We start from the raw sequence: 57,194 nt of genomic DNA, 5'->3' as shown, positions 1-57,194 counted from the left end.
CTTGAAATGAATTATAAAATTTTAGATTTATTTTGTGGGGCTGGGGGTTTTAGCGCTGGGTTAGAGCGTTTAAAGGAGTTTGACGCTTTAATAGGGCTAGACTGCGATAAACAAGCCCTAATTACTTTTGAAAACAACCATAAAAACGCTATAGGTGTTTGTGGGGACATCACTCAAGCTGAAATTAAAGAAAAAGTCATCAAACTGGCTAAAAAATTAAAAATCAACATGATCATTGGCGGGCTTCCCTGTCAAGGCTTTTCTAATAAAGGGAAAAATTTAGGGCTAAAAGACCCTAGGAATTTTTTATTCTTAGGATATATAGAAATCGTCAAAGCCATAAAGCCAGAAATTTTTATCATTGAAAACGTGAAAAACTTAATCTCTTGCGCTAAAGGCTATTTTTTAGAAGAAATCAAAGAAAGGTTGAACGCTTTAGGGTATCAATTGAGCTATCAAATCCTAAACGCTAAAGATTATGGCGTACCTCAAAACAGAGAGAGGGCTTTTATTGTGGGGGCTAGTCGTTTTAGTTTTGATTTCAATCTTTTAGAGCCTTCTCAAAGCGTGAGCGTTCAAGAGGCCATAAGCGATTTAGCTTATCTTCATTCTAATGAGGGGGCGTTTGAGAGCGACTATTTAAACCCTATCCAATCCAATTATCAAGCTTTAATGCGAAAAGATAGCCCTAAATTATACAACCACCAAGCCACCAACCACTCGCAAGCCGCTTTAGAGAAATTAAAGCTCATCAATAAAGAGCAAGGCAAAGAATGCTTGCCCAAAAACTTGCATGGCAAACAGCAATTCAAAAGCACATGGGGGCGCTTAAATTGGAATAAAATCAGCCCCACCATAGACACACGCTTTGACACGCCAAGCAATGGCACCAACTCCCACCCTGAATTGCACCGCTCTATCACGCCCAGAGAAGCCGCCAGGATACAAAGTTTTAGCGATAATTATATTTTTTATGGCAATAAAACGAGCGTTTGCAAGCAAATCGGTAACGCTGTGCCTTCTCTTCTAGCCCTAGCCTTAGGCAAAGCGATCTTAAAAAGCTTAAGAAAATGATACAAATTTATCATGCGGACGCTTTTGAAATCATCAAAGATTTTTACCAGCAAAATTTAAAAGTGGATGCGATCATCACAGACCCTCCTTACAACATTTCGGTTAAAAACAATTTTTCCACCCTAAAGAGCGCTAAAAGGCAAGGCATAGATTTTGGGGAATGGGATAAAAATTTCAAGCTTTTAGAATGGATCGCGCGCTACGCCCCATTAGTCAATCCAAACGGCTGCATGGTGATTTTTTGCTCTTACAGGTTTATAAGCTATATCGCTGATTTTTTAGAAGACAACGGCTTTGTAGTCAAAGACTTTATCCAATGGGTTAAAACTAATCCCATGCCAAGAAACATCCACCGGCGCTATGTCCAAGACACGGAATTTGCCCTGTGGGCGGTTAAAAAGAAAGCCAAATGGGTGTTTAACAAACCCAAAAATGAAAAATATTTACGGCCCTTGATCTTAAAAAGCCCTGTGGTGAGCGGTCTTGAAAGAGTCAAACACCCCACGCAAAAAAGCCTAGCCTTAATGGAAAAAATCATTTCCATCCACACAAACCCCAATGACATCGTGCTAGATCCTTTCATGGGGAGCGGCACCACCGGCTTAGCGTGCAAGAATTTAAAGCGAAACTTTATCGGTATAGAATCAGAAAAAGAATATTTTCAAACCGCACAAAAGCGTTTGAATTTGTTTTAAAAACGCAATGAGATTGTGTTATAGTTATTTAAAAGGATATTTTTAATGAAAAGAATGTTAGCGGAGTTTGAAAAAATCCAAGCGATTTTAATGGCGTTCCCCCATGAGTTTGGCGACTGGGCGTATTGTATCAAAGAAGCTAGGGAGAGCTTTTTAAATATCATTCAAACCATAGCCAAACACGCTAAAGTGCTAGTGTGCGTCCACACTAACGACACTATCGGTTATGAAACGCTTAAAAACTTACCCGGTGTAGAGATCGCAAAGGTCGACACTAACGACACATGGGCTAGGGATTTTGGAGCGATTAGTATTGAAAATCATGGCGTTTTAGAGTGCTTAGATTTTGGTTTTAATGGCTGGGGGTTAAAATACCCGTCCAATTTAGACAATTTAGTGAATTTCAAGCTCAAACATTTAGGGTTTTTAAAACACCCTTTAAAAACGATGCCCTATGTTTTAGAGGGCGGGAGCATAGAAAGCGATGGGGCCGGGAGCATTTTAACCAACACCCAATGCCTGCTAGAAAAAAATCGTAACCCCCATTTGAATCAAAATGAAATAGAAAACATGCTTAAAAAGGAATTAGGGGCTAAACAAGTGCTGTGGTATTCTTATGGCTATCTCAAAGGCGATGATACCGATAGCCATACCGACACGCTCGCTCGTTTTTTAGATAAAGATACTATTGTTTATAGCGCATGCGAGGATGAAAACGATGAACATTACACAGCCTTAAAAAAAATGCAAGAAGAATTAAAAACCTTTAAAAAACTAGACGGCACGCCTTATAAACTCATCCCCCTAGAAATCCCCAAAGCCATTTTTGATACAAACCAACAACGCTTGCCGGCAACTTATGTGAATTTTTTATTATGCAATAGCGCTTTAATCGTCCCCACCTACAACGACCCTAAAGACGCGCTCATTTTAGAAACCTTAAGACAACACACGCCCCTAGAAGTGATAGGAATTGATTGTAATACTTTAATCAAACAGCATGGGAGTTTGCATTGTGTAACGATGCAGCTTTATTGAATCAAATCACACTTTTTGGCGTGGTTCAAGGCGTGGGCATGCGCCCTTTTATTTATACCCTGGCTCAAAAATTAGAGCTTGTAGGCTTTGTGCGTAACACCCAAGCGGCTTTAGAAATCATCTTGCCCGCTCATAAAACAGAATCTTTTTTAAACGCCCTAAAAAAGGGATTACCCCCTTTAGCGTTGGTGGAAAAAATCACTATTAGCCCTTATGATAAGGCGCTTCATTTCAATGATTTTAGGATTTTAGAAAGCAAGAACCACCCTTTAAATCTGCTCAGTCAAATCCCTAAAGATTTAGGCGTGTGCAAGGATTGCTTGCGCGAGATTAGAGATAAAAACTCCCCTTATTTTTATTACGCTTTCAATTCTTGTGCGAAATGCGGGGCGAGATACAGCCTTTTAAACGCCATGCCCTATGACAGAGAAAATTCCGCCCTAAAACCTTTCAAGCTCTGCGGATTTTGCGCATCCGTTTATAAAGACGCTCATAACAAACGCTTCCACATTCAAGGCATCAGCTGCAAAAAGTGCGGTATCGCACTCACTTATAAGCGATTCAAAAATGATGACGCTCTTTTAGAATGCGCTAAAGACATTCAAAAGGGTAAAATCATCGCTCTTAAAGGTTTGGGAGGCTTTGCTCTCTTGTGCGATGCGAGGAATTTTCAAACCATAGAAAGATTACGGCTTTTAAAAAAACGCCCCCTAAAGCCTTTCGCGCTCATGTTTAAAGACTTAAATGCGGCCAAACAGCATGCGTTTTTGAACGCGTTAGAATGCGAAAGCTTGAGTTCGATAAGTGCCCCCATTCTTTTGGCGCGTAAAAAACCTGACACCCAATTAGCCCCCAATATCGCTAAAAACTCCCCTTTTTATGGCGTTATCTTGCCCTATACCCCTTTGCATGCTTTATTATTGGATTTATTGGACTTCCCTATTGTATTCACGAGCGCGAATTTCAACTCCCTCCCTTTAGCGAGCGATGAAAAAGAGATCGATTCGCTTCATTTTATTTTTGATTTTAAGCTCACGCACAATCGCGCTATCATCCACAGGATCGATGATAGTATCGCGCAACGCGTGGATAATGCCATTCGCCCCATGCGTTTGGCTAGGGGGTTTGCCCCCCTTTACCTCACTTTGCCCAAACGCTCTAACCATCCGCCAAAAAAGATTTTAGCACTTGGAGCGGAGCAAAAAGGGCATTTTAGCTTATTAGATAGCGAAACTTCCGTTGTCTTGCTCTCGCCTTTTTGTGGGGATTTGAGCGTTTTAGAAAATGAAAAACACTTTAAAGAAACCTTGAATTTTTTCTTAAAAACCTATGATTTCAAGCCCACGCTCTTAGCTTGCGATAAGCATCAAAACTACACCACTACTCAAATGGCTTTTGAATTTAATACGCCTTTATTGCAAGTCCAGCACCACCATGCCCACTTTTTAGCGAGCGTCTTAGACGCATTATTACAAGATCCGCATTTAAACCACCCCTTTATAGGTATTGTCTGGGATGGGAGTGGGGCTTATGACAATAAGATTTATGGGGCGGAATGTTTTGTGGGGGATTTTGAACGCATTGAAGAAGTGGCTAGGTTTGAAGAATTTTGGCTTTTAGGGGGGCAAAAAGCGATCAAAGAGCCTAAACGCCTGGTTTTAGAAATCGCTTTAAAACACCAACTCAACAAGCTTTTAAAACGCGTTCAAAAGCATTTTAAAGAAGACGAATTAGAAATTTTTAAACAAATGCATGACAAAAAAATTCAAAGCGTCGCTACCAATTCCATAGGGCGTTTGTTTGATATAGTAGCGTTTAGTTTGGATTTAGTGGGAACGATTAGTTTTGAAGCCGAGAGCGGGCAGGTTTTAGAAAATCTAGCCTTACAAAGCGATGAGATCGCATTTTATCCTTTTGAAATCAAAAACAGCGTGGTGGGTTTGAAAGAATTTTATCAAGCGTTTGAAAAGGATTTGGGCGTTTTAGAACCTGAGCGCATCGCTAAGAAATTTTTTAACAGCTTAGTAGAAATCATTACCGCTTTGATTGCGCCTTTTAAAGAGCATGCGGTGGTGTGCAGTGGGGGCGTGTTTTGCAACCAATTGTTGTGCGAACAATTAGCCAAGCGATTCAAAAAACTTCAAAGGGAGTATTTTTTCCACAAGCATTTCCCCCCCAATGACAGCAGTATCCCTGTCGGTCAAGCCTTAATGGCGTATTTCAACCCTACAATCATCAAAAAAGGATAAAAATGGATAGCGTAACTCTGGCATGTGGGAACGGAGGGAAAGAAACAAACGCTTTAATTGAGCGGGTTTTTATGCCCTATTTAAAAGAATTCATTATTGCGTTTGATGAAGACGCCCCTAAATTTGAAGCTAGTGGGGAATATTGCGTAAGCACGGATAGTTTTGTCATCACGCCCTTAATTTTTAATGGAGGCGATATAGGCAAGCTTTGCGTTTGCGGGAGCGCGAATGATGTGAGCGTGCAAGGGGGCGAACCTTTGTATTTGAATATGGGTTTTATTTTAGAAGAAGGCTTAGAAATCCCTCTTTTAAAGCAAATTTTACAATCCATACAAAAAGAATTGTTTAAAGCCAACCTAAAACTCCTCTCCCTAGACACTAAAGTCGTGCCAAAGGGGAGCGTGGATAAGCTTTTTATCAACACAACTTGTATTGGCAAAATCATCAAGCCAGGGATTTCTTCGCGCCATTTACAACAAGACCAAGCCATTATCCTAAGCGACACGATCGCCAATCATGGGGCAAGCTTGTTTGCGATGCGTAATGAAATCAAGCTTAAAACGAATCTAGAAAGCGATTGCCAACTGCTCTATCCCTTATTAAAACCCCTATTTTTAAGCGATCTCAAAATTGATGCTTTAAGAGATGCGACTAGGGGCGGGTTAGCGAGCGTGCTGAACGAATGGGCGAACAGCTCTAGAGTGAAAATCGTCATAGAAGAAGAAAAAATCCCCTTAAAAGAAGAAACTAAAGGGATTTGTGAGATTTTAGGGCTAGAACCCTACACGCTAGCCAATGAGGGGGTGTTTGTTTTAGCGCTCAATCAAAAAGACGCCCCTAAAGCCTTAGAAATTTTAAAAAGTAATGAGAAAGCCAAAAACGCTTGTGTGATTGGCGGAGTGTTTGAAAACCCTTATCCTAGCGTGGTTTTAAAGAACGCATGGGGTTTTGAAAGGCTTTTAGAGGTGCCAGAGGGCGAATTATTGCCTAGGATTTGTTGACACGACGTCATTTTTAATCGTTTTAAGCCTGCCCTAAAAATGGTTTAGAGTCCGCTTAAGCTAAGTCTAAGTCTACTATACTCAAGGCATTTGAGAGAAAACTTGCAATAAGAGGGTGTTAGTGGCGGGTTATAAAAAAGCGGGCTTGATATTAGCGGTCATTTTTGGGTTTGCTGTGTTTTTTGTGGAGTGTAGTGGTAGTGAAAAACCACCAATAGACATAGAAGTAACTTTCAGTAGGTACGGTCACGGTCTTTATTGGATAGACATCATTTCAAATGTTGATGATATCACTATATTGAGCGCAAAAATCAATCGTGGGGATTGTGGTGGAATCAGTAGGATTGAGAGAAAACTAGGATTTGGCAATAGTTATGAGTTTCGCATTCTTCCATCGTTTTGTCAGCATATCAAAGAAATTAGCGTTAAGACCGATAAAGAGACTTGATTTTACATTTGCTAGAAAATGATGTCATGATTTCTACAAAATAAAAACAAACTAACAATCTAAAGCAGACAATACAATTTAGAAATTATTGTCATAGCCCTTTGGGAGTTTATTTTTTATGCAAAGCAAGCGGTGGTTAATCTCATAGAAAAAGCCCCCACTTTCCCCCACTCCCTAGCTCTTTATGAAAAATTAAAGCGTTAACACGCCTTATTTTTTGAAAGCGCTTGAGATTGAGAGCGAAGCGACCAAACCCTTTTAATGGCTCAAGCTTTTTGAAGCGAATTTGTGATCGCAATATCGTAAAATCGCCAGCCTAACGCCTAATGGCGGAGCGTTTTTATAGCTCTATAAGATCCTTGATTTTATTTCAAACCTCTAAAAGCTTCAAATAATATTCATAAGCTTCTTTGATGCCCTGCTCTAAAGGGATTTCTAATTCCCATTTTAAAGCCTTTTGTTTGGAAATATCCATAAGTTTTTGCTGCATGCCCACTGGTTTAGACAAGTCTTTAACAAACACGCCCTTATAGTCTAAAACCTGAGCGACCATTTCATAATACTCTTCAATGCTGTAATCCACGCCAGAGCCGACATTCATCACGCTAGGCATTTGAGCGATACTCTCATAAGCGAGAGCGATGAACCTCGCTAAATCTTTAGCGTTTAGGTATTCTCTTCTGGCCGTGCCATCGCCCCACATCGCAAAATTTTTTTCATTTTTTAATTTAGCGGTGTGCATCCTAGCAATAAGCCCTGGTATCATGTGCGCTATTTTTTCTTCAAACTTGTCAAACTCGCCATAAAGGTTGCAAGGCACTAAGGTTTTATAAAAAACGCCCTTTTCAGTGCTCACGTATTCGCAATACTTCATCACAGAAAGTTTGGCTAAAGCGTAGCCCTCATTCGTTGGCTCTAAAGAGCCGTTCAATAAATCGCTCTCTTTTAAAGGGTTAGGGGCGAATTTAGGATAAGCGCAAGAGCTCGCCAGATTAATGGCTTTTTTGATGCCCAAATCCAAAGCGCTAGAAAAAAGATACAAGCCCATGAGTAAATTCTCAACCATGTAAGTTGAAAGATCGTTCATGTTAGCGACAATGCCCCCCACTCTCCCGGCGCAATGGATAATGCCTGTAGGTTTGTATTCTTTCAAATAGGCTTGAACGTTGTCCTTATCTAACAAATACAATTCGCTCTTTTTAGGGGTGAGTAAAGTAACATCAGGCTTATTTTTTTTAAAATACAACGCCGTGTTCTGCCCCACCATGCCATAGGCGCCGGTGATTAAAATAATCTCATTCATAAAAATTCCTTAAAATATAGCCCCCATCTTGCAAGTAAAGGTTTTTCTGGCATTCTTTTAAATCGTATTCTAACATGTCCTTAATTAACTCTTTTAAATCGTATTCCCTAACCCAGCCTAGCTCTTTCTCAGCCTTAGTGGGATCGCCTAAGAGCAAATCCACTTCAGTAGGCCTAAAATAGCGCTCATCTATGCGTACCACGATTTTGCCTGTTTTTAAATGGCTTAAGTTTAAGTTTAAAGCGTTCGCTCTTTTTTCATCAACGCTTTTAATCAAACCGATTTCTTTAATCCCTGTATTTTGAAATTCTAAATTGATACCGATAAATTCAAAGCTCATTTTCACAAAATCGCGCACGCTTGTGGTCTTTCCTGTAGCGATCACATAATCTTGTGGAATGGGTGCTTGGAGCATTAAATGCATCATTTTCACATAATCTTTAGCATGCCCCCAGTCCCTTTTAGCGTCTAAATTCCCTAAATACAAGCAATCCGTTAAGTTATACGCTATCGCGCTAGCGGCTCGTGTGATTTTACGGGTTACAAAAGTTTCGCCCCTTACCCTACTCTCATGGTTAAAAAGAATGCCATTAACCGCAAACAAATTATAAGCCTCTCTGTAATTTTTGGTGATGTAAAAGGCATACATTTTAGCGACCGCATAGGGGCTTCGTGGGTTAAAGGGGGTGTTTTCATTTTGTGGGGTTTCTAAGACTTCGCCATACAATTCGCTCGTGCTGGCTTGATAGAATCGTGTTTTCTTTTCTAAGCCTAAAATCCGCATGGCCTCTAAAATCCTTAGCGTGCCAATACCATCAGCGTTAGCGGTGTATTCGGGGGTTTCAAAAGAGACTTTCACATGGCTTTGAGCGGCTAAATTATAAATCTCTGTAGGCTTAGTGGTAGCGATTAAATGGATGAGATTAGAGCTATCGGTCATATCCCCATAGTGTAAGAAAAAACGCCTCTTGTGTTCGCTGTGCAAATCTTCATACAGATGATCGATCCTAGAAGTGTTGATGCTAGAAGAGCGCCTTTTTAACCCATGCACTTCATAGCCCAAATTCAGCAAGTATTCAGCCAGATAGCTCCCATCTTGCCCGGTAACCCCAGTGATCAAAGCGATTTTTTCTTTCATTATTGTTCCTTTATTAAATTTTATTTATTAAATTTTTTCACTAGGCGTTTTGATTTTGTCTGTTAAAATCGTCATCAATCCTTACAATATCGTCTTCGCCGACATACTCGCCCACTTGAACTTCTATGATGATTAAAGGGATTTTGCCGTAATTAGCCAAGCGGTGTAGGGTGTTTTTAGGGATATAAGTGGACTCATTAGCTTGCAATTCAAACGATTGGTGATCCAATTCCACGCTTGCCATCCCGCTAATCACCACCCAGTGTTCGCTCCTGTGGAAATGCTTTTGTAAAGAAAGCCTAGCGTTTGGTTTGACTTCTAAAATCTTAACCTTGTAACAACCGCTCTCATGCAAGACTTCATAGCTCCCCCAAGGGCGATACACTTTAGTGTGCGTTTGCAACAATTCTTGGTTATTTATTTCTATCTCGCTCACTAAAGCTTTTAAATCCTTAGCCTTGTCTTTATGGGCGATTAAAAGAGCGTCTTTAGTGTCAATAACCGCTAAATTCTCAACGCCTAAAAGAGCGCTCACTTTATGAGAAAACACTAAATTATTCTCGCTCTCTTTGGCAAAAACAGGCGTTTGATTCAGGCTGACATTTTCTTTAGGCTCGTTAGCCGCTTCTTCAAAAAGGGCGTTAAAATTCCCTAAATCGCTCCATTTGGCGTTCAATTCTACCATTTTGATTTTGTGGCTTTGCTGCATTAAAGCAATATCCACGCTCACATCTTCTAAATCTTGCATGCTCTTTTCACTCAAACGCGCGATCTTTTGTTCAAAAAAATACGCGTTTTCTAAAGATTCAAACGCTCTTTCGCACCCCTTTAAAATAGTAGGGGCATGCTTTTTTAATTCGTCTAAAAAAACGCCCGCTTGGAAAACAAACATGCCGCTATTGAAATAAAACTCTCCGCTTTTTTGAAACTCTATCGCTTTTTCTAGGCTTGGCTTTTCAATGAAACGCTTGACATCTAGAGCGTTAGGGCTTTCAATATACCCAAACTCCGTGTTGGGCTTGTCAATACTCACTCCAAAAGTGACTAAAAAGCCTTCTTGGGCTAAATTAATCGCTTTTTTTATCGCATTTTCATACGCTTGAAGGTCTTTAATCAAATGATCGCTTGGCGTAACGATGAGTAAATCTTCTTTATCACTCATTAAAGCACTCAAACTAATGGCGTTAGCGGTGTTTTTACTCAAGCTCTCTAATAAAAAACCCACGCTTTTGTTTTTGATTTCGTTTTTTATTTCTTCTAGGGCTAAAAAATAATGCTTTTCATTGCACACAATGAGCGTTTCATCTACTAAGGAAGCGTTTCTTTTAAAACTCAATTCAAACAAGCTTTTATGGTTAAAAAGCTTTAAAAATTGCTTAGGGTATAGGCTACGGCTTAAAGGCCATAAGCGTTTGCCACTCCCCCCACTCAGTAAGATATTTTTAATTTTCATGGGTTTTCCTGTCAGGCTCTCTTTTGTTTTTTAGGGTTATTATAGCGTTTTTAATTGGGCATTTTTGAGTCACTTCAAAAACTCAGCGATGACTTCATTCTCTCTGGGTATAGGGAAGAAGATGTCAGTATTGGGCGAAATAAATACCCTGCTTCCCTCTCTAATCACCACAATGGGGGCGATTTTGCTCTTGTCTCTTAAAATTTGATTGACCACTTGATTGATCCCCATACCGCTTTGCCTCATCAATTGCATTAAAAGATAATCCCCAAAGAAATTAGTCGCTTCTTCTTTATTGCCTCTGTTGTTTAAAGCCGAAGTGATCCCAATCAATAGGCCGTTAGTGAGCGTAGAAAGCAGTAACGGCACGCCATAGCGTTGGAAATTCCTTTCAATCAATTCCCCCACTAATCCGTTATAGCCTTTAATATCCGCCCCCTTAGCGTTAGTGAGCATGATATTAATCCCATGGGGAGTGATGATGCGACTCCATACAATATCCAAGCGGTATTCGCCCATTTTGTTATTGTTGCTGTAATAGCCTATGACTTTAGAGCCTTTGGGGATTAAGACGGCTTTGCCCATGTGAGCGAAAATATCGCTCTCCACTTGCGCGATGACTTTACCAGCGATCTGGCTAGAAATGGGCGTGATCAAAAAGGCGGGTATCATTTTGTCAGCCGTAATGGTGCGTAGAAGCTTGTTTTCATTAGTGGCGATGTCTTTTTCTTTAAGGTTAGTAAAACCATCAATGCCTTTAGGGTTATCCATGGGGAAAATCAGGTTTTCTTCGTAATTTTTAGGGCTTTGTTTGAAAGGGGTGATGCGAGAGGCTAGTAAATCTAATTGCTTTAGAGAAAAATCTTTTTTAGAGGGGGTTATATTTGTTTTTGGATCCATGGGAGGGCTCTTAAAAGTTTCTTCTTTGGAATAATTCATTTCTTTGGAGTTTAGGGCTTTTAAAGCGGCTTTGAGCTGTTCTTGTAAGGCTTTGATGGTAGCGTCTTTGGAGCTTTCTGTGTTGGTTGGCTGTGGGTTTTGAGTGAAGGTGTAATCCTGTAAGGGGTATTTCACCTCATCGTCATTTAAAAGGCTAGGCTGGTTATTTAAGGGGGCTTTTGGCTTTTGATGATAGACTAAAGAAATGGTTGTAATCGTTGCAAAACCCCCCACAAAAACAAGTGCCCCCTTAAGCCACTTATTCATCTCTAGCCTTTTTTATAAAACGGATACACAAATAGTCCTTACCCAGCCTTAAAGTCCATTTAGTAGAAACGTCTTCAGCGATAATGTAATCGCCCACAATCCTTGTATTCACCGGGTTATCATAGCCATCAACGACCTTATAAATCACCGGAAATTTAGAGAGTGCTAATTTTTTGTCAAATTTGAAATAAGTGAATTGCTTGTCGTTAAAAATTTCTTTAGGCATCAAAGAGAGTTTGGATTTTTTAGAACAAATCCCCAAACAATACCATTTCCTTTGAGAGCTTTTTAGAGCCTTATAGCCTTTTTGAATGTCTTTTTTAACGATTTTCATCGCATTAGTGTTATCGCCAATAGTTATAGTCTCTTCTTCTTTTTCTTTAGTTTCTTCTTTTTCTGCTTTTAAGGGTTCTTCTTTTAAGGGTTTGTTGTTTGTGGGAGCGTTTTCAAGGGTATTTTCTTTATTTTCTTTATTTTCTTTTTGGGGCTTCAAAAAAGCGTTAGAATAATAATTTTTATCTTCTATGAAAACCTGCAAATTAGGGTGTTTGGAGCTGGTGAAAGTGGTAGAAAACACATAGAAAGAAAAAATCTTGCCCTCACTATCTATCACGCTGATATTAGAATCCACGCCAATTTGTAGGGGTTTGATGAGTAAAATACGATCGTTGCTTTCTAAGATTTTCGCGTCAAAGCCCACCTTATCCCCTAAAACAAAATCGCTAATGGGTTTTGAAAAAAACAATAAAGTCGCCATCGCATAACGCAAGCGGATTTTATAGGTTTGCCCTTGAAAGTAATCAATGTTCAAAGTGTTGGACATTTTGGAGCGGTTTTTGTCAAAAAAGCTCCCTTGAATGGCGTTTAAATCCTGCATGGGGTGGTTTAAATGCGCTGGGGCTGTTTCGTTCGCTTCTTCTAAAAAATCATCGGCTTTTAAAGCGCTAAAAGCCAACAAAAAGCCCATGAGGGCATATAAAACCTTACGCATCAATCATTCCTATTAGTCGGCGCGATTTCAGTGATGCTGTAGCGGGTGATTTTAAAGCCGGTAGGGTTTTTAGGCATGGAAGCGTAATCAAAATCCGGGGTGTCAAACAAATAGCTTAATACGATTTTATAACGCTTTTCATACACGAGCTTGTTTTCGTTCGTTAGTTTAGCCGCAATGGACACGCTCGCAATGGGGTTATTGTCTTGCTGATAGATCGCAATATTGACAATATGGACTTCTCTTTCTAAATGGCTTTGCGCATAAATGCTGTTTTGCGTTTTAATCAAATCTTCAAAGCGTTGCCACACTTTAGAACTGCTTTGCAAGCGCACCAATTCATAGCGCGATTTATCGTCAATGCGGTTAATGCTCTCTCGGTTTAACACATACGCCCCAATGAGCGAACGAGCCAACGCTTCATTACTGGAAATGCTTTTATCCGCTCTTTGGATAATGGCGTAATGCTTGTCCTGGTTTAAAAAATCCACGAAATGGTGTTCGGTTTTTTGTAAGGGTAGAATGCTGATTAAAACAATCGCTAAAATAAGAGCGATAAAACTCATCAAGCCTAAGAGCTTGTAAGCGATTTTCAAGCGGTTCCTCTCCAGCCGAAACACGCTTTGCATGTCCAAATCACTTACCGAAAAACCAGAAAGCTTTTTTTCTAAATGCTTTTCTTGGTGGCTTAAAAGCTCTTCTAAATAGATCAATTGCTCGCTGTTGAAAGGTTTTTCTCTCATGCGAGATTTAACCTGTTTTCATACAAGGTGCAAGGGCTTTTTTTCATCTCATGCACCTTGCTCGTGCAACCAAATAACAAAAGTCCCATGATAACAAAAAAAATTCTCATTAAATTCCCATTTATTTAAATTTCATTTTTTGTATTTATTGTATCCTTTTTAACCTTTTTTTGCTTGAAATTTGGAATTTTTACATCTAATTGAGTGGTTTCTACCTTAAATGTGGGGGAATGCGTTTCTTTTTCTTTAGAGACGCTTTGGCTCACAGAAGAAGAAACGCTAGATGGAGAGGGTGGGGTAGTAATGTATTGTAAGGAATTGAGAGCGTTTTGGCTGAGGTTAGCGCTCAAATTGGTGGCGAGTTTGTAAGTTTCTTTAAGGCTGTTTTGCACCCTAAACAAAGCGTTGATGAAAAAAGGCACGCCTATGATAAAAACGCAACACAAAAATAACGCTACCACCAATAAAAGGCTTAAGTCTTGTTTTTCTTGCATGCTAGCGTCTATTAACGCCTTAGTAACCGACACATTCAAAAACCCCACCAACAACAAAAAAGGCTTGTAAAACCCAAGAGCGAAGCATTTTTTTAGGCATATAAACACAACGCTCCTCCAGGTTTTGAAAAACCCAAACGCTAAAAACAGTGCCCCTAAAGAACACCACACATGCACTTCCAAATACACTAAAATGATGATCGCAAACAGAACGCTCAAAAAAAGCGCTTGCAAAATGCTTAAAAAAAGCCACACAGACATTTCATTATGGCTCAAATCGCTGATAAAGCTAAGGGCATAAAAACCATGATTAAAGATAAAATCTAAAGAAAGCGCATGGTTAGAAAAGTTACTCAAGCTTTGAGAAAGGCTTTGCGTGATCATGTTAGGCGCAATGAAAATAGCGTTTTGAAACAATTCATAAAAATGCGAAGGGTTTTTCAAAGCGTAGTTAAACAGCGCAAAAAACCCCACAAATAATAACGCCTCTAAAAGCGCGCTAGCGCTGAAAAAATTCTGCTCTTTCAAACTCCTATAAGCAAAGAGCATGAACGCTAAAGCGACCACGCTATTAAACACCAATTGCGCATGCAAGGTGTAGAGGAAAAATTCAGCGAAACGCCCTAAAATCGCCGTGAGAGGCGTGATAAACCAAGAAAGAATGATTTCATAAGCGTCATTTTTCATCAATTTCAACGGACTTTAATGTAAAATTCAAAGCCTTTACGCCAGACTAATAATTCAATTTTAGGCGCGCTTAACGCTTCTCTTAAAGCTTTTGGGTTGAACGCCACATTTTTACGATTCACCCATAAAATCCTATCCCCAAGCTTTAAAAAATCCAAGCCTTTGGGCAAATGATTGCCTATTTTAGTGATGATAAAACGCTCGTCTAAAGCGATGCCATAGCGCTCTAAAAAAGTGTCTTTGAGTAAAAACCCCCCATAACGCTTATTGACTTTGAGCGTTACTTCTTTGATTTGATGGTTTCGTTTGATTTTCACTTTTATAAGGCTTTGATATGAAAGATTGCTCACCACCCATTCAAACTCCGCTAACGAGTGGATCTTGTAGCCATTAATCGCTAGGATTTCATCGTTTTTTAAAAAAGGGTTTTTAGGGAAAAAGGGATCAAATTGCGCTACCACTAAACGCTTATGATGTTCTTCTAAACGCACCCCAATATCCCCATAATAAGGCTCTTGTTGGTTTAAAAAGCGCTTGATGAATTTCGTTTCTATAAAGCCGTTCCCCCCTACCCCTAGCCCTAACATTTGGTAGCAAATATTGCTGATAACGCCATTTTTTTGAGTCTTTTGCGAAATTTGAGCGTAGCGATCATAGCCTTTTTGCCCCACCAATAATCGCGCTTCTAGGGCTTCTTTATCCCCTATACTAGCCATAGGCCTTATAAGGGCGTCTTTGTCCAAATCCCTTAACGTATAAACATACTCGCTTGGCGCACTTTGCAACAAATACAATCCAATAAAAGGATCGGATTTGATGACTTTGGCATGTTTAGGGTAGGTTTTAGAATAATATAAATACACGCCCTTAGGCAATTCTTTTAAAGCCACGCCCCCTTTTTGAAGGCTCGCTTTTTGAAAAAACGCTTGACAATGCTTGAAATCATAAGCCCCTAAGCCATTCACAAAAAACCATAGAACGATAAGGGCTTTGTGAAACATCACAACTTGGTAAAATTCCCCAACATTTTAAAAGCTAAGTTTTTTCGGTTTTCTTCCACATTTTTATACCCGTCATTCAAAGCGCTCATCAAATAGATTTGCATCGCTTCTTTATCTTCTAACAGGCTGTCATCAATTTGCAAATCCACTAACTCCCCAACCCCATTAAAACTCACGCTCACCATTCCTCCACCGCTTTTGGAAGTGTGGATCGTGTCTTTATTCTTTTCTTCTAATTGAGAAAATTCTTTTTTCACGCCGTCTAATAACCCACTCAATTGGCTAAAATCCATCTCTAACCCTTTTTTAAAATTTCATTTTTTTCATTGACTAACACAATGTATGGCTTGTGTGCATTCATTTCATCTTCATTCATGCTCGCATAAGCTAAAATGATCACCACATCGCCTATGGCCACTTTTCTGGCTGCTGCACCATTGACGCAGATTTCGCCTCTTTTTTTCCCTAAAATCACATAGGTGCTGAAGCGTTCGCCGTTATTGATATTGACGATTTCTACTTTCATGCCCTCTCTGATCTTAGCCAGCTTGGCCAAACCCTCATCTATAGTGATCGAGCCTACATAATTGAGATTAGCGTCTGTGATAGTAGCCCTATGGATTTTACTATAAAGCATTTCAAAAGTCATTTTCTTTCACCTTTTGTGTGCACTTGATTTCTTTTAAAACCAATTGGTTTTTTTCTAGCAAGCAAGCGATCTTACAAGGTTTTTTAAGCGATTGCAAGAGCAGTATATCGCTTAATTTAGTTTTGATTTCATGGTGGATGATTTTTTTAATTTCTCTCGCTCCTAAAGTCGTTTGGTAGCTTTTTTGCGCAATAAATTTCACAACTTCTTTATGGAATTTTAAGGCTATATCTTGCTCTAACGCTAGGGCTTTTAATTGGTCCAATTCCACAGAGACAATGCGTTCAAAATCCTCCAAACTGAGCGCGTTAAACGGCACGATCGCATCAATCCTAGATCGTAATTCAGGGGTCAAAAGCTCTTTAACGGCTCTATCATACTTGGTGTTTTTAGCGCTAAAAAACCCTAGCGTATCCTTATCCTTACTCCCCACATTTGAAGTCATAATCAAAATCACATGCTTAAAACTCGCCTGATTGCCTAAATTATCGCTCAAAGTAGCGTTATCCATCACTTGCAACAACAAATCATACACATTAGAATGAGCCTTTTCTATCTCATCTAAAAGCAGCAAACAATGCGGGTGCTTTTTAATCGCATTCACCAATAACCCCCCTTGCTCAAACCCCACATAACCGCTAGGACTTCCGATGAGCTTTGCCACGCTATGGGCTTCTTTGTATTCGCTCATGTCAAAGCGTTCAAAATGCAAATTCAAATTCAAGGCCAATTCTTTAGCCAACTCTGTTTTCCCCACCCCACTAGGCCCCACGAATAAAAAGCTCCCCACAGGCTTATTTTTAGAAGAAAGCCCGCAATACTGGATTTTAATCGCATTGCTGACAAGACTGATCGCGTCTGCTTGGGCAAAAATCTTATTTTTAAGCGATTTTTCTAAATTCCTTAAAAGGGCTTTTTTATCGCTGCTCAAACGCATTTTAGGGATTTTAAGCTTTATAGCGAGCGTTTCTTTCACGTCATCAACGCCGATTTTTTTGCCCTTTTTAGGGTTGATTTTTTTCCTCGATCCCACCTCATCTAATAATTCAATCGCTTTATCCGGTAAGAATTTATCATGCATGTAATCACTCGTCAAATCCACGCATGCCTTAAACACGCTCTCATCATAACGCACCTGGTGGTGTTCTTCATAAAGGGGAGCGATCTTTTTTAAAATCAAGTAACACGCTTCTTTAGAAGGCTCTTCAACTTTTATTACTGAAAAGCGCCTATTAAAAGCTTTGTCTTTTTCAAACACGCTGCGGTATTCTTCAAAAGTGGTCGCTCCCAAACATTTCAAGCTCCCATCCGTTAGAACCGGTTTTAATATATTCGCCGCATCCAAGCTCCCAGCGTTACTGCTCCCTGCGCCTAAAAGGGTGTGGATTTCATCAATGAATAAAATGATGCGGCCGTTTTGTTGGATCTCTTTAAGCGTTTTTTTCAAGCGTTTTTCAAAATCCCCTCTGTATTTTGCCCCAGCCACCATTAAGGCTAAATCCAAAGAATAGACTTCATATTCTTGCAAAAACTCCGGCACTTCTTTTTGAGCGATTTTTAAAGCCAAAGCTTCAGCGATAGAGGTTTTCCCTACGCCCGCTTCGCCAATTAAAAGCGGGTTATTCTTTTTCCTGCGCCCTAAAATTTCTATCACTCTTAAAATCTCTTCTTCTCTGCCAATGACTGGATCTAAAGCGTTCTCTTGGGCTAAAGCGCTCAAATTTTTAGCGTATTTTTTTAAGGAAGTGTTCTTGGGTGCTTCTTCATCATTATTAGTGTCATTAGGAATACCATGGTTATCCAAATCCAACAAAGTAGGATTAGAATACAAACGAGCGATGCCAAAACTATCCATGAGTTTTGAAGCGTAACAATCGGGGTGATCCAGCATTAAAATAAGCAATTCTTCCACGCCCACGCTCTCAAAAGCACTCGCATACATTCTTTTAAGCATTCTTAATAGCACAAAACTCCTGTCAGGCATTTTGGCGGGATCATTCTTTAAAGGCACATATTGCAACAAGTAGTCTTTAAGGATTTGCCTCATTCTATCATAATCATCTCTTTCTAAAGCGCCAATAATCTTTGCCCCGCTCTCATGCTCTAAGATGACTAATAGCACATGCTCTGTGGTGCAAAGGGCATGGTTGAGATCTAGGGCTAAATTTAAAGCTTGGGTTAGAACTTCATTGAGATCTTGATTGAATTTAGCCATTATTTTATCTCTTCTACCAATAATTTTAAAGGGAATTCTAACGCTTTGGCTTTGTCCCTAACCCATGCTGCCCTATGCCTGGCAATATCATAAGGATAGACGCCACAAACCCCACAGCCATCACGATGGATGCTTGATATGAGATCTTTGGCCTCTTCTAAAGACTTGTCAAAAAAATCCCTCAAAGCAGAGATGACAAATTCCGTTGTCGTAATGGGGTCATCAACCATGATCACTTGCGCCATGGTGGGGGTGGGTATGTTATACATTTTCATGCCGCTTATTCATGCTACTTGGCGATCACAACAGGGATACTGGATTGTTCAACCAAGCTATTTTGGTGTGAAATGAACAAACGATACAACAAATTGGATTCGCTCGCCCCGATCAACAACAAATCATAATCCTTTGCCATTTCTAAAACCACATCAATCAAATCACCGCTTTTTAGAACGCTCTCGCACTCTATATTTTCTTTTTTGAAAGCGTCTTCAAATTGCTTTAACAAAGCCTTAGCTTTTTCTTCTTCTAAGGCTTCTGTCTGGCCATAATCCATCATCCCGCTTTCGCTATAAATAAACACTTCCATGCTCACATGCAATAGAGTGAAACGGACCTCTTTAAGCGAATGGGCTAATTTGACAGCGAATTTAATAGCGTTATAACATTCTTGCGTGTCGCTAATCCCAAATAAAATATTCATAAGAACCAACCTTAAATGGAGTTTTGATATTATACCAAATAAACCCTAATGACCCGCTGAAAGCTCAAAGATAAAGCGCTACAATCTCGCTTAAAAAAGGGTATAAAAATGAGATCGAAAAAAAATGACATAAAAATAAGATCGAGCTATGACTTTTTAGAACCTACTGATGAGATACCAGAATGTGTTCCTGTGCCAAAGGAGCTTGGTAAAAAATTCAAAGCAGAAGTAGAAGCTGCAAGATTGGCTAGACAAAATAGGCCCAAATTCAGAGTAACAGACAACTTATTTTCTGGTGGTGGTGGGGGAGTTAGTGGCTATATTAGAAGTTGTATTGAAGGGAAATATAGTCGTGGTAGGATTCCTAACACAGCCCGCATTACTATACTATATGGACGAGATAGAAAGGTGGGAGAAAGAAGCTTTAGAGCAAGGACTGGGGAATAGCTATAAACCAAAAAGGAAAAAGTGAGTAAGACATTGATTGCTAACACCATAGACACCGATGCAGGGTATTGCTTTATCTCAGATTTAGCGACACAACTTGATAGTATCAGCCCTAGACTATCTAAAAGCATCGTAACCGCCATAGAGCAAGCAGAGAGCATTAGACTAACTTATGCGTTAATAGACAGGGTTACCTATAACTCACTCCACAATATCTTAAGTTTCATTTTTGATATTGATAACCCTTTAAGCGACGAAGCGTTAAACGAATTGGTGGTTGAAGTCCCACGAGAAGCGTTAAAGAATGTGAAGTTACCACAAATCAAAAATGTATTGACCGCTCAAATCTTTGATAGCGCTTATCAGTTTAGGGGTAATGACTATAAATTTAAAGGTTAAACCATGCTTTTTATCAGCGCGACTAACACCAATGCCGGAAAAACCACATGCGCTAGGCTCTTAGCCCAATATTGCAACGCTTGTGGCGTTAAAACGATCTTGTTAAAACCCATTGAAACGGGCGTTAATGATGCAACCAACCACTTTAGCGATGCGCATCTATTCTTACAGGATAACCGCCTTTTGGATCGCTCTTTAACCTTAAAAGACATTTCATTCTATCGTTATCATAAAGCCTCAGCCCCCCTTATCGCCCAACAAGAAGAAGATCCAAACGCCCCCATTGACACGGACAATTTAACCCAACGCCTTCACAATTTCACCAAAACTTACGATTTAGTCATCGTTGAAGGGGCTGGGGGGCTATGCGTGCCTATCACTTTAGAAGAAAACATGCTGGATTTGGCCCTAAAATTAAAAGCCAAAATACTTTTGATCAGCCATGATAATTTGGGCTTGATTAATGATTGTTTGCTGAATGACTTTTTATTGAAATCCCATAAAATAGATTATCAAATCGCTATCAATTTAAAAGGAAACAACACCGCTTTTCACAGCATCAGTTTGCCCTATATTGAGCTTTTTAATAAACGCTCCAATAACCCCATTGTGATTTTCCAACAAAGCCTAAAAGAATTAATGAGCTTTGCTCTTAAATAAAGCGCAAACAGAACGCGCGCTGATAAAAAAGCCCCCTAACAGCAAGGCGTATAAAATCCAGCTAAAAATGGGTTTTGACATCTCAGCGTTCTCTTTTAAGGGCTTTAAAAAAATCACATTAGGGAACATGTTAAACAAATTGATCCGCCAGCCATAGTATTGCACTTCCACTTGCTGGTTGACTAAACTTTGAGCGAGAGCTGAAATATCAGCCGAATTAAACTTAAAATAAAAAGGGAAGCCAAAGCGCGTGTCTTCGTTACGATAGACGGTTACGCTTTTTTGATCCTTAGGGTCGTAGGTTTGCACAAAATAGACATCTCTGGCAAGGGTTTTTACTTCCTTATTATTGGGCGTGTTTTCATTTTCATTCATTCTTTTGACTTCCACCCCACTAATGACAGCCACGCTATAATGGGGCATGCAATAGCTCACTAAAAGCATGAGTGCTAAAAAGATCGCTGTTAAAATGAATAAAACCACATTACGCACAAATTTTATCAACTTCATTCCTTATGATAGTATTAGCCTTTTTTTCGCATTCAAACACCAGAGCCTAAAAAACGCTCTTTCACATGTTTTCAATCATCACGCTAGCGAATTCAGAGCATTTCACTTCTTTAGCCCCATCCATTAAACGAGCGAAATCATAAGTAACTTTCTTGCTCTTAATCGCTTTTTCCATCGCAGAGACGATCAAATCAGCCGCTTCCACCCAACCCATATGCCTTAACATCATTTCCGCGCTCAAGATAATAGACCCCGGATTGACTTTATCCAGCCCGGCGTATTTAGGAGCGGTGCCATGAGTGGCTTCAAACATGCCCACTGTGTCATTGAGATTAGCCCCAGGAGCGATACCAATACCCCCCACCATCGCCGCTAACGCATCAGAGATATAATCCCCGTTCAAATTCATGGTCGCAATGACGCTGTATTCGCTAGGGCGCAATAAGATTTGTTGCAAGAACGCGTCAGCGATCATGTCTTTAATGATAATTTCTTTACCGGTTTTAGGGTTTTTCAAAGAACACCATGGGCCCTTATCAATGACTTGAGCGTTAAATTCTTTTTGAGCGAGCGCATAGCCCCATTTCATGAACGCCCCTTCGGTGTATTTCATGATATTGCCTTTATGCACAAAAGTTACGCTTGGCTTGTCGTTATCAATCGCGTATTCAATCGCTTTTCTCACCAACCTCTCTGCGCCTTCTTTGCTAATGGGTTTTACCCCTATGCCGCTGCTTTCAGGGAAGCGGATTTTTTTAACCTTTAGTTCATTTTGTAAAAAATGGATGAGTTTTTTCGCTTCCGCACTGCCTTCTTGCCACTCAATGCCCGCATAAATGTCTTCAGAATTTTCTCTAAAAATCACCATATCCACTTTTTGTGGTTCTTTCACCGGACTTGGGCTACCATACCACCTAACCGGTCTCAAGCACACATACAAATCCATTTTTTGGCGTAACGCTACATTCAACGATCTAAACCCCTCACCAATAGGCGTGGTCAAAGGCCCTTTAATAGAAACTTTATAGTGGTTAATCGCTTCAATAGTGTCCGGTAAGAGCCATTGCTCTTCGGGGCTTAATTCCTTATGATCTTTAAATTGTTGATAGCATTTTTCGCCCACAAACACTTCATACCATGCGATTTTTTTTTCGCCCTTATAAGCCTTTTGAACCGCGCTATCCACCACTTTAATCATCGCAGGGGTAATATCCGATCCAATGCCATCGCCCTCAATGAAAGGGATAATGGGGTGGTTTGGCACATGCAATTTATTGTCTTTAATCGTAATTTCTTCGCCCTCTTTAGGCTTTTGTAAAATTTTAGGGTTGTAAGCCATCTCTTGTCCTTGTTTATAAAATTTGAGTAACTATACTAGCGCAAAAATACTTATAACCCCTAAAAATCTTTTTTAAATGCGTGTTTAAAAGTAGCGGTTGGAAATAACTTGAAAAAACGAAATGTTTTTAAAAAGAAATCATTTAATTTTTTGGCTTATAATTAGGAGTTGAATATTATCAAAACTTAAGGAAATCACAATGTCTGTTACTTTAATCAATAATGAAAATAATGAACGCTATGAATTTGAAACGATTGAATGCACTCGTGGGCCTAAAGCGGTGGATTTTTCCAAGCTCTTTGAAACGACCGGGTTTTTTTCCTACGATCCAGGGTATTCTTCTACCGCTGGGTGTCAATCTAAAATCAGCTATATCAATGGCAAAAAAGGCGAATTGTATTACAGAGGGCACAGAATAGAAGATTTAGTCGCCAAATACAAATATGTAGATGTGTGCAGGCTATTACTCACAGGGGAATTACCCAAAAATCAAGATGAAAGCTTGGAATTTGAACTGGAATTGCGCCACAGAAGCTTTGTGCATGAGAGCTTACTCAACATGTTTTCAGCTTTCCCTAGCAACGCCCACCCTATGGCGAAACTCTCTAGCGGTGTGTCTATTTTATCCACCCTTTATTCCACGCACCAAAACATGCACACTGAAGAAGATTACCAGACTATGGCTAGAAGGATTGTCGCTAAAATCCCCACGCTTGCGGCTATTTGCTATCGTAATGAAGTGGGAGCACCCATCATTTATCCGGACATCGCGCGTTCTTATGTGGAAAATATCCTTTTCATGCTGAGAGGGTATCCTTATAGCCGCTTGAAACACACCACTCAAGGCGAGATGGAAATTACGCCCCTAGAAGTGGAAGCTTTTGATAAAATCCTAACTTTGCACGCTGATCATGGGCAAAACGCCTCTTCTACCACAGTAAGGAATGTCGCTAGCACCGGCGTGCATCCTTATGCCGCCATTAGCGCAGGCATTAGCGCTTTGTGGGGGCATTTGCATGGCGGGGCGAATGAAAAAGTGCTTATCCAATTAGAAGAAATCGGCGATGTGAAAAATGTGGATAAATACATTGCGCGAGTGAAAGACAAAAACGACAGCTTCAAACTCATGGGCTTTGGGCATAGGGTGTATAAAAGCTACGATCCGCGTGCTAAAATCTTAAAAGGTCTAAAAGACGAACTGCATAAAAAAGGCGTTAAAATGGACGAGAGATTGAGCGAAATCGCTGCCAAAGTGGAAGAAATCGCGCTAAAAGATGAATATTTCATTGAAAGGAATCTCTACCCTAATGTGGATTTTTACTCCGGCACGATTTTAAGGGCTTTAAAAATCCCGGTGCGTTTTTTCACGCCGGTGTTTGTCATTGGCAGAACCGTGGGCTGGTGCGCTCAGCTTTTAGAGCATGTCAAAAGCCCGCAAGCTAGGATCACACGCCCAAGACAAGTCTATGTAGGGGATTAGGCTTTGTCCTAATTTTGCCCTAAGAAAGCGTTGATGATAGTTTTAAGAAACGCTCAAAGCCTTTTTAAAAGAGTAAGGATCTCACACCAAGCAAGCGGTAATTTTTAAATAACCGCATGCAAACGCCCCAAAACTCAAAAATAACCCCACTTTTTAAAGCAAACCCCTAAGCTTTTTGGGCTTAGGGAACGCTCTTAGAAATTAGCGTTTCATTGAAACCACCACTTTTTTTAAAGAAACCCTAGAAACCCTTGAGTTTTTGAGGGAAATGATCGCAAAACCTTTTTATCTCCTTAAGAAAATCCTTTTTGCAACAAAATTTACAACAAATCTAAAGAAAAAATCCTTTTTACAACAAATCTCAAGCAACCAAATCTCATTTTTTAGAAAAAATCCTTTTGACAACAAACCAAACAACCAAAGTTAAAAAAACCCCTTTTTTTATAGCTACCCCCATTCAAACAACCTCATTTCTTTTAAAATGACCTTTATTGGTTTAATATTTGTTTAGAAACTCCACAAAAACCTTTTTTTTTTTTTTTTTTGAAAGGGCAAAAATGCCTAATTAATATCAAAATTCCATTAATTTATACTATATTAACGAAAGCTTGCGGTATGTTCTTACTTAAAGACACACTTCCGCAAGATCTGACGGATAAAATCAATCTTATTTTAAAAAGAAAAGGAGAAAACATGAAGAAAAAATTTCTGTCATTAACCTTAGGTTCGCTTTTAGTTTCCGCTTTAAGCGCTGAAGACAACGGCTTTTTTGTGAGTGCCGGCTATCAAATCGGCGAATCCGCTCAAATGGTGAAAAACACTAAGGGCATTCAAGAACTCTCAGACAGCTATGAAAGACTGAACAATCTTTTAACGAATTATAGCGTCCTAAACACTCTCATCAGGCAGTCCGCCGACCCCAACGCTATCAATAACGCAAGGGGCAATTTGAACGCAAGCGCGAAGAATTTAATCAATGATAAAAAGAATTCCCCGGCGTATCAAGCGGTGCTTTTAGCCTTGAATGCGGCAGCGGGGTTGTGGCAAGTCATGAGCTATTCGATCAGCGTTTGCGGCCCTGGCTCTAACAAAAATAAAAATGGAGGCGTTCAAACCTTTGAAAATGTGCCATCAAATGGGGGGACTACCATTACTTGCGATTCGTTTTATGAGCCAGGAAAGTGGAGCGGTATATCCACTGAAAACTACGCGAAAATCAATAGGGCTTATCAAATCATCCAAAAGGCTTTCGGGAGCAGTGGGCAAGATATTCCAGCCTTAAGCGACACCAAAGAACTTAATTTTGAAATAAAAGGGAAGAAAAATGATACTGTCGAACCAGGAGAAAGATGGAAATTTCCATGGACTAACGAGCAATTTGTTTCAATCAAGTGGGTGAATGGAGAGTATAAAGAAACTAAAGAAGATATCAAAATCTCCAACAACGCTCAAGAGCTTTTAAAGCAGGCTAGCACGATTTTAACCACTCTTAATGAAGCATGCCCATGGTTGAGTAATGGCGGTAAAAATTATTGGCAAGGTATAAACGGCGATGGGACAGCGTGCGGGAATTTTAAAAATGAAATCAGCGCGATTCAAGACATGATCACAAACGCTGCAATAGCCGTAGAGCAATCCAAGATCGTTGCTGCAAACGCGCAAAACCAGCACAACCTAGACACCGGGAAGACATTCAACCCCTATAAAGACGCCAACTTCGCCCAAAGCATGTTCGCTAACGCTAAAGCGCAAGCGGAGATTTTAAACCGCGCTCAGGCAGTGGTGAAAGACTTTGAAAGAATCCCTGCAGAGTTCGTAAAAGACTCTTTAGGGGTGTGCCATGAAGTGCAAAATGGCCATCTCCGTGGCACGCCATCCGGCACAGTGACCGGTAACACTTGGGGGGCAGGCTGCGCGTATGTGGGAGAAACCGTAACGAATTTAAAAGACAGCATCGCTCATTTTGGCGACCAAGCCGAGCAAATCCATAACGCGCGCAACCTCGCCTACACTTTAGCGAATTTCAGCGGCCAATACAAAAAGCTAGGCGAACACTATGACAGCATCACAGCAGCCATTTCTAGCTTGCCTGATGCGCAATCTTTACAAAATGTGGTGAGCAAAAAGACTAACCCTAATAGCCCGCAAGGCATACAGGATAACTACTATATTGACTCCAACATCCATTCTCAAGTGCAATCTAGGAGTCAAGAATTAGGCAGTAACCCTTTCAGACGCGCCGGTTTAATCGCCGCTTCTACCACCAACAACGGCGCGATGAACGGGATTGGCTTTCAAGTGGGCTATAAGCAATTCTTTGGGGAAAAGAAATGGTGGGGCTTAAGATACTACGGCTTTGTGGATTACAACCACACCTATAACAAATCCCAATTTTTCAACGCCTCTTCTGATGTTTGGACTTATGGCGTGGGGAGCGATTTGTTAGTGAATTTCATCAACGATAAAGCCACTAAAAACAATAAGATTTCTTTTGGCGCGTTTGGCGGTATCCAACTAGCCGGGACTTCATGGCTTAATTCTCAGTATGTGAATTTAGCGAATGTGAACAACTACTATAAAGCTAAAATCAACACGGCGAATTTCCAATTCTTATTCAATCTGGGCTTAAGGACCAATCTCGCCAGAAATAAGAGAAGAGGCGCTGATCATAGCGCGCAACATGGCATGGAATTAGGCGTGAAGATCCCCACGATCAACACGAATTACTATTCTTTGCTCGGCACTACCTTGCAATACAGAAGGCTTTATAGCGTGTATCTCAACTATGTGTTTGCTTACTAAAGCATTTAACCCCTTTTTAAACCCTCTTTTTGGGGGGTTTAATCTTTTTTTTAAACTGACTTCCCACTCCCTTTTTAATCTTTTCATAAAGTTTTTATTTTTCTAAACTTTTTTAATTTTTTCCACCAAATAAAATTTTTTAACTTCAAGCGTTAATCACAAAAAATACTCAAAGGCGTTTTTTACAATCTAAATAAAAATCAGCGTTATTCAAGCGATTATTTTTATAACCCAATGCAAACGCCCCAAAGTCAAGGACAAACCCACCCACAAGGAAACCCCTAAGCTTTTAAACTCAGGGGAACTTTGGCTAATACATTACTTTTCTATAGAAAAGACCACTTTAAACCCCTTAAAAGAGATTTTAATGTATAATACAAAGGTTTTTATCATGCTTTCTTTTCATGATAAACCCTTTTAAAAACAGATTTGCCCCATATCCTAACTATGGGGCATGATAAAATCCTACAACAAACGCGCTTTAAAGCCCTTAATGCAACCACCCTAACAAAAGCGCTTTCCACTTTAAAATAAACCATAAAATCTCCATACCTACGATATAATCCTAAGATTGATTGATTTTAAGGGGCGTGTTTGACATCATTATTCCATTTAAAGTTTTTAAAGCCCCTGAGTTGTCTGCAAGCCGGTTTGCTCTATAGCCTTATTTTTGGCGTTTTATACCATTTCCCTTTGTTCGCTTATGTCTATAAAGAAAGCAACCAGGTTAGTTTTATAGCCATGATGGTTGTGGTGCTTTTTTGCGTTAATGGCGCTCTTTTTTTGGCGTTAGGCCTGATCTCTGCTTCTTTGATGCGCTTAAGCGCGATAGTTTTTAGTTGGCTCAATTCCATCGCTTTCTATTTCATTAGCGCTTATAAGGTGTTTTTAAATAAGAGCATGATGGGCAATGTTTTAAACACCAACACGCATGAGCTTTTAGGCTTTTTGAGCGTCAAATTATTCGTTTTTATCGTTGTTTTTGGGGTGCTGCCTGGCTATATCATTTATAAAATCCCCCTCAAAAATTCTTCTAAAAAAGCGCCCTTTTTAGCGATCTTGGCGTTAGTGTTTATTTTTATCGCTAGCGCTTTAGCTAACGCTAAAAATTGGCTGTGGTTTGACAAGCATGCGAAATTCATAGGGGGCTTAATTTTGCCCTTCGCTTATAGCGTGAACGCTTTTAGAGCGAGCGCTCTTAAATTTTTCGCCCCCACTATCAAGCCGCTCCCTCTCTTTTCGCCCAACCATTCTAATACCTTTGTGGTGCTAGTCATTGGCGAAAGTGCTAGGAAACACAATTACGCTCTTTATGGCTATGATAAACCCACCACCCCAAGATTGAGCAAGCGCTTAGAAAATCATGAACTTACCCTTTTTAACGCTACTTCTTGCGCCACTTACACGACAGCGAGTTTGGAATGCATTTTAGATTCTTCTTTTAAAAACAACGCTTATGAAAATTTGCCCACTTACTTGACTAAAGCCGGTATCAAAGTCTTTTGGTATAGCGCGAATGACGGCGAAAAGAACGTTAAGGTTACGAGCTATCGTAAAAACTACGAATTGATTCAAAAATGCCCCAATTGTGAAGCGATCGCTCCTTATGATGAATCCTTGCTCTATAATTTGCCTGACCTTTTAAAAGAACACTCTAATGAAAATGTCTTACTCATCTTACACCTTGCCGGCTCGCATGGCCCCAACTATGACAATAAAGTGCCTTTAAATTTTAGGGTGTTTAAGCCCTATTGTTCAAGCGCCGATCTGTCTTCTTGCTCCAAAGAAAGCTTGATTAACGCCTATGACAACACCATTTTTTACAACGACTATCTGCTAGACAAAATCATTAGCATGCTTGAAAAAGCCAAGCAGCCCGCCTTAATGATCTATTTAAGCGATCATGGCGAAAGTTTGGGCGAAGGAGCGTATTATTTGCATGGCATTCCTAAAAGCATCGCCCCTAAAGAGCAATACGAGATCCCCTTTATCGTTTATGCCAACGATCTTTTTAAAGAGGAGCATTCCATCATTCAAACCCAAACCCCCATTAATCAAAACACGATTTTCCATAGCGTTTTAGGGGTGTTTGAAGATCTTAAAAACCCTAGCGTTGTTTATCGCCCTTCTTTGGATCTGCTCAAACACAAAAAAGAGTAAAATAACACGCATGAAAAAATTCCTATTCAAGCAAAAATTTTTGGAAAGCCTGCCTAAAAGCTTTTCTAAAATTCTGTTAGCGTTCAGTTTGGGCTTGATTTTATTGGGTGTTTTTGCACCTTTCCCTAAAGTCCCTAAACAGCATAGCGTACCTTTGGTGTTTCATTTCACCGAGCATTACGCACGCTTTATCCCTACGATCTTATCTGTGGTTATCCCTTTAATCCAAAGAGATGCCATAGGGCTTTTTCAAGTCGCTAACACCTCTATCGCTACAACCATTCTCACGCACACCACTAAAAGAGCCTTAAACCATGTAACGATCAATGATCGGCGTTTGGGCGAGCGCCCTTATGGGGGTAATTTCAACATGCCAAGCGGGCATTCGTCCATGGTGGGTTTGGCGGTGGTGTTTTTAATGCGCCGTTATTCTTTTAAAAAATACTTGTGGCTCTTGCCTTTAATCCCTTTAACCATGCTCGCTCGCATCTATTTAGACATGCACACCATTGGCGCAGTGTTGGCTGGGCTTGGTATTGGAATGTTGTGCGTGAGCCTTTTTACAAGCCCCAAAAAGCTTTAATCAAAAGCCTTAATTCCTGTTTTTATAATCTTCATAAGAAAAGTTTTTAAGGATTTTGAAACCTTGTTGGTCTATTTTAGCTAAGCTCGGGAGCGGGACGCCGTTAAACGAGTTGTTTTTAACAATCGTATAATGGAGCATGTCTTGAAACACGATTTTATCGCCCCTTTTTAAAGGCGTATCAAAGCTAAAACTCCCCATAAAATCCCCCGCTAAACAAGTAGGGCCGCCTAAAAAATAAGAAAACGCCCCTTGATTTTCGCCCTTTTCAACTTCAATAATTTCTTCATCGTTTTCTACGGAAATTTTAAGGATACTAGGGCGATAAGGCATTTCTAAGCAATCGGGCATGTGAGCGCTAAAAGAAGCGTCTAAGATCGCAATTTCTTGATCGTTTTGAACGATGTCTATCACGCTTGCGATTAAAAACCCGCATTGCCACCCTATGGCTTCCCCAGGCTCTAAGATCACTTCTATATCATGATAACGCTTTTTAAAATCCTTAATCGTTTGGATGAGCAAATTCACATCATAATCGCTCCTGGTGATATGATGCCCCCCACCAAAATTCACCCACGCCATGTTTTCTAAATAAGGCTTGAAATGCCTTTCCACATGCTCTAAAGTCCGGCACAAAGCGTCGGCGTTTTGCTCGCAATGCGCATGGAAATGCAACCCGCTCACCCCCTCTAAGCCATGCTCTTTCACCCCCTTTTCAAATCCGCTAGGCGTAATCCCTAACCGGCTTGTTTTAGAGCATGGGTTATAAATCGCTGGGGTTACTTCGCTATAAAGGGGGTTAATCCTCAAACCCATTTTAATGGGGCTTAAGCCCAAGTTTTCTAATTGCTTGTTTTTGTCTAAAATCCTGTCTTTATAGGTAGCGTATTGGTAAAAAGAGTTAAAAATAATGCTTGTCGCTAGGGGTAAAATCGCGCTCATTTCAGCCTCTTTAAAAGCCGGGCTATAAACGCAAATTTCCTTATGGCTCTCTCGCCCCCCAAATTCTTCAAAAGCGAGCTTAGCCTCATAAAGACCGCTCGCGCAACACCCGTTCAATTTTTGCCTCAAAATCCCAAACTCACGCCAAAACGCATACCCTTTTAAAGCGAGCAAAACCTTTGCCCCACTTTGCTGGCGCACGATTTCTAAAATCTTGGCGTTTTTTTCTAAGCGTTCGCTCTCTAGCACATAGCAAGGGGTGGGGATAGCGCTGTATTTTTTCATGCTAATTCCAAAAATTGCTTAACCACCCGCTGGATGTCTTTGGGGTTAGACTTAGAGATGAAATCATCGGCCTTCAAACTCCTGGCCATGTCTTCATTAGAGCTGCCGCTCATAGAAGAATTGACCACGATAGGGATTTTTGAAGTCAAAGGATCGTTTTTAACCTGTTTGATCACTTCAAAACCGCTCGCTTCTGGCATTTCTAAATCGGTAATAATCAGCCCAATATTGCTCACATCGGTTGTTGGGCTGAATAAATGCTCTAATAGGGTTTTACCATTGATAAAATCTATATGCTTAACACCCAGCTTGTCTAAAATCATTTGCATGGTTTTTAAAACGCTTGGGGAGTCATCAGCGAGCAAAACGCATTGGTTAGAATGGATTTTAGAAAGCGTTTCTAAATCGTTGTGTTTTTCATCTTCAATCCAAGGGAACACATCTATAAGCATTTTTTCAATATCTACCACTTGCACCAAACGCCCGTCAAAATAGCGCGTGCGGCTCACGAGTTTGTTATTCCCTGCAGATCCCCCTAACCCGGCGCTTTGCTCCATTTCAGTCCATTTCTTGCTCAAAATCCTATCCGCTTCATAGATCCTAACCCCTATGGTCCAGCGAGAAAACTCACAAATCATAACAATATCGTCTTCGCCTTTTTCTTTTTCTATCCTGTAAGGGCGTAAATCCTTGTTCTTGTTCTGACTGTCATAATAAAACCATTTTTTCATATCAATCAAGGGAATGGTGAGCTCTCTTATAATGATTAGCCCCTCAACGAGCGAATTGTTTTCGTGGCTGATGATAGTGAGATTGCCATGGTATTTCACCACTTCACGGATCTTAAAGACATTGACCGCATACAAATCCTTGTTTTTACCCAGCCTGAAACACAACAATTGCAACTCGTTATTTTTATGTAAACTCGTAACTTGATCAATGCCCGCTAAACTATCAGCCATGACTTCCCCTTAATTTAGGTTTTCGTATCGTTTTATAATTATATCGTGTTTGTGTTTAATGCCAACGACACTTAAAAACTATCTTTGGGGGTTTTTAAATCATTTTAAATGACTCAAAACAAACCCGTTTTTAAAACTGCGCACATATAAAATATTATGGCGGTTAGAGCAAAAGACTTGTGGGGCCGCTACAAACCCTGAAAGCAATTCCCTAGCGTCAATGACTTTAGGGGTTTCAAACGATCTTTTACAAGGCTTTAAGGAAAACGAAAAAGCGTCAATGGAATCAGCTTGAACTTCATAATGTTCAAAGGCTTTGTTTTTGATGCGCATGACATAGATTTTATGGGCAAAAATGCTCGTGTTTCTCGTGTCTGCAAAGGTGCTCGCATCTGAATACAATGAAGTGACTAACCCCCCAACAAACCCCAAATAATAATTCGCAACCGCTTGCATGCCCACCTTAAAAGTAGCCGATAAAATAGCTCTGGTGATAATATAAGGCAATTGCTTCCTGAATTCGCTCGCAACGACTGCATCTATTGAGGCTAAAGTGTCAAAGGGCGTTACTTTTTCTCCATCTTTTAGAGTGAAATTTTGATAAAACGCTTCCCCTTTTTCTAGCTTGGGCAAGGCTAAACTCACGTTATAAACCGAATCGATCATAAAAATAGGCACATCAATTTTAATTTCGCTTTTTTGCGGCTCTTTGCCATCTTCAATGATGATCCAAGTGAAATGGCTCCTGTTAGGGTTTTTAAAAAAAACCAAGTCTTTAGCCACGAAAGGGCTTTGACTGATCCCATAGGCTTCATTAAGATAGCCTAGCCCCTTATTTTTATCCCCATCTAAAGCGTAAAACAACCCTGAAAGATACGAAACCGCCGGATTAATTAAGCCCTGATAAGCCTCGTATTTGTCTAAATTGGAGTAGGTGTTGTTTAAAATTTCGCTCACTTCCACTCTAGAGCGCTCTATATTGATATTGTGCTTTTTGCTAGAATCTATATCTTTAATGGCTTTTTGCACTTCCTCATAATAAAATTCTTTAGCCCTGCGCTGGCGTTCGTTCGCGCGGTTGAATTGCACCCTAGCTTTCGCGCTATCGTTTAAAAGCATGTAGTCTATCGCTTTGTAATAATTGATTAAAACGCCCTCATAAATATTCCCCCCATAAGCGCGCACGTTATCATTAATCATGGTAGCGCCCACATAACCAGCCCCCTTTGTGAAAGCGCTTTGCAGCTTATCAAAGCGTTGCTCGGCTTGATCTAATACCCCTAAAGAATCCTTGTAATCTCTAGCGTATAAAGCACTCAAGCCGTTTTGCAAGTCCCATAAAAGAGCGTTCTTTTTTTTCTTGGTGAATTGTTTGGAATATTCATAAGCCTGTTTAGGGCCTTCTTCATAATAGAGTGTGTTAAAATGCTCTAAATCCATACGATAGCCTATGCAACCTGTTAATGATATTCCTAAAATTACCGACATCAACAGAACGAATATTTTCAATCTAACCCTTTTAATTTTTGCTTGACTAATTTGAGCGTATCATAACATTTTTAATGAAAACATAAGCTTTTTATGGCTAAAATGATCCCTAAGCTCTTATTTAGACCTATGCAATAGGATTTTAGGGTAACGCTTCAGGGTAGGAATACAGCAGAGTCCCCTAATTTCTTGTGTGCCTTAGCCATCTGAATAGGAGTGTTTCACACGATATTGAAACTGACTTTTAAAACTAACTCTTCAAAAGTTTCTCACGCCACTCTGTAGGGTAGTCTTTTTGTAACGCTTTCACTTTATTCACATGGCTAGAATCCGAATTAAAGATTTTCAAATAACGCCCCAAGCTTTCCAAACTCACATCAATCATGTTGGAACTCCCGTTACCCAGATTTTTGACTAAAACCTGCCTAGCATACAAAGGGGTGTTTTCTAAAAAAGAAATTTCAGTTTCGCTCAAAGGCACATTGAAATTGTGTTTCAACTCCCTAGCGTTTTTTTGCGGATACAAAATGAGAGTCCCCATGTTGCTTAAAAAACTATGGGCGTTTTTAACCCCGCTTAATTGGTAAATATCTTGCAAAGCCAATACCACCACGCCATTAGCTTTTCTGGCTTGCGTGATTAAAGCGTTAATTTTAGTGTTCAATAAATCGTTTTCCACATAGGATTTAAACTCGTCTAAAAAAACCAAAAAACCGCTGTCGTTTTTCCTGGACTCTTCTAAAATTTTATAAAACAAATAATAGGCTAAAAGCCCTAAGTCTTTAGGGTTTTGGGTGATAGCGTCTAAGTTGATTACATTTAAAAAAGCACTGGAGTTGAATGCGTCATTCAAAGCGTTAAAAAGGGGGTTATTCAAATACGGCTCTAAGCTCAAGCTTAGTTGGTTAGATGAAGTTCTTTTAAGCGTTTCTTTAAAATCTAGCAAACTAAAAGTTTTAGGGTATAAGGTCTCATAAAGGCTATTAATCGCGCCAGAAACCGCATTCATGTCTTCTAAGGCTTCTTTATCCCTTGAAGGGGCGAGATCAAACATGCTCAAAAAAAAGGATTGCAAAAATTCTAAATTCTGCAAATTAGGCTCTAAACAAAAGGGGTTAATGCTAAAAGATTGGCCGTCATGGTAATGCCCTTTAAAAAATTCGGTGAAAGAATAAAGCCCTTGCATCCTGTCAAAAGCTAAAAGGCGCATGTTTTGGTATTTCAAAGCGCTCATCATTAAATAGCTAATCAGCGTGCTTTTACCGCTTCCGGTTGCCCCTATAACTAAAGTATGCCCATTCACTCTGGCGATTTCTTTAGCGTTATTGTGGCTCACTTCTTGGTTGTGGAAATTGAATAAAAAAGGGGAATAATCCAAATTTTTAAACACGCTCAAAGGGCTATTCCCCCATGAATTAGCCTTAAAGCCTAAATTTTGCCTTTCAAACACCATCAAACACGCCAGGGCTTTAGAGGTTAAAAAACGCAAGCGGTGGTTTAAATGGATGCGTTCAGGGAAAAAGGAAAAATACCCCCCTTTCAAGCCAAAAGTTTCTATAACGCCCACTAAGTTTTCTTTAAATAAAAGCCCTAAAATTAAGCTCGTTTGAGCGTCTAAATCCTCTAAACTGGGGGCTTTGATAAGAACGTTTAGGGCGAATTTTTGCATGGATAGGCGTTTGGTTTTAACTAATTCTTGGTATTCTAAAAGCTCGTTTTTAACGAGATTGGACATGCTAAACTTGGCTCTCTCTTTTAAAAAACTCAGTGTTTTATGTGCGCTCATAGGCTCTATGGAAAAGATAATATCTAAAGGCGTTTCTTGGTATAAAAGCGCTCCCACCGCTATAGAAGTGATGCGTTCGCTCTCATAAGCCTTAATGCCAATCAAGCGGTTATAGGTTTTTTGGTTAAAACTCTCTTGAATGAAGTAATCTTTTTCAAAAGTGATAGAACTAGCGATATAGCTATCGCTCAAATACCCTCCTACTAGGGGTTTTAAGGGGAGATCAAACCCGTTAATGTATTCTGCGTAAAAATTCAAAACCTCTTTAGAGCTTAAGAGTTTGGGGGCATAGTTTTTGAGCTGGATTTCTAGGCTTTTTAAAGTTTCTTGCAAAAAATGCGCTTTATAAGAGAGAATATCCTTAAAATTTTCTCTATTAGCGTGCATGAAAGATTTTTTCTTATGCTCTAAAACGCCATGCAAAGAGTGAGTGCTTTCTAAAACTAAAAAATACCGATTTTCATACACTTCTTTATTTTCAAACTGATTCAAAATCGCTTGCAAGTATTGAGAGTCAGATTGAATGCTTTGTTTATAATCAATTTTACGCCTTTTAACCACCAGGCGCGCCACGACTTTTTCTAAAGAATCCAACGCCATCTGACGCTCGGTGAAAAGATCTTGCAATTGCTCTGTGCTTAAATGGGTGTAGCTCACCCCCTCTAAACGGAGGATTCCCACTAAGTTTTCGTTTTTAGTGAGCAAAAAATGCTCATCATACAAGCCTAAAATGTTGTTTTCTTCACTCATTGAATAACTTTTAGGCAAAGCCCCTAAAAAATAATTTGAAACTTTTTGCTTGATAGCGTTTAAAAGCTTCTCTAACATCCTACGCTCTATAACATTTGGTTTTAGTCTTTATTTTGCTTTTAGCGATAATAATATCTGCAATGTCTTCATCAAAAAATTCCAGCGCGCTAAAGAGCGCTAAAAACCCTAAATACAATAAAAAAGCGCTCAATAAATCAATCCAAGGGAGCAAGATAAAAGGCGCAAAAACAGAAATCAAATAAGATTTGGCGTTCAGCCATAAAAACTTTTCTTTAACCGAAATTTCACGCAAATTCTTCACGCTCGCTGATAGGATAATCATTAAAAAATTCCCATAAACCAATTCGCCAAACTCGGGGCTTTAAAGAATAAAAAGATCCCAAACACCACGCCAAGGATCGTGAATAAAATCTCTTTCCACCGGTCCAAATTCCTCCACACATAAATGGCGATCCCTATGAAAATCACCATTAAAATCCCCTTAGCGATGGGGCTTTTGAGCTGGGCTTCTAGGGCGTTAAAAAACCCCTCTAATCCTTCAGCGAACAAACTTGAAACGCACATGCCTACTAAAAAAATGATTTTTAAAAAATGAGCGGACATCAAAACCCCTTTGTTTAATTTTAATTAACTTTATAACGCTTTATTATCTCAAAAAAACCATAAAAATCCTCTAAAAGGGGGTCAAAAGGGGTGCATTTGATCTTTGAAAGGGTAAAAAAGCAAAGCTGAAGAGGTAAAAGCCTTACTATTCTACGATTTGATAGACATAAGAAAGATTAGTGTGTTCTTTGGTTTGTAGGGTGTCTTCTTCTAAGAGGCTTTGAATCTTTTCAAAACTATATTGTAAATGGTTGTAAGCAACAATCACCACCTCATCGCCTTTTTGTAAAAAATGCTCTTGCGCAAAAGGCATATAAGGGGTAGCCCCAATCGCAAAAATCATTTTGGTAGGGAAATTATGGCGCTCTAAAAAAGGCCTTAAAGCCTCTAAAGAATCGCCATCTTGTTGGTGGTTTAGTTGGTCTTTGATCCAGTCTAAGAGTTTTTGATAAAAAAATTCGTATTTGAGCAATTTGCTGTTTTCCCCATAAATGTGCCAAACATGATTGTATTTCAAAAAAGACGCGATAGAGAAATTGTTACACACCCCCCCATAAACAAACCTATCAATAGGCAATTTCTGCCCTATACCTTTAGAAGCCGGTGAAAAATTCTTTTTTTGGGAGAGCTTTGTGGCTTCTAAATTACGCACAGAAGCGTCATTAAACGCCATGAAAAAATTAGGTACAAGCTTGGTTACCAAATGTTTTTCATCATACTTAACATCGCATTCTAAAGCGATTTCTGGCTCTGCTTGCACCCTTAAATTTGGATCATTTGGCAAAATAATCTTATGGTTATCAATGCAACAACGCCCCAAATAGCAATTCTCATACGGGATATAAAAAGGGAACAACCCCTTAGGGGCGTCCTTTTCTTCGCTTTTCATGTTAATAAAACTATGACTCTCTCCTGCTTGCTCCAAATGCCCTGCAAAATTCCCCACCACACCAAAACCTAAAAACTCTTGCATGCAAACCTCCTAGCAAATAGCTTAATGATTAGAGCTTTTTCCATTATAGCATAAAAGAAAACCCCTAAAATTCTCAAAAAAACTCCCTTTCAAGCGAACAAATACTCCCTAGCGCTCTCTTTATCCAAAGGGTAAAGCTCGCGTTTTTCATTCCCTATTTGAATGAGATAAGCTTGATTTTTTAAAGTCTTAGCATAGCCTAAAGCGATACGACCGGCCAATTCTTTATCTTCTTGACTCGCATTCTTATCCACCAAACTCAAAGGGCCTTTACAGCCTAGTAATTCAATCTTATCCATTAAGGGGTGTTGAATATCCAACTTATGGTTTTCTTCTTCATTCCTTGCCACCACCAAGCGAGCGTTATGGGGTAAAACAAAATAGCGCCCGATTTTGACAATCACGCTGTCTTCAAACACCATTTCTCTGTATTCTTTCAAATTCTTAATCTTATTACTCACTTGAATATCCGTAAGCAAGCACCCCCCACCTGGTTTTTCATAATATTTCAAGCCGTAATCTTTGATCATTTGCAATTGCCTAGTGCGCCCCCTGCCACTCACATCTAAAAGCTTTTCTCTATCAACAAAACCCTTTTTTTCCATGAAAGTAGGCTCTAAAAGTTTAGCGCTCATGGGCCTTAAGAGCAATTCGTCTAAAAATTGCGGCTTTTTATCGCTTGCTTGCGTTCGGTCTAAAATAGGATCAAAACGAGCCTCTTCGCCCACCTCTCTGACTAATTTCCTCACCTGATTGAGCGCTTCTTTCCTTTGGGATTTAGGGCGTTGCCCTAGCACTTCCCCGCTCAAAACAAAATCCGCATTCAATTCAAGCATTTTATAAAAAGCGTTCCTAAACATATTGGCATGGCAGTCAATGCAAGGGTTGAAATATTTCCCATAGCCGTATTTGGGCTTGAACAACACATCGTTAAAAAACTGCTCTCTAATATCGCACACCAAGAGCTTAGCCCCGATTTGCGCGGTGGCGTTTTCAAAATACTCTCTTTTATCTTTATTCCCCCCAAACCCTATATTGAAGTGTAAGGCGGTTACCTCAATGCCTTGATCAATGAGCAATTTCATGGACAACAAACTATCCAACCCCCCACTAAATAAGGCTAAAGCTTTTATTTTTTTCATATGGCGACTAATTCTCCTTGTTTTAATTTCATAATGGCTTGGCGAGCCTTTTTCAAACAGATCATTTTTTCGCTAAACGGGAGCGAGCTTTTAGGGATTTCCTTGAGTTGCCGCTCAAAATAGCACAAAATCAACAAACGCAATTCCTTTTCAAACCCTCCTTTTTTTAGGGGTAAATCCGCATCTAATAATAACGCAACTAATTTAGGGTCGTCTAATTTTTCTTGACACAAAGCGTCAAATTCTTGTTTTTTATGCAAGAATACCCCACTATGGATATAACCCACCGCTAAATCCAACAAACTTCTGTCTTCTAAAAGATAGCGGATCACTAATTTTTCTAAAAATTCCAAACTGAGCACATTAGAAACATGCACAAACTTTTGAGGGCGATTGGGTTTTTCTGTTTTGGGGTAAAAAGGCTGAAAAGAGACTCGCTCTCTAATCCCTAAAACATGCAAAGGCGCTTGCAAAAGGGTAGCGATTAAGGGCTTGTATTCGCTTTGTAAAAGCAAGGAAAAGTTTTTCAAAAACCCTAACATTTCTTTAAGAGCCTTATCTTTTTCTAAAGGATCGTCTAAAAGATAGGAACCCGCCATGTGCCTTAAAACAAATTCAATAAAAGCCATGGGGCGCGATAGCCAATTTTTTAAGGTTTCAATCTGGTTATTAGCGATCATATCCGCAGGGTCTAGGTTGTTTTCAAACAAAACCACCCCCCCTTTCCTTTGCTCTTTAGCCAACATCAAGCTCGCTTTATAAGCCGCATTCCGCCCTGCTTTATCCCCATCATAGCTTAAAAGGATTTCTGGCTCTCCTTTTTTAAGCAAAGGCAAATGCGATGGCGTTAAAGCTGTCCCAAGCGTGGCTATGGCGTTTTTAAAACCCGCCTGGTGCAATAAAATCACATCCAAATACCCCTCTGTTACAATGACTTGTTTTTGTTTATAGATGTGTTCTTTAGCCAAATGATAGCCATAGAGCAAACTGGATTTATCAAAAAGCTTATTTTGGGGCGAATTGATATACTTGGCCGCTTTTTCTTTTAAGGTGCGCCCTCCAAAACCCACCACTTGAGCGCTAGGGCTATAAATAGGGAACATGATGCGATCCAAAAAGCGCAAATAGGTTTTCTGATCGTTATCGCTCTTGCCTAGCACGCCCAATTCAATCAATTTGCCCCTATTCAAGCCTTTATTTTCAATGCCGTAATCAATTCTATTCGTGCATAAGCCTAATTTAAACGCTTTGATACTCTCCATGCTAAGCCCTCTTTTTTGCAAATAATTCAAAAAAAACGGGGCGTTAAAAAGCTCTTCTTGATACAACGAACTCACCATTTCTAAAAGGTGGTAATCTTCTTTATGATCGTAATAAGCGCCTTTGTCATACTCTAAAGTTATATTGAATCGGTGGGCTAATTTCTCAAGCGCTTCCACAAACGAAAGCTTTTCAAACGCCATCACAAATTTAATGCTATCCCCGCTCGCCCCACACCCAAAGCAATGGTAAAACCCTTTAACTTGATTGACGCTAAAACTCGCGCTCCTTTCTTCATGAAACGGGCAACAAGCCATGTAGCTAGAACCTGACTTCCTCAAATCCACATAAGAGCTGATGACTTCTACAATATCTATCGTTTGCAAAAGGCGATCAATGGAACTTTTAAGAATCATTTTTCTTGCTTTCTTTAATGAGTTTTTTTGGTTTGACTTTCTCAAAAGGGATTATACTCAATAAATAAAATCTTTGTTGATAACGCCCCCTTTTTCTAATCCTTATATTTTTGAACTAATAAAACTTGATACAAATAGACTAATAAATCCTTATACTTATAATCTTATCTTTGTTTTTATGGCTTGACTTATCCCTAAAAATGCGCTATAGTTATGTCGCTTAATAACAATAAGCGCTAAATTTCTATTTTATTTATCAAAACTTAGGAGAACTGAAATGAAGTTTCAACCATTAGGAGAAAGGGTCTTAGTAGAAAGACTTGAAGAAGAGAACAAAACCAGTTCAGGCATCATCATCCCTGATAACGCTAAAGAAAAGCCTTTAATGGGCGTAATCAAAGCCGTTAGCCATAAAATCAGTGAGGGTTGCAAATGCGTTAAAGAAGGCGATGTGATCGCTTTTGGCAAATACAAAGGCGCAGAAATCGTTTTAGACGGCACTGAATACATGGTTCTAGAACTAGAAGACATTCTAGGTATCGTGAGCTCAGGATCTTGCTGTCATGCCAATAGCCATGATCATAAAGATCACAAGCATGCCGAAGCTTGCTGTCATGATCACAAAAAACACTAAAAACATTATTATTAAGGATACAAAATGGCAAAAGAAATTAAATTTTCAGATAGCGCAAGAAACCTTCTATTTGAAGGCGTGAGACAACTTCATGACGCTGTTAAAGTTACCATGGGGCCAAGAGGTAGGAATGTGTTGATCCAAAAAAGCTATGGCGCTCCAAGCATCACCAAAGATGGCGTGAGCGTGGCTAAAGAGATTGAATTAAGTTGCCCGGTGGCTAACATGGGCGCTCAACTCGTTAAAGAAGTAGCGAGCAAAACCGCTGATGCTGCCGGCGATGGCACGACCACAGCGACCGTGCTGGCTTATAGCATTTTTAAAGAAGGGTTGAGGAATATCACGGCTGGGGCTAACCCTATTGAAGTGAAACGAGGCATGGATAAAGCCGCTGAAGCGATCATTAATGAGCTTAAAAAAGCTAGCAAAAAAGTGGGCGGTAAAGAAGAAATCACCCAAGTAGCGACCATTTCTGCCAACTCGGATCACAATATTGGGAAACTCATCGCTGACGCTATGGAAAAAGTGGGTAAAGACGGCGTGATCACCGTTGAAGAAGCTAAGGGCATTGAAGACGAATTAGATGTCGTAGAGGGCATGCAATTTGATAGAGGCTATCTCTCCCCTTATTTTGTAACGAACGCTGAGAAAATGACCGCTCAATTGGATAACGCTTACATCCTTTTAACGGATAAAAAAATCTCTAGCATGAAAGACATCCTCCCGCTATTGGAAAAAACCATGAAAGAGGGCAAACCGCTTTTAATCATCGCTGAAGACATTGAGGGCGAAGCTTTAACGACTCTAGTGGTGAATAAATTAAGAGGCGTGTTGAATATCGCAGCGGTTAAAGCTCCAGGCTTTGGGGACAGAAGAAAAGAAATGCTAAAAGACATCGCTATTTTAACCGGCGGTCAAGTCATTAGCGAAGAATTAGGCTTGAGTCTAGAAAACGCTGAAGTGGAGTTTTTAGGCAAAGCCGGAAGGATTGTGATTGACAAAGACAACACCACGATCGTAGATGGCAAAGGCCATAGCGATGATGTTAAAGACAGAGTCGCGCAAATCAAAACCCAAATTGCAAGCACGACAAGCGATTATGACAAAGAAAAATTGCAAGAAAGGTTGGCTAAACTCTCTGGCGGTGTGGCTGTGATTAAAGTGGGCGCTGCGAGTGAAGTGGAAATGAAAGAGAAAAAAGACCGGGTGGATGATGCGTTAAGCGCGACTAAAGCGGCGGTTGAAGAAGGCATTGTGATTGGCGGCGGTGCGGCTCTTATTCGCGCGGCTCAAAAAGTGCATTTGAATTTACACGATGATGAAAAAGTGGGCTATGAAATCATTATGCGCGCCATTAAAGCCCCACTAGCTCAAATCGCTATCAATGCCGGTTATGATGGCGGTGTGGTCGTGAATGAAGTGCAAAAACACGAAGGGCATTTTGGTTTTAACGCTAGCAATGGCAAGTATGTGGATATGTTTAAAGAAGGCATTATTGACCCCTTAAAAGTAGAAAGGATCGCTTTACAAAATGCGGTTTCGGTTTCAAGCCTGCTTTTAACCACAGAAGCCACCGTGCATGAAATCAAAGAAGAAAAAGCGGCCCCAGCAATGCCTGATATGGGTGGCATGGGCGGAATGGGAGGCATGGGTGGCATGATGTAAGCCCCTTTGCTTTTTAGTATAATCTGCTTTTAAAATCCCCCCTTTTTTTCTAAAACTCTCTCTTTTTGGGGGGTGCTTTTGGTTTGATAAAACCGCTCGTCTTGACAATAAAACACGCAACTTTTCAAATCCATTCAGTATTTTTAATAACAAATAAAATTTTTAACTTGAATGTTCTTTCATTGTTTCAAAAAATTGAGTTAATTTGTTTTAGTGTTTTAAATTTTATTTTAAAACTTATTTTCATTATCCTTATCTGCGATGATTTTTAGCTATTCTAACAGCCCTTGATACCCCAAAATTCAAGCGTTCTTAAAGTGAATTTGAAAAAATCATGAAGGGCTTTTCTCAAAGTGTAATAATGAGAAAAATAGAAATACAAACCAACAAAGACGCTTGGACTTTCCAGCTTTGATAGACAAACACAAACAACACCCCAACAGACAGAGGAATAACGCAACTCTTATCCGCTATGTTTTTAGTTAGCCTTTTTCTTTATCTTAGGTCTGTGTTTAGTGGGCTTTTATTTGCTATAAAATCATAAGGCTCTGTTCTCATTAGGCATTAATTATTAGAGCCTAAAAACGCTAAAAGCATTTTTTAAAACCTTAAAAACTAATACTAACCAACAACAAAAACGCATGGAATCTATTGTGATTCTTATGGCATTAAACGCAACCAAGTTTTAAGCGTAATATTTGTTACCCATGCCGTTTTGAGAGCGTGTCGTTTCTATGAAAACCGCAATATTTTTCAGTTATTCTTGACAAGCGTTAAAAAAAATTGTATCATTATCTTTTTGTGAGACCCGTTAGCTCAGCTGGTAGAGCAATTCCCTTTTAAGGAATGGGCCGTTGGTTCAAATCCAACACGGGTCACCATTTGAGCGTAGTGGCTCCTTCATCTAGTGGTTAGGATACCACCCTTTCACGGTGGTTACAGGGGTTCAAATCCCCTAGGAGTCACCACTCTTTTAATATAGATTTAGTTGGATTTTATCTCAATGTTGTGGTCGCTTAGCTCAGTTGGTAGAGCGCTACCCTTACAAGGTAGATGTCATAAGTTCGAGTCTTATAGCGACCACCATTTTTGACTTAGCTTCAAGCATGCGTTTTTAGGCTATGGGGTTTTGATAGGGAGCGGTAGTTCAGCTGGTTAGAATATCTGCCTGTCACGCAGGGGGTCGCGGGTTCGAGTCCCGTCCGCTCCGCCACCAAACGCTTTTAAAATCATTTCCTACGCTTTTTCATATAATAGTTAATCGTTAAAAATGACCCTTTCATCTAGTGGCCAAGGATACCACCCTTTCACGGTGGAAACGGAAGTTCAAATCTTTCAAGGGTCGCCACAAAAATTCCAAACTACACCCACAAATTATCTAAAAGCCTGGTTTTACCCACACGAGCCGCCACTAAAACTAGCGTGTTAGCCGGCTCTATGGTTTTTAAAGGCTCTAGCTTGTGGTTACAACATTCCAAATAATCCACTTCTAAATTCTTTAAAATTTCAAGCCCTAGTTTTTTCAGTTTTTCGCACGCTTTTTCGCCCTTGTCTATGGCTTGCTGGATATTTTCTAAAGCTTTTGGAATGGCTAGGGCTTGTTTTCTTTCTGTGGTATTCAAATACACATTCCTAGAGCTTAAAGCCAAATGATCGCTATCGCGCACGATCTCGCATGGTGCTATTTCAATGTCCAAAAGCAAATCTTTAACTAAATGCTGGATGATTAAAAGCTGTTGGGCGTCCTTTTTACCAAAATACGCTCTAGTGGGATTGATAAGATGGAACAATTTTAACACGACCTGAACCACCCCATCAAAATGCCCCTTACGCACCGCTCCCTCCAAAGAGTGGGATAAAAATGTAGGGGCGTAGAGTTTTAGGTGTTGCTCTGCTTCATAGGGATACATTTCGTCAATTTTAGGCACAAACACCGCATTAACGCCCAATCTTTCACATAAAGCCAAATCCTTTTCTAAAGGACGCGGGTAAGCGCTAAAATCTTCATTAGCCCCAAATTGCGTGGGATTGACAAAAACGCTTACAATCGTGTGGGGATTTTCTTTCAAACTCCTTTCTATCAAGCTTTGATGCCCTTTGTGTAAAGCCCCCATAGTCGGCACAAACCCCACGCTTTCTTTCAAACTTTTACGATATTCTCTTAAAGCAGCAATCGTTTCTAACACGCGCATTCAACAATCCTTCAAAAGCTCTAAAACCACTTCTCTAGGCTCTTTAGCTTGATAAATGGGGCGGCCCACCACGATAAAATCGCTCAAATTTTGTTTAGCTTCTTTAGCGTTCGCCACTCGTTCTTGATCTTCTTTATCGTTTTTATCCAGCCTTATGCCAGGGGTTAAAGTCAAAAAATCCTTACCTAAAGCCTCTTTAATCGCTAAGCTTTCAAACACCGAACACACCACCCCATCAATCCCGCTCTCTTTGCCCATAGCGCTCAATTTAATCGCTTGAGTTTTTAAAGGGGCGTTATACACCATCAAAAATTCCTCTTCGCTAAAGCTGGTTAAAGCGCTCACGCCCATGATCAAGGGGCGTTTTTTAAGAGCGTTTAAGCGTTGCATTAAAATGGTTAGCGCGCTTTTAGCGCTGCTTAAATGCACGGTGAGCATGTCAATGTCTAATTTTGCGCATTCTAGTGCGGCATTTGCCATAGTATAAGGAATATCATAGAGCTTCAAATCCAAAAAGATCTTAAAATTTTCATCAATCTTTCTGATTTCATCTAAAAAAACAGCCCCGTCTCTTATAAAAGATCTAAGCCCCACCTTAGCCCATAAATCTAAGCCTTTTAATTCTTGTAATAAAGAAAGGTTGTCCTCTTTTTTTTCTAAATCCAATGCGACACATAATTGCATGAAAGCCCTTTAAAGTGTAAAATAACGCCATTATAACAAAAAGAAATGGAAGAATTTTAGCTATGATAAGCGTTTTAAAATGAAAACCAAGTTTAAGAAAATGAGATTTAAGGGTTAAAGAGTGAAAGCGTTTTTAGGAGCGTTAGAGTTTCAAGAGAATGAATATGAAGAGCTTAAAGAGCTTTATGAGAGTTTAAAGACTAAGCAAAAGCCCCACACTTTGTTCATTTCTTGCGTGGATTCACGAGTCGTGCCTAATCTAATCACTGGCACCAAGCCGGGCGAATTGTATGTGATCCGCAACATGGGCAATGTGATCCCCCCTAAAACAAGCTATAAAGAATCCCTTTCTACCATTGCGAGCATTGAATACGCTATTGCGCATGTGGGTATTCAAAATATTATTATTTGCGGGCATAGTAATTGTGGGGCTTGTGGGAGCATTCATTTAATCCATGATGAAACCACCAAAGCTAAAACCCCTTACATTGCAAACTGGATACAATTTTTAGAGCCTATTAAAGAAGAATTAAAAAACCACCCACAATTCAGCAACCATTTCGCCAAGCGTTCATGGCTTACAGAGCGTTTGAACGTGCGCTTGCAACTCAACAACCTCTTAAGCTATGATTTTATCCAAGAAAGAGTGATGGATAACGAATTAAAAATTTTTGGTTGGCACTATATCATAGAAACAGGCAGGATTTATAATTATAATTTTGAAAGCCATTTTTTTGAGCCGATTGAAGAAACCATTAAACAAAGGATAAGTCATGAAAACTTCTAACACAAAAACCCCTAAATCCGTTTTAATCGCTGGGCCATGCGTCATTGAGAGCTTAGAAAATTTAAGAAGTATCGCCATTAAATTGCAACCCCTAGCCAACAACGAGCGGTTGGATTTTTATTTTAAAGCGAGTTTTGATAAGGCTAACCGCACGAGTTTAGAGAGTTACAGAGGGCCTGGTTTAGAAAAAGGCTTAGAAATGTTGCAAACCATCAAAGATGAATTTGGTTATAAAATCTTAACCGATGTGCATGAGAGCTATCAAGCAAGCGTGGCAGCCAAAGTAGCGGATATTTTACAAATTCCGGCGTTTTTGTGCCGCCAAACGGATCTGATTGTAGAAGTGAGCCAAACTAACGCTATTGTCAATATCAAAAAAGGGCAATTCATGAACCCAAAAGACATGCAATATTCTGTCTTAAAAGCCCTTAAAACAAGGGATAAAAGCATTCAAAGCCCCACTTATGAAACGGCGTTAAAAAATGGCGTGTGGTTGTGTGAAAGGGGGAGCAGCTTTGGGTATGGGAATTTAGTGGTGGATATGCGCTCTTTAAAAATCATGCGAGAGTTTGCCCCTGTGATTTTTGACGCTACCCATAGCGTGCAAATGCCAGGGGGCGCGAACGGGAAAAGTTCAGGAGACAGCTCTTTTGCCCCTATTTTAGCGAGAGCGGCGGCTGCGGTGGGGATTGATGGGTTGTTCGCTGAAACGCATGTTGATCCTAAAAACGCCCTAAGCGATGGGGCGAACATGCTCAAACCTGACGAGCTAGAACACTTAGTAACCGACATGTTAAAAATTCAAAATTTATTTTAAAGGAATTTCATGCGAATCATAGAAGGGAAATTGCAATTACAAGGGAATGAAAAAATCGCTATTTTAACATCGCGCTTCAATCATATCATCACAGACAGATTAAAAGAAGGGGCGATGGATTGCTTTAAAAGGCATGGAGGCGATGAGGATCTTTTAGATCTCGTGCTGGTGCCTGGGGCTTATGAATTGCCTTTGATTTTAGACAAATTGTTAGAGAGCGAAAAATACGATGGCGTGTGCGTTTTAGGAGCCATTATTAGAGGGGGAACTCCGCATTTTGACTATGTGAGCGCGGAAGCGACTAAGGGTATTGCCAGCGCGATGCTAAAATACAGCATGCCGGTAAGCTTTGGCGTGCTTACCACAGACAATATTGAACAAGCGATTGAAAGAGCGGGCAGTAAAGCCGGCAATAAGGGCTTTGAGGCGATGAGCACCCTCATTGAATTGTTGAGCTTGTGCCAAACTCTCAAGGGTTAAAATGGCGACACGAACTCAAGCCAGGGGGGCTGTGGTTGAATTGTTGTATGCGTTTGAGAGCGGTAATGAAGAAATTAAAAAAATCGCTTCCAGCATGTTAGAAGAAAAAAAGATCAAAAACAACCAGTTGGCTTTTGCCTTAAGCCTTTTTAATGGCGTGTTAGAAAAAATCAATGAGATTGACGCCCTCATTGAACCGCATTTAAAAGATTGGGATTTCAAGCGATTAGGGAGCATGGAAAAGGCGATTTTACGCTTAGGAGCGTATGAAATTGGCTTCACGCCCACACAAAACCCCATCATCATCAATGAATGCATAGAGCTTGGCAAACTCTATGCTGAGCCTAACACCCCTAAATTTTTAAACGCTATCTTGGATTCTTTGAGCAAAAAGCTCGCTCAAAAACCCTTGAATTAAGGGCGTTTTATGCCTAAATTAAAAAATGATGCACTAATCACTAATCACTAATCACTAATCACTAATCACTAAGAGAGGGGTTTGGTAGGATTTGAGTGAGCGGTAGAAGTAAAATTAAAGGAGCAAGTTGTGATTTATACATTAGCTGTATTTTTTCCATGGGTAGCTTTTTTCTTGAGAGATAGGATTTTTTCGGCTGTATTCAGCTTTATTCTTTGGATCATTTTTGGTTATAATATTTTTGCTTTTGTTTTTTCAGGAGGTGGAGTTTTCGGTATTTCTTTGATTTTAGAGTCATTTTTTTTGTGGGTAATACTGACTGTTTGGTGCTGTTTAGTCATGCATGGGGATCAAAGACGAAAGGAAATGGAACAACTTATTAATGCTATTGAAACAAACTCCGGTAAATCTTTGCACCAAGAAACACACCAAGCAAATAAAACCAATGGAACTCTAGCTAATGTTTTTATCATTGGTCTAGGTGTTTTAGCTGTTTTTTATGACATGAAAGGGAAACACCATTCAAGCAATAACCCAAAAAGCGGTGTTGAAAAACTTAAAAACCCTAGCCACAAGAATTAAAGAATGGCAACAACCGCTCCAAATCGCTTAACCCCTAATAACCCTGAATAAAAGGGCAAAAAGTAAAGGTTAGAAAAAATGGGGATAAAAATCCCCCTTTAATGTTTAAAAGAATTGATGCCTTAAAGCAATCTTAAGAGCGTTGGGTTTTTGAGCTTAAGCCTTTTTAGAATATTAAGTGTAGTTTTAGACAAATGATATTAAAATCAGTAATCACTTTAGAAAAACAGCGATGGAGCGTGAAAAGTCGTTTGTTTTTAATAAGTGATAAAACAATATAAAGGAATAATATGGCATACAAATATGATAGAGATTTGGAATTTTTAAAGCAATTGGAATCTAGTGATTTATTGGATTTGTTCGAGGTGCTTGTTTTTGGTAAAGACGGCGAAAAAAGACACAATGAAAAACTCACAAGCTCCCTAGAATACAAAAGGCATGGCGATGATTACGCTAAATACGCAGAAAGAATCGCTGAAGAGTTGCAATACTATGGGAGCAATAGTTTTGCGAGTTTCATTAAAGGCGAAGGAGTCTTATACAAAGAGATTCTATGCGATGTGTGCGATAAATTAAAGGTCAATTACAACAAGAAAACTGAAACGACTTTAATTGAACAAAACATGCTTTCTAAAATCTTAGAAAGAAGTTTAGAGGAAATGGATGATGAAGAAGTGAAAGAAATGTGCGATGAATTGTCCATAAAAAACACTGACAATTTAAACAGACAAGCCTTAAGTGCGGCGACTTTAACGCTGTTTAAAATGGGAGGCTTTAAATCTTATCAATTAGCGGTCATTGTTGCGAATGCTGTCGCAAAAACCATTCTAGGGCGTGGTTTATCGCTTGCGGGCAATCAAGTGCTTACAAGAACTCTGAGCTTTTTAACAGGTCCTGTTGGCTGGATCATTACAGGCGTATGGACAGCGATTGATATTGCAGGGCCGGCTTATAGGGTAACCATACCGGCATGCATTGTGGTCGCCACTTTACGCCTAAAAACACAGCAAGCCAGTGAAGATAAGAAGTCGTTGCAAATAGAATCCATTTAAGCTTTTTTTTAGGGAAAAGGGTATAGAATGGAGACCTAGATGCGAAAACGCATCTAGTTTTTATTTTAATTTAAGGGAGACAAGATGAGTAACAGTTGCAGTAATCAAAACCACAATCAAAAAGGTGATGCTAAAAATCAAAACAACGAAAGTTGTCAAAAAAATAGCCAAAACCAGGCTAATCAATGCAACGCTAACCACGAACATAAAAACGATAAAAAGTAAGGGTTAGAGAGTTAAAGGAGGGGGTTTCTTGTGCCAAAAATCAAAATAGCGTTTCATTAAATTATACCTAAAGAAAAATCAATAGTTTCCTACTTTCAAATCAAATTTATCGTATCCAAAATGATAAGCGTATCAAAACATTTTAACTATTATCATCATTCTCTGATTGCAAAATCAATAAAACCCATTAGCATTTGTAGCGCAATATTCATGCGCAGTTAGCGGGTGTGTTTAAGCCTTTTAGGCGTTAAACATGATTTTAAAAAATGATGCACTAATCACTAATCACTAAAAGAGGGGGTTGGTGGGATTTGAAGCGAGCGGTAGGAATAAAATTAAAGGGATTGCATGGCATACAGGCGTGATGAAGACTTGGCATTTTTAAATCACTTAAGCTCTAATGATTTGAAAGATTTGTTTGATGTGATTGTTTATGACAAAGATGGCGAAAAAAGATTTACTGAAGGATTAACGCTTTCAGAAGAATACAAAAGACATGGCAATGATTACGCTAAATACGCAGAAAGAATCGCTGAAGAATTGCAGCATTATGGGGATAATAGCTTTGCGAGTGCGTTGAGAGATACAGGGTTTTATACAGAGAAATTTTGTGTGAAGTGTGAAATAAATTAAAAGTCAATTACAACAAAAAATCTGACACAACTTTGATTGAAGAAAACATGCTTTCTAGCATTTTACAAAAAAGTTTGGAAAAAATGAGCGATGAGGAGATTAGAGAGCTTTGCGATGAATTAGGAGTGAAAAACACCAATAAATTAGGCAAGCAAGCCCTAAGCACAGCTGCTTTAACGCTGTTTAGAATGGGGGCTTCAAATCCTATCAATTAGCTTTAATTGTTGCAAACGCCGTGATAAAGGCGATTTTTCAAAGAGAGTTGTCTCTAGGGGCAAATGCCGCTCTTACAAGAGGGCTAAGCATTTTAACAGGCCCTGTTGGCTGGATCATTACAGGCGTATGGACAGCGATTGATATTGCAGGGCCGGCTTATAGGATAACCGTGCCTGCATGCATTGTGGTCGCCACTTTACGCAAAAAATTGAAAGCATAACAAGCAGAACGAGAAGCGGATGAAACCAATAAAACATGGTATCTGGTTATTGTTTTTTGTATTCTCATTGGTCTAGCTGTTTTGGCTGTTTTTTACATGAAAGGAAAACACCAATCAAGCAATGACCCAAAAAGCGGTGTTGAAAAACTTAAAAACCCTAGCCACAAGAATTAAAGAATAACGACACCGCTCCAATTAGCGTTTGAGGGAATTGACGGTTTGGAGCATGGCGTCAGCGGTTTGAATACTTTTAGAATTGGCTTCATAGGCCCTTTGAGCGGTGATTAGATCCGTCATTTCTTCTACCAATCTCACATTACTAAGCTCCAAAAAGCCTTGCCTTAATTTGCCTAAGCCTTGAGAATCCGGATTGCCCACAATCGCATCGCCGCTAGCGTTGGTGATGGAAAACAAATTATCCCCCATAGAATGAAGCCCCGCTGGGTTGACAAAATTAGCCAAAGTGATTTGCCCGATCACATTAGAAGTCGTTTGCAAGCCTTGAGTCACGCTCACCGTGCCATCCACACCGATGTTTACTTGCGTGGTGTCTTCAGGCAAAGTGATTTGAGGGATGAGGAGATAGCCCTCGCTTGTTACAAGATTGCCCTGCTCGTCTAGCTTGAAATTCCCGCTTCTTGTATAAGCGGTAGTGCCATCAGGTAGCTGGACTTGAAAAAAGCCTTTACCCGTAATGGCGACATCTAAATTGTTTTCCGTTTCTTTAGGGCTGCCTTGCGAAAACATTTTAGTGATCGCGCTAGGGCGCACGCCTAAGCCCACTTCCATGCCATCTGGCGATAAAGTCGTGTTGCTTGTGTTGGTGCCGGCGTATTGCATCGCTTGGTAAAACAAATCGTTAAAATCCGCACGAGATTTTTTAAACCCGGTGGTATTGACATTAGCGATATTGTTTGAAGTGGTGTCAATATGCGTTTGTTGGGCAAGCATCCCTGAAGTGGCGCTATAGAGAGAGCGGAGCATTTTTTCCCTTTAAACTAAAACTTAATAACCTGGGATTATAACAAAAATAAGATTAAATTTGACTAAACTTGAAACGCTTTTTTAATAAAAAGGTTTAAAAAAGATTTAAACCTAGTCTCATGCAGAAATCTTATAAACGCCTTTAGCGTTTGAAATGAATGCGTTAGCATTTTTAAATGCTATAAAAACCTTGTTAATAGAATTAACTCTGCTCTTCTCAGTGTCTTGTAATTATGCTTTTTACAAGTAAATACACCAAAATTCAGCTTAAGCTTAAAATAAGGAATTTATAAAAATTCTATTTTATGCTTAATATCTTAATTTTAATGGGACTAGACTAAATAATATATTTTACATGATACAATTCAAAACATGTGCTCCTTAATAGATGTTTGAAACCATTAACCACCAACCTAATGGTTTGAAGAATAATGCATGCTAAGAAACACACTAAAATCCAAACAAGAAAAGAGTAAGCACGAAGCTAATCATGACAGGTTAATGGTGCTCGTAACACCACTACACTAAATACAGATCCTTAAGAGTCACCAACTCTCAAGGATCTTGTAAACCCCTTTTTTCTGTGACAAAACTATAATACAATAATCATTAAATTTAGCTTAAATGATAGCGGTTTTTTATAAAATTGTAGATTTAATCCGTATTTAATCTAATAATCTGCCCATAATAAAACAATTCTCGTCAAGCGTTTCAAGGCTTTTTGCTTACTCGTTAATTCAGTTTTAATGCGCTTTTATTCAAATTTAATCTCTCAAATACAGATAAAAGATTGATAAATTTTAGGGCGTTTTATCATGCGCTTTCTTTTTGTATCCATTCACTCAAAACTTTTTAACAGTGTTCTTGGCGAAATGTTAGCCTTTTCTAAAGAGACAAAGCACTTTTTTTGATAAGCCTCTAGGCTTGATCGCCCTATCATGGCGGCATTGTCGCTGCAAAATTCTAAAGGGGCTAAAACAAGCTTGCAATCAAACTCAACGCACAAATTTTCAAACGCCTTTCTTAAAGCCAAATTTTGGCTCGCTCCCCCCACAATGCCAAAAATTTTAGGGCGTTTGATTTTAAAATAGCGTTTAGTCTGCTGGATTAAATGCTCAATAGCCGCGCTTTGAAAATGATAGCCAATCTTTTGTTTTACCTCATCGTTCAAATTAGGGGCGTTTTTTTCAACCTCCAAACGCACCGCATTTTTTAAACCTGAAAAGCTAAAAGCCAGATTCGGGCTGTTTTTTAAAGGGATAGAAAACATTAAAGGCTCGTTTGGGTGCGCATAATCAAGGGCTAATTTTTCCACTATGGGGCCTCCTGGATAGCCTAAATCAAGCATTTTAGAAACCTTATCAAAACTCTCCCCAAAGCTATCGTCTAAACTTGCGGCAACGATTTTAATGTCTTCATAATCTCTAGCCTCTAAAATCAAAGAATGCCCCCCAGAGACTAAGAGCACGCTTAAAGGCATGCAGGTTTGTTTTTCATTGATAAAGAGCGAATACACATGCCCTCTCAAATGATCTTCTAAAATCAAGGGCAAATTCAAAGACAAACTCAAGGCTTTTGCCATCATCAAACCTTCTATTAAAGTAACGCTCAAACCTGGCTGATTGGTGATAGCGATGGCTTTAATTTTGGAAAAATCCTTATTCAAGCTTATTTTAATGCGTTCTAATAAAAGCGGCAAATTCTCAGCATGCAAGCGCGATGCAAGCTCAGGCACAACGCCCCCATAAGAGCTGTGGTGCTTTTCTTGAGAGATTTTAAAATGAGCGATAAGCTTGGCGTCCTTTATTCTTGTAAGGGCTAAAGAGCTGTCATCGCAAGAACTTTCAATACTTAAAATCATGTCTTTATCTTTGGGTGGTGTTTTTGATTGAATTATACTTTGTTGGCTTGTATTTTAAAATCTTTAAGCCAAGTATTTGATCGCATTCAAATAGCTTTTGTTGTTCGCTTTGTTTTGATAAGCAATGTCAAACGCCGTGCCGTGGTCAGTGGAAGCGCGCAAAATAGGAGCGTTCAAGCTCACATTAATGCTTTCATCAAAATAGAGCGCTTTTAAAGGGGCTAGCCCCACATCATGGCTCATGCTCACATAAAAAGGGGTTATCTTGCGTTTATTGGGGGCAAAAGCGCTATCAGCGGGCAGTGGCCCCAAAAAGCATTCAAAACCCAGCGTTTGGTTGCTCTTTTGAATGGCTTTTAAAATCTTTTCATCTTCTTTTCCAAACAAGCCCTCTTCGCCCGCATGGGGGTTAAAACCACACACTTGAACGATTTGAGCTTGAGTGCTTTTTTGAAACGCTAATAAAAACTTAACTAACGCTTCTACTTGAATGAGTTGAGAAACCGCCCCTAAAGGCACATGGTCGCTAAATAGCCCTACAAAGAGTTTTGAACACCCAAGCATCATGATGATTTGATGATCTTTATAGCGTTGCTTTAAAAAATCGGTATGCCCCACAAAAGGGATTTGAGCTTGTTGCCATGCGAGTTTGTTGATAGGCAAAGTGCAAACGCCATCCACTTCTTTACTATCCGCCAACTCGCAAGCCTTTTTAAAACTCTCAAAACTATACGCTCCGCTTTGAGCGCTGACCTTGCCTATCGTGCTAGAGTTCAATAAGGGTAAGGGGGAATGGATAGCGAGTGTGTTAAGCGTTTTAGTTTCATAAGCGTTATTTAGCAATTGATTGGCCCGCTCTAAAAGTTCGCCATCAATGAGATACAACGGCTCACAAATTGCACTCACTTCCTTATGGCTTTTTAAAATCAATTCTAAGCCTACGCCTTGAATATCCCCGCAACTGATCGCAATTTTCTTTTTAGCCATTTTATCGCTTGATGAGTTGCGCCATTTCTAAAATCGCTTTTTCTAAGCCCACTAAAACCGCTTTTGAAATCACGCTATGACCGATATTAAGCTCTCTTAAAGAGGGGATTTTTAACAATTCTTTCACATTAGTATAATTCAACCCATGCCCAGCGCACACCACAATACCCATAAAAAACGCTTCTTTACTCATTCTCCTTAATTGCAAAAAAGCGTTGTGCAATTCTTCTTTCAATTCTTTGGGGCTTTTGTCTTTGAGCGCGCTAATGGCATGGATTTGATTGTTAGCGTTAGAATATAAAGCGTTGTGCAAATTCGCATACACCCCAGTGTGGAACTCCACTTGCTTGACTTGATGCTCCCTTGCAAAATGCAGAGAGTCTTTTAAAGGATCAACAAACAAAGACACTTCAATGCCTTTATTATGATACGCTCTAATAACCTCTCCTAAACCCTTTAATGAACAATCCAACCCCCCCTCTGTCGTAACCTCATTTCTGTTTTCAGGCACGATCGTAACTTTACTGGGCTTATTTTTCAAAGAGCATAAAAAATCAGTGATTTGAGCGTTGATAGAGCATTCAATATTAATAGGCAAAGGGCTTATTTCAAGCAACCTCAAAACATCTTCATTTTGAATGTGTCGTTTGTCTTCTCTTAAATGGATGGTGATTAAATCCACTTTATGGGTGTTTTTAGCGATGAATAGGGCTTCTAAAATCTCAGGCTCATAAGTCTTTCTTATCTCTCTTAAAGTAACAATGTGATCAATATTCAATCCAAAACGCATGACTATCCTTTATTTTATAATAATGATTTTTGGAATTGTAACATAAAACCCATCTCTTATGCCTATAAGATTTTATCATCAAGCTATCTTTTGCTATAATACCCAAAACAGAATGCCAATTAAATCCAATAAAAAGTGTTGTGGGTGCTATATTTTTTAACCAGTTTATTTATTTGCTCTTTGATTGTTTTGTGGTCTAAAAAATCCATGCTCTTTGTGGATAACGCTAATAAAATACAAGGCTTTCATCACGCAAGAACCCCACGAGCCGGGGGGCTTGGGATCTTTCTTTCTTTTGTGTTAGCTTATCTTTTTGAGCCTTTTGAAGCGCCTTTTAAGGGGTTTTTTGTTTTTTTGGGTTTGTTGTTAGTGTTTTTAAGCGGTTTTTTAGAAGACATTAACCTTTCATTAAGCCCCAAAATACGCCTTATTTTACAAGCCGTAGGGGTTGTTTGCATCATCTCATCAACGCCTTTGGTGGTGAGCGATTTTTCGCCCCTTTTTAGCTTATCTTACCCTATAGCTTTTTTATTCGCTGTTTTTATGCTAGTGGGCATCAGTAACGCTATTAATATCATTGACGGGTTTAACGGGCTTGCGTCTGGGATTTGTGCGATTACGCTTTTAGTCATCCATTATATAGATCCTAGCAGTTTGTCTTGTTTACTCGCTTACATGGTGCTTGGGTTTATGGTGTTGAATTTCCCTTTAGGAAAGATTTTTTTAGGCGATGGGGGGGCGTATTTTTTGGGCTTGGTGTGTGGGATTTCCCTTTTGCATTTGAGTTTAGAGCAAAAAATCAGCGTCTTTTTTGGGCTCAATTTAATGCTTTATCCAGTCATAGAAGTGCTTTTTAGTATCCTTAGGCGCAAAATAAATCGCCAGAAAGCCACCATGCCAGATAATTTGCATTTGCACACCCTTTTATTTAAATTCTTGCAACAACGCTCTTTCAATTACCCTAACCCTTTATGCGCGTTTGTCCTTATTCTGTGCAACCTGCCTTTTATTTTAATCAGCGTCTTATTCCGCTTAAATTCTTACGCGCTCATTGTCATTAGCTTGGTCTTTATCGCATGCTATTTAATAGGCTATGCTTATTTGAATAGGCAAGTTTGCACTTTAGAAAAGCGAGCGTTTCAATGAAAAAGCTCAAAGGTCTTTTTTTGATCCTGCTCTTATGGGTGTATCCTTTAAGGAGTGAGCCGATCAATGAGGGGGCATACATTTTAGAAGAGATTGGCGATGTGCTTAGGTTTTTGCCTATTTTTGTAGGCACGGTCAGTTTGGCGATGCGCGATTATAGAGGGTTAGGGGAATTAGCGGTCGGCACATTGGTTACTCAAGGCGTGATTTATGGCCTTAAAGGAGCTTTTAGCAACGCCCATAAAGATGGGGCTAGAGTGGAATTTGCCAAACGCCCGTGCTGTAATTCCTGGAGAGGCATGCCAAGCGGGCATGCTGGGGGGGCGTTTAGCGCGGCTGGGTTTGTGTATTACCGCTATGGGTGGAAGCCGGCTCTTCCTGTGATCGCTCTTGCAATTCTCACTGACGCTAGCAGAGTGGTGGCAAGACAACACACGATCTTGCAAGTTACGATCGGCAGCCTTATCGCATGGGGGTTTGCTTATTTATTCACTTCACGCTACAAACCTAAGCAATGGATGCTCTATCCTGAAATTTCTAGCGATTTTAAGGGCAGTAGCCGCTATGGGGTGAGCTTTTCTTATCGATGGTAAAGGGATAAAGTGCTAAAAAAATTATTGTTCATTTCGCTCTTTTTAGGGTTTTTAAAAGCAGAGGGCGAACATTATGAAATCATCGTTGAGCTTTCAAAGGCTTTTTTGAAAGCCCAAGAAGTTTTGACTGCG

The 57,194-nt window shown here is 39.7% G+C and carries 55 protein-coding genes, 5 tRNA genes, 1 other RNA gene and 4 pseudogenes (2 of these 65 cut by a window edge); 34 read left to right on the top strand and 31 right to left on the bottom strand.

Going from position 1 to position 57,194, the window contains the following annotated elements; all coding sequences use genetic code 11:
* From EAL44_RS01130 to EAL44_RS07925, 8 genes and pseudogenes are all read left to right on the top strand, one after another.
* A protein-coding gene (locus EAL44_RS01130) for an HNH endonuclease (RefSeq protein ID WP_121073791.1) crosses the window boundary here: on the top strand, positions 1-10 show its end. 1,226 nt of this gene lie to the left of the window's left edge; the window shows 10 of its 1,236 coding nt (coding positions 1,227-1,236); its start codon lies beyond the left edge, outside the window; its stop codon occupies positions 8-10.
* Positions 7-1,074: a DNA cytosine methyltransferase gene (locus tag EAL44_RS01125; protein ID WP_121073788.1), complete on the top strand. Its 1,068-nt coding sequence runs from the start codon at positions 7-9 to the stop codon at positions 1,072-1,074. Before EAL44_RS01130 ends, EAL44_RS01125 begins: the two co-directional genes overlap by 4 nt.
* Positions 1,071-1,769 carry a DNA-methyltransferase gene (locus EAL44_RS01120; RefSeq protein WP_121073785.1) on the top strand — a complete coding sequence of 233 codons (699 nt, stop codon included), beginning with the start codon at positions 1,071-1,073 and terminating at the stop codon, positions 1,767-1,769. Before EAL44_RS01125 ends, EAL44_RS01120 begins: the two co-directional genes overlap by 4 nt.
* 45 nt (positions 1,770-1,814) lie before the next feature.
* Complete coding sequence (locus EAL44_RS01115) at positions 1,815-2,807, top strand: agmatine deiminase family protein (protein WP_121073782.1); 993 nt, start codon at positions 1,815-1,817, stop codon at positions 2,805-2,807.
* Positions 2,804-5,056, top strand: a complete 2,253-nt coding sequence (hypF, locus tag EAL44_RS01110; protein WP_121073779.1) for a carbamoyltransferase HypF — start codon at positions 2,804-2,806, stop codon at positions 5,054-5,056. The genes EAL44_RS01115 and hypF overlap by 4 nt, the downstream gene beginning before the upstream one ends.
* Before the next feature lie 2 nt (positions 5,057-5,058).
* On the top strand, positions 5,059-6,057 hold the full coding sequence (gene hypE, locus EAL44_RS01105; protein WP_121073776.1) for a hydrogenase expression/formation protein HypE: 999 nt from the start codon (positions 5,059-5,061) through the stop codon (positions 6,055-6,057).
* Between the two features lie 121 nt (positions 6,058-6,178).
* Positions 6,179-6,505, top strand: coding sequence for a hypothetical protein (locus EAL44_RS07820; RefSeq protein WP_162970308.1), 327 nt, complete (start codon positions 6,179-6,181; stop codon positions 6,503-6,505).
* Between the two features lie 217 nt (positions 6,506-6,722).
* Positions 6,723-6,825: pseudogene (locus EAL44_RS07925) on the top strand (anthranilate synthase component I).
* A gap of 50 nt (positions 6,826-6,875) precedes the next feature.
* On the opposite strand, the gene EAL44_RS01095 reads toward EAL44_RS07925, so the two are convergent.
* The 14 genes from EAL44_RS01095 to EAL44_RS01030 form a co-directional block, all read right to left on the bottom strand.
* Positions 6,876-7,808, bottom strand: coding sequence for a GDP-L-fucose synthase family protein (locus tag EAL44_RS01095; protein ID WP_121073773.1), 933 nt, complete (start codon positions 7,806-7,808; stop codon positions 6,876-6,878).
* Positions 7,801-8,946, bottom strand: coding sequence for a GDP-mannose 4,6-dehydratase (gene gmd / locus EAL44_RS01090; protein ID WP_121073770.1), 1,146 nt, complete (start codon positions 8,944-8,946; stop codon positions 7,801-7,803). Before gmd ends, EAL44_RS01095 begins: the two co-directional genes overlap by 8 nt.
* Positions 8,947-8,986: 40 nt before the next feature.
* On the bottom strand, positions 8,987-10,399 hold the full coding sequence (locus tag EAL44_RS01085; protein WP_121073767.1) for a mannose-1-phosphate guanylyltransferase/mannose-6-phosphate isomerase: 1,413 nt from the start codon (positions 10,397-10,399) through the stop codon (positions 8,987-8,989).
* A gap of 69 nt (positions 10,400-10,468) precedes the next feature.
* On the bottom strand, positions 10,469-11,605 hold the full coding sequence (locus EAL44_RS01080) for a DNA type IV secretion system protein ComB10 (RefSeq protein ID WP_121073764.1): 1,137 nt from the start codon (positions 11,603-11,605) through the stop codon (positions 10,469-10,471).
* The gene (locus EAL44_RS01075; protein ID WP_121073761.1) at positions 11,598-12,596 is read right to left on the bottom strand and encodes a TrbG/VirB9 family P-type conjugative transfer protein; all 999 of its coding nucleotides are present in this window, start codon (positions 12,594-12,596) and stop codon (positions 11,598-11,600) included. The genes EAL44_RS01080 and EAL44_RS01075 overlap by 8 nt, the downstream gene beginning before the upstream one ends.
* On the bottom strand, positions 12,596-13,339 hold the full coding sequence (locus EAL44_RS01070) for a VirB8 family type IV secretion system protein (protein ID WP_121073758.1): 744 nt from the start codon (positions 13,337-13,339) through the stop codon (positions 12,596-12,598). Before EAL44_RS01070 ends, EAL44_RS01075 begins: the two co-directional genes overlap by 1 nt.
* Complete coding sequence (locus tag EAL44_RS01065) at positions 13,336-13,449, bottom strand: hypothetical protein (RefSeq protein ID WP_001217870.1); 114 nt, start codon at positions 13,447-13,449, stop codon at positions 13,336-13,338. Before EAL44_RS01065 ends, EAL44_RS01070 begins: the two co-directional genes overlap by 4 nt.
* A gap of 15 nt (positions 13,450-13,464) precedes the next feature.
* Positions 13,465-14,520 (bottom strand): type IV secretion system protein, encoded by a 1,056-nt coding sequence (locus tag EAL44_RS01060; protein ID WP_121073756.1) that lies wholly within the window; start codon positions 14,518-14,520, stop codon positions 13,465-13,467.
* A gap of 5 nt (positions 14,521-14,525) precedes the next feature.
* On the bottom strand, positions 14,526-15,521 hold the full coding sequence (locus tag EAL44_RS01055; RefSeq protein WP_121073753.1) for a PDZ domain-containing protein: 996 nt from the start codon (positions 15,519-15,521) through the stop codon (positions 14,526-14,528).
* Positions 15,521-15,814 (bottom strand): YbaB/EbfC family nucleoid-associated protein, encoded by a 294-nt coding sequence (locus tag EAL44_RS01050; protein ID WP_121073750.1) that lies wholly within the window; start codon positions 15,812-15,814, stop codon positions 15,521-15,523. The genes EAL44_RS01055 and EAL44_RS01050 overlap by 1 nt, the downstream gene beginning before the upstream one ends.
* Before the next feature lie 2 nt (positions 15,815-15,816).
* Positions 15,817-16,170 carry an aspartate 1-decarboxylase gene (panD, locus tag EAL44_RS01045; protein ID WP_121073747.1) on the bottom strand — a complete coding sequence of 118 codons (354 nt, stop codon included), beginning with the start codon at positions 16,168-16,170 and terminating at the stop codon, positions 15,817-15,819.
* Complete coding sequence (locus EAL44_RS01040; RefSeq protein ID WP_121073744.1) at positions 16,160-18,385, bottom strand: AAA family ATPase; 2,226 nt, start codon at positions 18,383-18,385, stop codon at positions 16,160-16,162. The genes panD and EAL44_RS01040 overlap by 11 nt, the downstream gene beginning before the upstream one ends.
* Positions 18,385-18,660 (bottom strand): ATP-dependent Clp protease adaptor ClpS, encoded by a 276-nt coding sequence (locus EAL44_RS01035; protein ID WP_120906441.1) that lies wholly within the window; start codon positions 18,658-18,660, stop codon positions 18,385-18,387. The genes EAL44_RS01040 and EAL44_RS01035 overlap by 1 nt, the downstream gene beginning before the upstream one ends.
* Before the next feature lie 14 nt (positions 18,661-18,674).
* Entirely contained in the window at positions 18,675-19,088 is a 414-nt protein-coding gene (locus tag EAL44_RS01030) for a universal stress protein (protein ID WP_001023008.1), read from the bottom strand.
* A 108-nt stretch (positions 19,089-19,196) separates the two neighbouring features.
* Between EAL44_RS01030 and EAL44_RS01025 the strand changes: the two genes are divergently transcribed.
* From EAL44_RS01025 to bioD, 3 genes and pseudogenes are all read left to right on the top strand, one after another.
* Positions 19,197-19,535, top strand: coding sequence for a hypothetical protein (locus EAL44_RS01025; RefSeq protein ID WP_121073741.1), 339 nt, complete (start codon positions 19,197-19,199; stop codon positions 19,533-19,535).
* A 15-nt stretch (positions 19,536-19,550) separates the two neighbouring features.
* A pseudogene (locus EAL44_RS01020) lies at positions 19,551-19,934 on the top strand (hypothetical protein); the annotation flags it as partial.
* Positions 19,935-19,937: 3 nt separating this feature from the next.
* Positions 19,938-20,594, top strand: a complete 657-nt coding sequence (bioD, locus tag EAL44_RS01015) for a dethiobiotin synthase (protein ID WP_121073738.1) — start codon at positions 19,938-19,940, stop codon at positions 20,592-20,594.
* Here bioD and EAL44_RS01010 read toward each other — a convergent pair.
* Complete coding sequence (locus EAL44_RS01010) at positions 20,571-21,098, bottom strand: DUF1523 family protein (RefSeq protein ID WP_162967479.1); 528 nt, start codon at positions 21,096-21,098, stop codon at positions 20,571-20,573. The two genes, bioD and EAL44_RS01010, sit on opposite strands and share 24 nt — an antisense overlap.
* Positions 21,099-21,165: 67 nt before the next feature.
* The gene (gene icd / locus EAL44_RS01005) at positions 21,166-22,443 is read right to left on the bottom strand and encodes an isocitrate dehydrogenase (NADP(+)) (protein WP_121073735.1); all 1,278 of its coding nucleotides are present in this window, start codon (positions 22,441-22,443) and stop codon (positions 21,166-21,168) included.
* A 199-nt stretch (positions 22,444-22,642) separates the two neighbouring features.
* On the opposite strand from icd, the gene EAL44_RS01000 reads away from it, so the two are divergent.
* From EAL44_RS01000 to lpxE, 4 genes are all read left to right on the top strand, one after another.
* Positions 22,643-23,923 carry a citrate synthase gene (locus EAL44_RS01000; RefSeq protein WP_121073732.1) on the top strand — a complete coding sequence of 427 codons (1,281 nt, stop codon included), beginning with the start codon at positions 22,643-22,645 and terminating at the stop codon, positions 23,921-23,923.
* 693 nt (positions 23,924-24,616) lie between these two features.
* Positions 24,617-26,725: a Hop family adhesin LabA gene (gene labA, locus EAL44_RS00990; RefSeq protein ID WP_121073729.1), complete on the top strand. Its 2,109-nt coding sequence runs from the start codon at positions 24,617-24,619 to the stop codon at positions 26,723-26,725.
* A gap of 594 nt (positions 26,726-27,319) precedes the next feature.
* A complete protein-coding gene (eptA, locus tag EAL44_RS00985) occupies positions 27,320-28,885 on the top strand; it encodes a phosphoethanolamine--lipid A transferase EptA (RefSeq protein ID WP_121073726.1) in 1,566 nt (521 codons plus the stop codon).
* Between the two features lie 10 nt (positions 28,886-28,895).
* A complete protein-coding gene (gene lpxE, locus EAL44_RS00980; protein ID WP_121073723.1) occupies positions 28,896-29,468 on the top strand; it encodes a lipid A 1-phosphatase LpxE in 573 nt (190 codons plus the stop codon).
* A 9-nt stretch (positions 29,469-29,477) separates the two neighbouring features.
* Here lpxE and nspC read toward each other — a convergent pair whose 3' ends face one another.
* From nspC to EAL44_RS00965, 3 genes are all read right to left on the bottom strand, one after another.
* On the bottom strand, positions 29,478-30,695 hold the full coding sequence (gene nspC / locus EAL44_RS00975) for a carboxynorspermidine decarboxylase (protein WP_121073720.1): 1,218 nt from the start codon (positions 30,693-30,695) through the stop codon (positions 29,478-29,480).
* Positions 30,692-31,657 carry a chemotaxis protein CheV1 gene (cheV1, locus tag EAL44_RS00970; RefSeq protein ID WP_003013557.1) on the bottom strand — a complete coding sequence of 322 codons (966 nt, stop codon included), beginning with the start codon at positions 31,655-31,657 and terminating at the stop codon, positions 30,692-30,694. Before cheV1 ends, nspC begins: the two co-directional genes overlap by 4 nt.
* Before the next feature lie 99 nt (positions 31,658-31,756).
* Positions 31,757-33,097, bottom strand: a complete 1,341-nt coding sequence (locus EAL44_RS00965) for a COG3014 family protein (RefSeq protein WP_205585217.1) — start codon at positions 33,095-33,097, stop codon at positions 31,757-31,759.
* Positions 33,098-33,263: 166 nt separating this feature from the next.
* On the opposite strand from EAL44_RS00965, the gene ffs reads away from it, so the two are divergent.
* Positions 33,264-33,361: signal recognition particle sRNA small type (gene ffs, locus EAL44_RS00960), an RNA gene on the top strand.
* A gap of 34 nt (positions 33,362-33,395) precedes the next feature.
* On the opposite strand, the gene EAL44_RS00955 is transcribed toward ffs, so the two are convergent.
* The 6 genes from EAL44_RS00955 to dnaG form a co-directional block, all read right to left on the bottom strand.
* On the bottom strand, positions 33,396-35,759 hold the full coding sequence (locus EAL44_RS00955; RefSeq protein WP_121073714.1) for a VirB4 family type IV secretion/conjugal transfer ATPase: 2,364 nt from the start codon (positions 35,757-35,759) through the stop codon (positions 33,396-33,398).
* 1 nt (position 35,760) lies between these two features.
* On the bottom strand, positions 35,761-36,024 hold the full coding sequence (locus EAL44_RS00950) for a hypothetical protein (RefSeq protein ID WP_000584948.1): 264 nt from the start codon (positions 36,022-36,024) through the stop codon (positions 35,761-35,763).
* Positions 36,024-36,305: a TrbC/VirB2 family protein gene (locus EAL44_RS00945; protein ID WP_001272686.1), complete on the bottom strand. Its 282-nt coding sequence runs from the start codon at positions 36,303-36,305 to the stop codon at positions 36,024-36,026. Before EAL44_RS00945 ends, EAL44_RS00950 begins: the two co-directional genes overlap by 1 nt.
* 145 nt (positions 36,306-36,450) lie before the next feature.
* Complete coding sequence (locus tag EAL44_RS00940; RefSeq protein ID WP_121073711.1) at positions 36,451-37,278, bottom strand: DUF5718 family protein; 828 nt, start codon at positions 37,276-37,278, stop codon at positions 36,451-36,453.
* 89 nt (positions 37,279-37,367) lie between these two features.
* Positions 37,368-38,420, bottom strand: a complete 1,053-nt coding sequence (locus EAL44_RS00935; protein WP_121073708.1) for an MnmA/TRMU family protein — start codon at positions 38,418-38,420, stop codon at positions 37,368-37,370.
* A complete protein-coding gene (gene dnaG, locus EAL44_RS00930) occupies positions 38,417-40,096 on the bottom strand; it encodes a DNA primase (protein WP_121073705.1) in 1,680 nt (559 codons plus the stop codon). Before dnaG ends, EAL44_RS00935 begins: the two co-directional genes overlap by 4 nt.
* 277 nt (positions 40,097-40,373) lie before the next feature.
* Between dnaG and groES the strand changes: the two genes are divergently transcribed.
* From groES to EAL44_RS00890, 7 genes are all read left to right on the top strand, one after another.
* Positions 40,374-40,730, top strand: a complete 357-nt coding sequence (groES, locus tag EAL44_RS00920) for a co-chaperone GroES (RefSeq protein ID WP_039087060.1) — start codon at positions 40,374-40,376, stop codon at positions 40,728-40,730.
* 24 nt (positions 40,731-40,754) lie between these two features.
* On the top strand, positions 40,755-42,395 hold the full coding sequence (gene groL, locus EAL44_RS00915) for a chaperonin GroEL (RefSeq protein WP_001040281.1): 1,641 nt from the start codon (positions 40,755-40,757) through the stop codon (positions 42,393-42,395).
* 805 nt (positions 42,396-43,200) lie between these two features.
* Positions 43,201-43,276, top strand: a tRNA-Lys gene (locus EAL44_RS00910).
* Between the two features lie 12 nt (positions 43,277-43,288).
* Positions 43,289-43,363: transfer RNA gene (locus tag EAL44_RS00905), tRNA-Glu, on the top strand.
* Positions 43,364-43,405: 42 nt separating this feature from the next.
* Positions 43,406-43,481, top strand: a tRNA-Val gene (locus EAL44_RS00900).
* Positions 43,482-43,531: 50 nt separating this feature from the next.
* Positions 43,532-43,608: transfer RNA gene (locus EAL44_RS00895), tRNA-Asp, on the top strand.
* 59 nt (positions 43,609-43,667) lie between these two features.
* A tRNA-Glu gene (locus EAL44_RS00890) sits at positions 43,668-43,743 on the top strand.
* A gap of 13 nt (positions 43,744-43,756) precedes the next feature.
* Here EAL44_RS00890 and panC read toward each other — a convergent pair.
* On the bottom strand, positions 43,757-44,587 hold the full coding sequence (gene panC, locus EAL44_RS00885; RefSeq protein ID WP_121073703.1) for a pantoate--beta-alanine ligase: 831 nt from the start codon (positions 44,585-44,587) through the stop codon (positions 43,757-43,759).
* A complete protein-coding gene (pyrF, locus tag EAL44_RS00880) occupies positions 44,588-45,271 on the bottom strand; it encodes an orotidine-5'-phosphate decarboxylase (RefSeq protein ID WP_121053892.1) in 684 nt (227 codons plus the stop codon).
* Between the two features lie 121 nt (positions 45,272-45,392).
* On the opposite strand from pyrF, the gene EAL44_RS00875 reads away from it, so the two are divergent.
* The 8 genes and pseudogenes from EAL44_RS00875 (at position 45,393) to EAL44_RS07920 (ending at position 50,701) form a co-directional block, all read left to right on the top strand.
* Positions 45,393-46,058 carry a carbonic anhydrase gene (locus EAL44_RS00875; protein ID WP_121073700.1) on the top strand — a complete coding sequence of 222 codons (666 nt, stop codon included), beginning with the start codon at positions 45,393-45,395 and terminating at the stop codon, positions 46,056-46,058.
* Positions 46,045-46,875, top strand: coding sequence for a 3-deoxy-8-phosphooctulonate synthase (kdsA, locus tag EAL44_RS00870; protein WP_120833823.1), 831 nt, complete (start codon positions 46,045-46,047; stop codon positions 46,873-46,875). Before EAL44_RS00875 ends, kdsA begins: the two co-directional genes overlap by 14 nt.
* A 9-nt stretch (positions 46,876-46,884) precedes the next feature.
* Entirely contained in the window at positions 46,885-47,355 is a 471-nt protein-coding gene (ribH, locus tag EAL44_RS00865; protein ID WP_100959879.1) for a 6,7-dimethyl-8-ribityllumazine synthase, read from the top strand.
* Between the two features lies 1 nt (position 47,356).
* Positions 47,357-47,773 (top strand): transcription antitermination factor NusB, encoded by a 417-nt coding sequence (gene nusB / locus EAL44_RS00860; RefSeq protein ID WP_000235739.1) that lies wholly within the window; start codon positions 47,357-47,359, stop codon positions 47,771-47,773.
* 129 nt (positions 47,774-47,902) lie between these two features.
* A pseudogene (locus EAL44_RS00855) lies at positions 47,903-48,393 on the top strand (flagellar biosynthesis protein FlgG).
* Between the two features lie 252 nt (positions 48,394-48,645).
* Positions 48,646-49,407: a YaaW family protein gene (locus tag EAL44_RS00850; RefSeq protein WP_000323713.1), complete on the top strand. Its 762-nt coding sequence runs from the start codon at positions 48,646-48,648 to the stop codon at positions 49,405-49,407.
* Between the two features lie 84 nt (positions 49,408-49,491).
* Positions 49,492-49,632: a hypothetical protein gene (locus EAL44_RS07815; RefSeq protein WP_000071328.1), complete on the top strand. Its 141-nt coding sequence runs from the start codon at positions 49,492-49,494 to the stop codon at positions 49,630-49,632.
* Positions 49,633-49,980: 348 nt separating this feature from the next.
* Positions 49,981-50,701: pseudogene (locus EAL44_RS07920) on the top strand (YaaW family protein).
* Between the two features lie 195 nt (positions 50,702-50,896).
* On the opposite strand, the gene flgG reads toward EAL44_RS07920, so the two are convergent.
* From flgG to pdxJ, 4 genes are all read right to left on the bottom strand, one after another.
* Entirely contained in the window at positions 50,897-51,685 is a 789-nt protein-coding gene (flgG, locus tag EAL44_RS00830) for a flagellar basal-body rod protein FlgG (protein ID WP_000946437.1), read from the bottom strand.
* An 838-nt stretch (positions 51,686-52,523) separates the two neighbouring features.
* Positions 52,524-53,546, bottom strand: a complete 1,023-nt coding sequence (gene tsaD, locus EAL44_RS00825; protein ID WP_121073694.1) for a tRNA (adenosine(37)-N6)-threonylcarbamoyltransferase complex transferase subunit TsaD — start codon at positions 53,544-53,546, stop codon at positions 52,524-52,526.
* Positions 53,547-53,609: 63 nt separating this feature from the next.
* Complete coding sequence (pdxA, locus tag EAL44_RS00820) at positions 53,610-54,533, bottom strand: 4-hydroxythreonine-4-phosphate dehydrogenase (RefSeq protein WP_121073691.1); 924 nt, start codon at positions 54,531-54,533, stop codon at positions 53,610-53,612.
* A gap of 1 nt (position 54,534) precedes the next feature.
* Positions 54,535-55,323: a pyridoxine 5'-phosphate synthase gene (gene pdxJ / locus EAL44_RS00815; protein WP_121073688.1), complete on the bottom strand. Its 789-nt coding sequence runs from the start codon at positions 55,321-55,323 to the stop codon at positions 54,535-54,537.
* 135 nt (positions 55,324-55,458) lie between these two features.
* Between pdxJ and wecA the strand changes: the two genes are divergently transcribed.
* The 3 genes in view from wecA to EAL44_RS00800 are tightly spaced (at most 9 nt apart) and all read left to right on the top strand, a layout consistent with a single transcriptional unit that may run on beyond the window.
* A complete protein-coding gene (gene wecA / locus EAL44_RS00810; RefSeq protein WP_121073685.1) occupies positions 55,459-56,469 on the top strand; it encodes an undecaprenylphosphate N-acetylglucosaminyl transferase WecA in 1,011 nt (336 codons plus the stop codon).
* Positions 56,466-57,062 carry a lipid A 4'-phosphatase gene (gene lpxF, locus EAL44_RS00805; RefSeq protein ID WP_038418353.1) on the top strand — a complete coding sequence of 199 codons (597 nt, stop codon included), beginning with the start codon at positions 56,466-56,468 and terminating at the stop codon, positions 57,060-57,062. The genes wecA and lpxF overlap by 4 nt, the downstream gene beginning before the upstream one ends.
* A gap of 9 nt (positions 57,063-57,071) precedes the next feature.
* Positions 57,072-57,194: the 5' portion of a hypothetical protein gene (locus tag EAL44_RS00800; protein ID WP_121073682.1), read on the top strand. The gene runs 309 nt beyond the window's last position; 123 of the gene's 432 nt are visible here — the first part of the coding sequence; its start codon is at positions 57,072-57,074; its stop codon lies off the right edge, out of view.

This window comes from Helicobacter pylori, assembly GCF_003637685.1.
In the GTDB taxonomy this organism is placed as follows: Bacteria; Campylobacterota; Campylobacteria; order Campylobacterales; family Helicobacteraceae; genus Helicobacter; species Helicobacter pylori_CJ.
This window is presented reverse-complemented; position numbering and strand designations above follow the sequence as displayed.

What these genes read in the sequence shown, in the direction of transcription:
- EAL44_RS01125 (WP_121073788.1), top strand. Translation starts at nt 7, where the DNA reads ATGAATTATAAAATTTTAGATTTATTTTGTGGGGCTGGGGGTTTTAGC.
- EAL44_RS01120 (WP_121073785.1), top strand. Translation starts at nt 1,071, where the DNA reads ATGATACAAATTTATCATGCGGACGCTTTTGAAATCATCAAAGATTTT.
- EAL44_RS01115 (WP_121073782.1), top strand. Translation starts at nt 1,815, where the DNA reads ATGAAAAGAATGTTAGCGGAGTTTGAAAAAATCCAAGCGATTTTAATG.
- hypE (WP_121073776.1), top strand. Translation starts at nt 5,059, where the DNA reads ATGGATAGCGTAACTCTGGCATGTGGGAACGGAGGGAAAGAAACAAAC.
- EAL44_RS01095 (WP_121073773.1), bottom strand. Translation starts at nt 7,808, where the DNA reads ATGAATGAGATTATTTTAATCACCGGCGCCTATGGCATGGTGGGGCAG.
- gmd (WP_121073770.1), bottom strand. Translation starts at nt 8,946, where the DNA reads ATGAAAGAAAAAATCGCTTTGATCACTGGGGTTACCGGGCAAGATGGG.
- EAL44_RS01085 (WP_121073767.1), bottom strand. Translation starts at nt 10,399, where the DNA reads ATGAAAATTAAAAATATCTTACTGAGTGGGGGGAGTGGCAAACGCTTA.
- EAL44_RS01080 (WP_121073764.1), bottom strand. Translation starts at nt 11,605, where the DNA reads ATGAATAAGTGGCTTAAGGGGGCACTTGTTTTTGTGGGGGGTTTTGCA.
- EAL44_RS01075 (WP_121073761.1), bottom strand. Translation starts at nt 12,596, where the DNA reads ATGCGTAAGGTTTTATATGCCCTCATGGGCTTTTTGTTGGCTTTTAGC.
- EAL44_RS01070 (WP_121073758.1), bottom strand. Translation starts at nt 13,339, where the DNA reads ATGAGAGAAAAACCTTTCAACAGCGAGCAATTGATCTATTTAGAAGAG.
- EAL44_RS01065 (WP_001217870.1), bottom strand. Translation starts at nt 13,449, where the DNA reads ATGAGAATTTTTTTTGTTATCATGGGACTTTTGTTATTTGGTTGCACG.
- EAL44_RS01060 (WP_121073756.1), bottom strand. Translation starts at nt 14,520, where the DNA reads ATGAAAAATGACGCTTATGAAATCATTCTTTCTTGGTTTATCACGCCT.
- EAL44_RS01055 (WP_121073753.1), bottom strand. Translation starts at nt 15,521, where the DNA reads ATGTTTCACAAAGCCCTTATCGTTCTATGGTTTTTTGTGAATGGCTTA.
- EAL44_RS01050 (WP_121073750.1), bottom strand. Translation starts at nt 15,814, where the DNA reads ATGGATTTTAGCCAATTGAGTGGGTTATTAGACGGCGTGAAAAAAGAA.
- panD (WP_121073747.1), bottom strand. Translation starts at nt 16,170, where the DNA reads ATGACTTTTGAAATGCTTTATAGTAAAATCCATAGGGCTACTATCACA.
- EAL44_RS01040 (WP_121073744.1), bottom strand. Translation starts at nt 18,385, where the DNA reads ATGGCTAAATTCAATCAAGATCTCAATGAAGTTCTAACCCAAGCTTTA.
- EAL44_RS01035 (WP_120906441.1), bottom strand. Translation starts at nt 18,660, where the DNA reads ATGAAAATGTATAACATACCCACCCCCACCATGGCGCAAGTGATCATG.
- EAL44_RS01030 (WP_001023008.1), bottom strand. Translation starts at nt 19,088, where the DNA reads ATGAATATTTTATTTGGGATTAGCGACACGCAAGAATGTTATAACGCT.
- EAL44_RS01025 (WP_121073741.1), top strand. Translation starts at nt 19,197, where the DNA reads ATGAGATCGAAAAAAAATGACATAAAAATAAGATCGAGCTATGACTTT.
- bioD (WP_121073738.1), top strand. Translation starts at nt 19,938, where the DNA reads ATGCTTTTTATCAGCGCGACTAACACCAATGCCGGAAAAACCACATGC.
- icd (WP_121073735.1), bottom strand. Translation starts at nt 22,443, where the DNA reads ATGGCTTACAACCCTAAAATTTTACAAAAGCCTAAAGAGGGCGAAGAA.
- EAL44_RS01000 (WP_121073732.1), top strand. Translation starts at nt 22,643, where the DNA reads ATGTCTGTTACTTTAATCAATAATGAAAATAATGAACGCTATGAATTT.
- labA (WP_121073729.1), top strand. Translation starts at nt 24,617, where the DNA reads ATGAAGAAAAAATTTCTGTCATTAACCTTAGGTTCGCTTTTAGTTTCC.
- lpxE (WP_121073723.1), top strand. Translation starts at nt 28,896, where the DNA reads ATGAAAAAATTCCTATTCAAGCAAAAATTTTTGGAAAGCCTGCCTAAA.
- nspC (WP_121073720.1), bottom strand. Translation starts at nt 30,695, where the DNA reads ATGAAAAAATACAGCGCTATCCCCACCCCTTGCTATGTGCTAGAGAGC.
- cheV1 (WP_003013557.1), bottom strand. Translation starts at nt 31,657, where the DNA reads ATGGCTGATAGTTTAGCGGGCATTGATCAAGTTACGAGTTTACATAAA.
- EAL44_RS00965 (WP_205585217.1), bottom strand. Translation starts at nt 33,097, where the DNA reads ATGGATTTAGAGCATTTTAACACACTCTATTATGAAGAAGGCCCTAAA.
- EAL44_RS00955 (WP_121073714.1), bottom strand. Translation starts at nt 35,759, where the DNA reads ATGTTAGAGAAGCTTTTAAACGCTATCAAGCAAAAAGTTTCAAATTAT.
- EAL44_RS00950 (WP_000584948.1), bottom strand. Translation starts at nt 36,024, where the DNA reads ATGATTATCCTATCAGCGAGCGTGAAGAATTTGCGTGAAATTTCGGTT.
- EAL44_RS00945 (WP_001272686.1), bottom strand. Translation starts at nt 36,305, where the DNA reads ATGTCCGCTCATTTTTTAAAAATCATTTTTTTAGTAGGCATGTGCGTT.
- EAL44_RS00940 (WP_121073711.1), bottom strand. Translation starts at nt 37,278, where the DNA reads ATGCAAGAGTTTTTAGGTTTTGGTGTGGTGGGGAATTTTGCAGGGCAT.
- EAL44_RS00935 (WP_121073708.1), bottom strand. Translation starts at nt 38,420, where the DNA reads ATGAAAAAAATAAAAGCTTTAGCCTTATTTAGTGGGGGGTTGGATAGT.
- dnaG (WP_121073705.1), bottom strand. Translation starts at nt 40,096, where the DNA reads ATGATTCTTAAAAGTTCCATTGATCGCCTTTTGCAAACGATAGATATT.
- groES (WP_039087060.1), top strand. Translation starts at nt 40,374, where the DNA reads ATGAAGTTTCAACCATTAGGAGAAAGGGTCTTAGTAGAAAGACTTGAA.
- groL (WP_001040281.1), top strand. Translation starts at nt 40,755, where the DNA reads ATGGCAAAAGAAATTAAATTTTCAGATAGCGCAAGAAACCTTCTATTT.
- panC (WP_121073703.1), bottom strand. Translation starts at nt 44,587, where the DNA reads ATGCGCGTGTTAGAAACGATTGCTGCTTTAAGAGAATATCGTAAAAGT.
- pyrF (WP_121053892.1), bottom strand. Translation starts at nt 45,271, where the DNA reads ATGCAATTATGTGTCGCATTGGATTTAGAAAAAAAAGAGGACAACCTT.
- kdsA (WP_120833823.1), top strand. Translation starts at nt 46,045, where the DNA reads ATGAAAACTTCTAACACAAAAACCCCTAAATCCGTTTTAATCGCTGGG.
- ribH (WP_100959879.1), top strand. Translation starts at nt 46,885, where the DNA reads ATGCGAATCATAGAAGGGAAATTGCAATTACAAGGGAATGAAAAAATC.
- nusB (WP_000235739.1), top strand. Translation starts at nt 47,357, where the DNA reads ATGGCGACACGAACTCAAGCCAGGGGGGCTGTGGTTGAATTGTTGTAT.
- EAL44_RS00850 (WP_000323713.1), top strand. Translation starts at nt 48,646, where the DNA reads ATGGCATACAAATATGATAGAGATTTGGAATTTTTAAAGCAATTGGAA.
- EAL44_RS07815 (WP_000071328.1), top strand. Translation starts at nt 49,492, where the DNA reads ATGAGTAACAGTTGCAGTAATCAAAACCACAATCAAAAAGGTGATGCT.
- flgG (WP_000946437.1), bottom strand. Translation starts at nt 51,685, where the DNA reads ATGCTCCGCTCTCTCTATAGCGCCACTTCAGGGATGCTTGCCCAACAA.
- tsaD (WP_121073694.1), bottom strand. Translation starts at nt 53,546, where the DNA reads ATGATTTTAAGTATTGAAAGTTCTTGCGATGACAGCTCTTTAGCCCTT.
- pdxA (WP_121073691.1), bottom strand. Translation starts at nt 54,533, where the DNA reads ATGGCTAAAAAGAAAATTGCGATCAGTTGCGGGGATATTCAAGGCGTA.
- pdxJ (WP_121073688.1), bottom strand. Translation starts at nt 55,323, where the DNA reads ATGCGTTTTGGATTGAATATTGATCACATTGTTACTTTAAGAGAGATA.
- lpxF (WP_038418353.1), top strand. Translation starts at nt 56,466, where the DNA reads ATGAAAAAGCTCAAAGGTCTTTTTTTGATCCTGCTCTTATGGGTGTAT.